Genomic DNA, 56,353 nt, shown 5'->3' with positions numbered 1-56,353 from the left:
CACCATCCCGGAATTTGCGAAGTACAACTGGGAGGTGTTCTCGATCGAGAGCGACGGTTCGACCACCACCGAGACCTTCACCACTCGCCTGACCGACAAGCCGGTGGGCGTGGCCTATGCCAAGGGCTTCCCCTGGGCCACCCTCGACAACGCCAGCCTGGACTACCTCAAGCCCGGCACCGTGAAGGGCGGCGTGATCGCCGATGCCACGATCGGCTGGACCAATCCGGTGGCCGCCCCCCTGATCGTCCAACTCTCCCTGAGCGGCAACGACGGCGTCATGCCCACCCCGCTTCGCTTCAACATGGGCGACAGCGTGCGTCCGGTCGGCGCGAGTTCGATGAAGATCACGCAGGCCGCGGAGAAGGACGGTCTGGGCAATAGCTGCAGCTCCGGCACCGTACCGGCCCTGTCGGCAACCCAGGGCTCGCGTGGCCTGCAGATCGAACAGCGTGACGAGCGCACCAGGATGATCCAGAACTGGAGCCACCAGGGCCGACCCGCCAGTTGATCGGCCGACCCGGTAAGCCTCAGGAAGCCCCGCCTTGCGCGGGGCTTTTTCTTTCACCCCTGTTCCGTCAACGCTCGCGCGGCGGGCGTTCCGCCCCGTCCGGGCGCGGCGGCCTCTGCGTCAGGCGGGCGCGCTGCTCCGGCGTGAGTACCTGCAGGCGGGCGTGTTGCAGACGGGCGCGCAGCAGGCTCAGCTCGGCCGTGCTGGTGGCGATGCGTTCGGCCAACTGCTTGCCGCGCGCCTCGTCGAACTTGCCCTCGCGCGCCAGCTCGGCCAGCGCCTCCTCGGCCTGGCGGCGTGCCACCTCCAGCTTGCGCTGGGCGGGCATCTGCGCGTAGTGCAGTTCGAACAGGCGATCCTCCTGGGCATCGCTGAGCTGCAGCCCGGCGAACAGGGACTCGTGGCCGCCGGGAGGGGGGCCCGGCAGATTGCGGGGCGGCGGTGGCATGCCGCCGGCCGCGCCACCCGCAGCAGGCGGAAAATCGGCCTGGGCAGGGGGCAGGGCGAGGATGGCGGCAAGCCCCGCCAGGCACAGGATGGACAAGGGTTTCATGGCGCGCTCCGGGTGACGAAAAGGCCATTCTTGAGCCCGTCCCGGTAAAGGGCACACGCGCCTTGTAAAGCCAGGTTAAGCGGATGTAATTCGTCGTGAAAGCGGGCCCGGCCCCCGTATCATCCCGCTGGAAGGAGCGCAGGATGAGTGTGCAGAAAGTATTGCTGATCGACGACGACGTGGAACTGGCCGGCCTGCTGGGCGAGTACCTGCGCAACGAGGGATTCGATTTCCTCGCGGTGCATGATGGCGAGGCCGGCATTGCGCAGGCGATCTCCGGTGCGTATTCCATTGTCGTGCTCGACGTGATGATGCCGCGGCTGTCCGGCATCGACGTGCTGCGCCGCCTACGCGCGCACAGCCAGGTTCCGGTGCTGATGCTCACCGCACGTGGCGACGATGTGGACCGGGTCATCGGGCTGGAGCTGGGCGCCGACGACTACGTGGCCAAGCCCTGCACGCCGCGCGAACTGGTCGCCCGGCTGCGGGCGATCCTGCGCCGGGTGGCGCCGGAGGCGGTGGAGCCGAGTGGCGTGACCGCGCTCAGCGTGGGACCGATCCAGATCTGGCCGCAGCGTCGCGTGGCCGAGTGCGGCGGTGTGCGCCTGCCACTCACCAGTACCGAGTTCAACCTGCTGGAGGTGCTGGCCCGCCACGCCGGGCAGGTGGTGAGCAAGGCCGAGCTGAGCCTGCAGGCGCTGGGCCGCCCCCTGTTGCGTTTCGACCGCAGTGTGGACGTGCATGTCAGTAGCATTCGCCAGAAGATCGGCGTGCAGGCCGACGGCCGTTCGTGGATTCAAACGGTGCGCGGCGTCGGCTACCAACTGGTGCTGGAGTAAGGCTGCGTGGGTCGCCTGTTCTGGAAGCTGTTCCTGGCCTTCCTCAGCGCGCAGGTGCTGGCCGGCCTGGCGGTGGGACTGGTGATCTCGTTGCTGTACCCGCGCCCGCCCTCCCCGGCGGGTAGCCAGGAGGCACGCCAGATCGGCATGCTCGAGCGCGAGGCGCGCTGGGTCCGCCAGCTCGACCGCGCGCAACTGCGGCGCGCACTCGCCAGCGAGACCCCCGCGTCCGCGCCGACGGCAGGCTGGCCCAGCAACCCCGCCCCGGTGCTGCTGGCCATCGACGCGCAAGGCCAGGAACTGCTCGGCCGCCCCTACCTGGCCGACTGGCTGCACGCGGCGCGCAGCGTGATCCTGGCCGACGGCACGCCGCTGCGCATCTTCACCCCGCCGCTGGCCGTCCGCCCGCCGCCACCCGGTGGCCCTGCCGCCGTGCCCCCCTTTCCCGTGGTGCACCTGCTCATCGGCCTGCTCACCGCACTGGCCTTCAGCGCGCTGCTGGCGTGGTATCTCACGCGCCCGCTGCGCCACCTGCGCCAGGGTTTCGAGGCGCTCGGCGCGGGCCGCCTGGAGACCCGTGTCGCCGCCCAGATGGGGCACCGCCAGGACGAGATCGGCGACCTGGGCCGGCGCTTCGACACCATGGCCGAGCGCGTGCAGCAACTGCTGCAGGCGCAGCGCCGCCTGCTGCACGATGTGTCGCACGAGCTACGCTCGCCGCTGGCGCGACTGGCCGCTGCGGTTGGCCTGCTGCGCCAGAACCCGGCGCGCTACGAAGCCAGCCTGGTGCGCATCGAGCGCGAGACCACGCGCCTGGACCAGTTGGTCGGCGAGCTGCTGACCCTGTCGCGCCTGGAGGCCGGCACCAATAGTGGCGAGGTGGGTTTGGTCGAACTGTCCGACCTGCTGGCCGACGCGGTGGAAGATGCCCGCTTCGAGGGACAGGCACGCGCCTGCAGCGTGCGCCTGAACGGGCGCGAAGGCCTGCGGCTGAACGGCCAGGCCGAGCTGCTGTACCGCGCCTTCGACAACATCCTGCGCAATGCGCTGCGCCACTCGCCCCAGGGCGGCACGATCAATGTGACCGTCAGTGCCGATCAGGGCTGGGGACGCATCCTCATCGAAGATGAGGGCCAGGGTCTGCCCGAGGGCGCCTTGGCTCATGTGTTCGAGCCCTTCCAGCGCGGCGGCACGGCGGAGGACGGTGCCGGCTTCGGGCTGGGCCTGGCCATCGCACGACGCGCGGTGGAAGCACACGGCGGTCGCATCGCGGCACGCAACCGCGCCACCGGCGGGCTGTGCGTGGCAATCGAACTGCCGCTCGCCTGAGTCGCCGGCAAGGCTTGCCGCGTTTCCCTGAAGAAGCCCGCCAGCGCAGCTTCCGGCCACGGCAGCGGCGGCAGCCCTTGCCGCGAGCTCATGCAATTCGGATATCTGGATGGGATGTCGCGTGGTACCGGCGTCATCAGGCCAGCCAAAGCTGACCATTCTTCACCCAGATTTACACCAGACGTCTGGGCCTTAACACGCGACTGGCCGATGACTTGCCTGTGAGAGCGTGGTCGCGCCCGCGACCGGCAAACCCATTCGACATAGGAGCACGCATCATGAGTCTGAGCATTGGCAGCGTGTCGGGCATGAGTTCGAGCATGTCCGGCTTGGGGCGCATGCCGCCCCGTCCCGATCCCGCGCAGATGGCCAGCGAGATGTTTTCCAAGCTGGATACCGAGGGCAAGGGTTACATCGAAGAGAGCGATCTCGCCTCCGCCTTGAGCAGCTTGTCAGCCGAGGACAGCGGCCCGCTGTCGAGCGAAGAGCTGTTCAGCGCGCTGGATACCGACAGCGACGGCAAGGTCACCCAGTCGGAGATGAGCGAAACGCTGACCCGCCTGGCCGAGGAGATGGAGGCGCAGTTCAACAGCGATCGCATGGCGCAGGCCATGGGAGGGATGGGTGGAATGGGGGGCATGGGCGGAATGCCGCCACCACCGGGTAAGGACGAAGGTCTCAACGTCGATCAACTGAGCGAGATGGCCAGCGACGCGGAAGCGGCCGGCGACAGCCAGGCGAGCGAGCTGTCCAATCTGGTCGAGCATTTCGAGGAAGCCGACACCGACCAGGATGGCAAGGTGACGTTCAAGGAGGCCATGGCCTACAAGGAGAAGACGGCCAGCGAAAGCGGCGGCAGCGACGCCACGGCGCAGAACGATACCCAGACCGCGAACGTCGACGCACGGGTACTGCAGCGGGTCATGCAACTGGTGGCCAGCTACCGCGCGGACAGCGAATCCGTCACGCGCGGCACCAGCCTCGCCGCCACGGCCTGAGCCGGCCGGCCAGTCACGCAGAAGCTGGAGTGACGCGTAGCGAAACGGTTCTGGCTAGGCGCACCCCAGCCAGAACCCTTTTGTTACGGCTTCTCAGAAGCGGAAGTTCGCCGCCACCCCCAGCATCGGCGCATTCGCCAGGTCTTCCTTGACCAGCGAGTTGCCACTGCTGTCTTCCACCTCCAGTCGGCCCGACAGCAACATGCCGGCGTAGGCATCCAGGCTCAGGCTGGGCATCGGCTTCCATGACAGGTGCAGGAACATCGGCACATAACTGGCACGCCCGATGCCACCGGCCGATACCGCGTTGTCGGAGGCCAGACGGAAGCGCGCGTTGCGCCACGAACCGCCCAGACCCAGTTCCAGGCTGTCGTTGAAGCGGTAGGCCAGCTCCAGGCCGGCCGGCCCGCTCGGCCCCAGGCCCAGCGGGTTGAACAGGCGCCAGCGCTCATTGAAGCGCCAGTCGACGAGGATGAAGGGGAAGAACTCCAGATCCTCGTCCAGGCCGCGCGCCAGGCTCAGGCCGAAGCCCACGCGCTGGCCCGGCCCGAAGACCTTGAAACCGCCGCTCATCAGACCGTAGGTGACGCTGTCGCCGCTCTCCGCGCCTTCTTCGCCGGCCCAGTCGGCGCGTGGCGAGACCATCAACTGCCAGCCATCCCCCAGCCCACGCATGTACGACAACCCCAGGCCATAACGCTGCACCTTGCCCCAGGGCGCGGCCGGGAAACGCGTCGAATCCTGGAAGGACCAGTCTTCCTGCTCCGCCCGCAACTGCAGGCCCAGCATGTTGGTCTTGTCGAGCGCCCAGGTGTGGGAGAAGCTCAGTTGGGTGGCGTCGACCCCGGCCTGGCCACCGCTGCCCAGGTCGGCCTCCTGCACATGGATCTGGGCGGCCGACAGGCTGGTGCCCGGCGCCTGCGCCTGGGCCGCGCCGGCCAGCGCCAGTCCAAGGAAGGGTAGGAGAAAACGTTTCAGGGTAACGGGGGAAGACATCACGACCTTTCTGGCAGGAGTTTCTGCCGGGAGAGCTGTGGCACTGAGAACCGGGACAAGAGACCAACAGGGCAAGGGCAAGTTCCAGCCCGCAGGTGGTCAGGCGCTAAGACAAAGATGCATTGGCGAGCTTCAAACCAAACCCGATGAACAGACAGCCGGTGCCCGCCGTGCCACTGGCTGCCAGACGACGCCGGCGGCGGAACTGGCTGGCCAGATGCGCGCCGCCGAAGATCAGCGCCGACAGGTAGAGCGCACTGAGCACCTGGACGATCACCCCCAGGATCAGGAAGGAGAGCGCCGGGTAGGCATAGCCGGGATCGACGAACTGGATGAAGAAGGAGACGAAGAACAGGATCGCCTTGGGATTCATCAGGCTGATCAGCAGCGCCGTGCGGAACGGTCGCCCGGCGGGTTCGGCGGCGGCCGGTGCCTCCGGCGCGACGGCGCCCTTGCGCCACATCGCCAGCGCCCCGCGCAGCAGGCCGAAGCCCATCCAGGCCAGGTAGGCCGCACCGACATACTTGATCACCAGGAACAGGGCCGGCAGCGCATGCAGAAGGGAGGCCGCGCCGGTGGCCGAGGCCAGCATCAGCACGGTGTCGCCGACGAAGATGCCGCAGGCGCCGCGATAGCCCACCGCCACGCCGCGGCGCGAGGCCAGCGCCATCACATAGAGCGAGTTGGGCCCCGGCAGCAGGACGATCAGGGTCGCGCCGAGAATGTAGGTCCAGATGTCTGTGATGCCGAAAAACATGGTGCCCACCCCCACGAATATGCCGCGATGATAACCGGCCATCGCGCCGCGATTTTTTCTGGAATGTTTCTGGCAACTGAGTCCGCTCAAGCTCTGTCAGAATCCCTGCACGCCCTGCGCCCGCCCGCTCACGCCAACCCTCGCGCCCTCATCGAGGTATCGCCATGAAACTGCACAAACGCCCCCAGACCCGCGGCGAGGAAATCGCCAACAGCCTCAGCCATGGCGCCGGCCTGCTGTTAGCCCTGGTTTCCGCCCCCATCCTGATTGGGCTGACCGCCCGCGCCGGCTCGGCGGCCAACATCGTCGGCGCCTGCATCTTCGCCGCAGCCCTAGTGCTGACCTACCTGAATTCCACGGTGTATCACGCACTGCGCCCGGGCCGAGCCAAGCAGGTGCTGCGCAAGCTGGACCACGCCGCCATCTTCCTGCTGATCGCCGGCACCTACACGCCCTTCACCCTGGGTATCCTGAGCGGCGCCTGGGGCTGGAGCCTGTTCGGCCTGATCTGGGGGCTGGCTGGCCTGGGCCTGCTGCTGATGGTGTTCGACCGCCTCGCCAACCCCTGGCTATCCAACGGGCTTTACCTCGCGATGGGCTGGCTGGTGGTGGTAGCGGTGGTGCCCATGGTCACCCGCATGGAACTGGCCGGCTTGCTATGGCTTTTGGCAGGCGGCCTGGCCTATACCGGGGGCGTGGTGTTCTATGCGCTGGACGCGCGCCTGCGCTACGGCCATTTCGTGTGGCACTTGTTCGTGCTGACCGGCAGCGTGTGTCACTTCTTTGCGGTGCTGTGGTACGCGGCCTGAGGCTTTAACCCCTCCCGGCCTCCCCTGTCAGGGGAGGAGCACAGCCAGCGGACGTGTCAGGACGCCCTCCCCTGACAAGGGGAGGGTTGGGGAGGGGTTGGCAGAAGTATCGACCAGACCGGCCCTCACCCTAGCGGGGGCGCAATGCCTTCCGCATAGTCGTACAAGGCCCCCAGGATCGCCTCGCCGCGCTCGTCCGTCGTCTCGCTGAGCTGGTCGATGCGATCGAAGAAGTCCGCCAGCGAACGCCCCGTACCCACGCCTTCATGCAGTTGCGCGACACGGTGGGCGAGCCAACGCGCCTGCTCCGGCTCACTCAGCGAATCAGGGAAGTTGCGCGCGCGGTAGCGGAACAGCAGCTCCTCCAGGCGCGCATCCTCGAAGCTCACCCGTTCGCGTGCCAGACCCAGCGGGTCGAGCTGACGCAGGCGGTTGAGCAGGGCGCGGTCACGGTTGCCGACGAAGCCGCCGTACAGGTCCTCATCGACATCGACGGCCTGCTCGGCGGGCGGGCGCTGATACACCGCGCGCCATAGCGCGGTCAGCTCGGGCAGGGCGCGCGCGCGCGCCGCATGCTGCTCTGCCAGGGCGAGGTCCAGCCCCCATTGCTCGGCCATGGCGGGCGACAGGGTGCGCAGGTTGCCGATCACGATCGGCGACTTGTTGATGTGGATGCTCTTGAGCGGTAGGCGGGTCACGCCCTCGGGCAGGTCTTCGCTGCGCGTGTAGAGGCGCTGGCGCACGGTCTCGGCGTCCAGCCCGCGCAGCTCGTCGGGGTCGTGCGCCAGGTCCCACACGATGATCTCGTTCTTGTTGGTGGGGTGCGGTGCCAGCGGCCACACCACGGCGAGGCAGCCGCGCTCGGCCGGGAACATGCCGGAGATGTGCAGGACGGGCTGCGGCTGCAGCAGATTGATCTCGGCCAACACCGCATCCTTCTTGCGCAGCTTGAGGCAGAAGTCCCACAGGCGCGGCTGGCGTGCGCGGATCAGGCGCGCCAGCGCGATGGTGGCGCGCACGTCGGACAAGGCGTCGTGCGCGGCCTCATGCACCAGACCATTGGCGGCTGTCAAATGTTCGAGCTTGAACGAGGGCCGGCCGTCTTCATGGCGCGGCCATTCGATGCCCTCGGGGCGCAAGGCGTAGGTGCAGCGTACGACATCGAGCAAGTCCCACCGCCCGCAATCGTGTTGCCACTCGCGCGCATAGGGGTCGATCAGGTTGCGCCAGAACAGGTGGCGCGTGACTTCATCGTCGAAACGGATGGTGTTGTAGCCCACGCCCACGGTGCCGGCCTCGGCCAGCTCACGCTCGATGGCGGCGGCAAAGGCGTGCTCGGGCAGGCCGTGCTGCAGACAGGTCTGCGGCAGGATGCCGGTGAGCAGGCAGGACTCGGGGTCGGGCAGGTAATCCGGCGCCGGCTGGCAGTAGATCATCTGCGGATTGCCGATCTCGTTGAGCTCGGCGTCGGTGCGGATGCCGGCGAACTGCGCCGGGCGGTCGCGCCGCGGCTGGATGCCGAAGGTCTCGTAGTCGTGCCAGTAGAAGCTGAGCGCTGCCGCCATGGATATGCGTCCGGAAGGGTGCCAGCCGGAATTCTATGCGAGGGCGCCTGCCGGAAACGCCCCGCCAACGGGTAGCATCTCGCTACCACTTGGTTCCCGCTCAGTCCGCATGTCGAACTCTCACACCCTGGCCTTCGTCGCCGAGACCCGGCTCGGCAACCGCTTCCTCAACTCCCGCACCTGGCAGGTCCATGTGCTGGCACGCGCGCTGACGGACCTCTCGCGCATGCTACCGTCAGAATCGACGCGCTTCCCGCGCATCCTCGACATCGGCTCCGGCTACGGCCACGCCTTTGCCCAGTTGCATGCGCGCTTCAGCCCGGAGCTGATCGTCGGCATCGACGCCGACCCGCACTTTCTCGCGCGCGCCGGCGAGGCCGCGCAAGCCGCGCCCTGCCGCGTCGAGCTGCAGCAGGTGCACGCCGAGGCCCTGCCCTTCGCGGATGCCAGTTTCGACCTCGTGTTCTGCCACCAGAGCCTGCACCACATCGTCGACCAGGAAGCGGCGCTGGCGCACATCCATCGCGTGCTGAAGCCGGGCGGCCTGTTCCTGTTCGCCGAGTCGACGCGGCGCTACATCCACTCGTGGATGATCCGCCTGTTCTTCCGTCACCCGATGCATGTTCAGCGCACCGCCGAGGAGTACGTCGCCATGGCGCGGGCCGCTGGCTTCGAGCTGCCGCCCGAGCGCGTGTCCCTGCCCTTCCTGTGGTGGAGCCGGCCGGACCTGGGCGCCCTCGAATGGTTCGGCTTCCCGGTCCCGCAACAACGCGAGGAAACCCTGGTCAACGCAGTCTGCCGCAAACCCCTGGCCTGACGCCCGGGAGCGCCGGCGGTACACTGATTGACCGTTTCGCCGCATGAGGAGCACGCACATGGAATATCGCCGTCTGGGCCGTTCCGGCCTCAAGGTCAGCGCGCTGTCGCTGGGCTCCTGGGTGACTTATGCCAATCAGGTCGATGTGGCCAATGCACGCGAGATCATGGCCGCCGCACGCGATGCCGGCGTGAACTTCTTCGACAACGCGGAGACCTACGCCGCCGGCCAGTCCGAGCGCATCATGGGTGATGCGCTGCGCGAGCTGGGTTGGCCGCGCGAGCATTACGTGGTGTCGACCAAGTTCTACTGGGGCCTGTCGGACGACCCCAACGTCTATCACACGCTCAACCGCAAGTACCTGCTGGGCGCCATCGACGGCTCGCTGCGCCGCCTTGGACTCGATTACGTGGACCTTGTGTTCTGCCACCGCCCCGATCCGCACACCCCGATCGAGGAGACGGTGTGGGCCATGCACGACATGATCAATCGCGGCAAGGCGCTGTACTGGGGCACCTCGGAATGGAGCGCCGACGAGATCCGCGCGGCCTGGCAGATCGCCGAGCGCCACCACCTGCACAAGCCGGTCATGGAGCAACCGCAGTACAACCTGTTCACGCGTCGCCGTGTCGAGCAGGAGTACGCCCGCCTGTACGAAGACATCGGCCTGGGTCTCACCACCTGGAGCCCGCTCGCCTCCGGCGTGCTGACCGGCAAGTATCTGGACGGCATTCCCGCAGGCTCGCGCGGTACGCTCAAGGGTTATGAGTGGTTGCACGAGCGCCTGCTCGACCCGGCGCGTAACGCCGCCACGCGCAAGCTGCTGACGATCGCGGGCGAGCTGGACTGCACGCCCGGCCAGCTTGCGCTGGCCTGGTGCCTGCGCAACCGCCACGTCTCCACGGTGATCACCGGCGCGTCGCGGCCCGCCCAGGTCGAGGAGAACATGCGTGCGCTGGCTCTCGTCAGCCATCTCGACGCCGCGCTGTGCGCCCGCCTCGACGCAGCCTGCGAAGGCGCCATCCAATAAGCAATCGCAAGGAAACGAACATGAAGAAACTGGTGATGGCCTCACACAACAAGGGCAAGCTGCGCGAATTCGCCGCCCTGCTCGCGCCGCTGGGCTGGGAGGTGATTCCGCAATCGGAGCTGGGCGTCAGCGAGGCCGAAGAGCCGCACGGCACCTTCGTCGAGAACGCGCTGGCCAAAGCACGCCATGCTTCGCGCGCGACCGGCCTGCCCGCGCTGGCGGACGACTCGGGCATCTGCGTGGCCGCGCTGGGCGGCGCGCCCGGCGTGTACTCGGCACGCTTCGCGGGTGAGCCCAAGTCGGACGAAGCCAACAATGCGCTGCTGCTCGAAAAACTGGAGGGCGAAGCCGACCGCCGCGCGCATTACGTGTGTGTGCTGGTCATGGTGCTGCATGCGGAGGACCCGCAGCCCATCATCGCGGAGGGCGAGTGGCACGGCGAGGTGACGCGCGAGGCGCGCGGGGCCGGCGGCTTCGGCTACGACCCCTATTTCCTGCTGCCCGAGCTGGGCCAGACGGCGGCCGAGCTGGATGCCGCACTCAAGAACACGCTCAGCCACCGGGGCGCGGCCTGCCGCATCCTGCTGGAGCGCCTGCGTCGCCTGCAGGCTGGCTGAACCACGGAACGTCAGCCGCCGCGCACGGTCCACGATAGACAGGTAGACTTCGGCCCGATACCAAGGAGGTCGTCATGAAGACCCGTTTGCTGTTGTCCGCTCTGTTGTTCAGCCTGTCCCTGCCCGCCTGGGCCGCCGATGCGCCGCCGCCGCCCAAGCTGGAGCCGATTCCGGAGGTTCCGCCGCCGGTCAACGCGAGCTCCGCGGCGCCGGTGATCGAGGAGGGCAGCGAGGTCACCACGCGCCAGGAGGGTGAAGTCCGCATCGAAGAGTTCCGTCGCAAGGGCGGCCAGCTCTATCTGGTGAAAGTCACACCGCGCGTCGGCGCGCCGTACTTCCTGGCCAATCCGAATGATTCGATCAACAGCATCCCGAGCCCGGATGGCCACGACAAGGCCCAGCGCACGCCGGCCTGGATCATCAAGAGCTGGTGAGCCAAGGATTTTGGGGGGGCACCCCCAAAAAAGACGCCTCGCACCTAGGAGGAGATGCGAGGCGCGTCAAGATCGTTTGTCTTCGAGGAGACACCTAGGACAAACGTACAGCCGTCTGCCCAAGAGGCCGGGTGCAAGGGTCGGTCAAACACCCGTCCCCGCAGGCAGACGCTCCGCAAACCGCCGCCGCGCCGTCCAGCAAGAAGTCGCGGCGGCGGCCTCCAGATTCAGCGGTAATGAATCACCCAGCCCAGTTCCAGGGGCTGGTCAAAGCGCGCCAGGCGCAGGACGCAACGCACCAGGGTATGCATCCGGCCCATCGGCGCGCGGTACTCCGGCGCCTCGTCCAGTTCGACAACGCTGATCTCGTCGAAGCCGGTAAGGTCAAACTCCGTGACCGCTCCTTCTGCGAAGCGCACCCGGCCGCCTTCGACCTTCGCGCCACGCGAGAAGCTGGCGAACTCCATGACGACCTGCACGCCCTCCAGCGGCGCGGCCGGCACGTAGCGGTCGCTGCGCTGGATGCGGCCGCTGTCGAGGCGGTACTCGGTATGCGCCTGCAGCCGGCCATCCTTGACCGGCGCCTTGTCGCCCAGGCGATTGAGTTCCTGCATGTCATAGGCCACGCGCAAGGCACTGCCCTGCTCCTCGATCTGCAGGCGGCGGAAGAAGGCGGTGCCGGTGAGCAGGCTGCCATCGGCCAACAGGAAGCGCGGCATCAGTTGCGGAAAGTCCGCGTCGGCCGCCCCTTGCACCAAGTCGTTGGAGAACGGGATCGGGTAGTAGGGATTGGTGTGGTGCAGGGTCACACCGCCGTTGATGATGGGCAGGTCGATCAGACGCGTACCATCGCGGAAGCCCACCAGCGCACGGTCATACTCGCCGCGCGCGAACCAGGTGGTGGAGAAGCGCGGCAGGCCATCCAGCCAGCCACTAAAGGCCGGCGTTGGCGCCTGTTCGGCGTAGCCCATGCGCTGCCACAGGTTGCAGGTGTAGATGTGGTGGTGGAGCATCGTGAAGTTCTCGCCCAGCACGCGGTGCTTGGCGCGATAGGCATCGGTGCGGCGCCCCTTGTCCCACAGATTGACCGACTGCATTTCAGGGTCGAACCAGAACGTCAGGTACTTGACCGTCTCGCGCACCTGGAAGGCATAAGCCATGTCACGCTCGGCCGGGCTCAACACGCCCAGCCAGGCGGCGGTGGACAGGATCTCGATGAAGGCGGTGTCGCCATAGGCACCGATCGAACGGCCGTAGCAGAAGCCGTCGCCACGCAGGTTCAGGCGCGGCAGCACGACATCCACCGCCTTGCGCAGCCAGGCCTTGAGCTGCGGCGTGACTTCCATGCCGGTCTCGACGAAGCGGTAGCAGATCTCGCCGATCAGCAGCACGCTGTAGCGGTCGAAGCGCCCCTCACCGTCGGTTTCGTCGGAGAAGCCGAACTCGCCGGAATAGGTCTCGTAGTGCTTGATCGTCTTGGCCAGCAGCACTTCGCTGCCGCTGGCATCCTCCCAGCCCATCAGGTAACGCAGGCGGGCGATGCTGAAGGCCACGCCGTAGTAGTTCGTCGGCAGGTTGATCAGCGTGTAGCCCTGCGCCACGTCGACAAAGCGGCGCCAGTCCAGGCGCTCGCGCAGACGCGCCAGGGTGGCCTCGTCCAGCGCCTGCTCCAGCAGGCCGGCCTCGCGCAGGCGATTCAGCGCCGCCACGTAGTAATAGATGCCCCAACTGTCGTTGTCGTCCTCCAGGGTCAGGGCCGCGATGCGGCGGTAGCCTTCGAGGTAGGACTGGAAACGCGTACCCTGGCGGTCAGCCCCCAGCAAGAGGTAGGAGAGACCGAAGGCAATCTTGCCGGGCAGGAACTTGTCCTTGCCGGTGAATACCACCGTGTGGTCGATCACCAGTTCCTTGCCGGCCGCGTCGAGCAGACCGAAGAAATGGTCGAGCTGCGGCAGCATGTAATGTGTGACGAGTTCCTTCAGCGGCGTAGCCCGCAGCGCACTGAGCTGGGCCTCGGTGGGACAGGCCGGCGCCAGCGCGACGGCAGGCTGAGGCAAGGTGTTGACGGACATCAGCATGGCTCCAAGTGAAAAGTACGATCCGACCCGTATTATTTTGGTGAAAGTAAAACGTTTAACTCGATTAAGAATATGTCACCAAAAGCCTCGGGTCAAGGCCGCTGCGCCGTACTCACCGCCCCGAACAGACCGCTCACGACGCCCACCCGCCGGGTGGCGCCGCTGTGACACCGCACATTGACGCCACTGGCCTGCCCGCCTTAATGTGCAGGCACCCCGTGGGCGACCCCGCCCGTGGCGCCTCTAACCAGCACTCGCACCATGCAGATCAAGCGCACCGCGACGATTCGCGATGTGGCCAACGCGGCCGGCGTATCCACCGCCACGGTTTCCAAGTTCATCAACGGCCTGCAGCGCTTCACCCCCGAGGTGGAAAAGCGTTTGCGCGAAGCCATCGAGAAGCTCGGTTATCGCCAGAATCCGCTTGCGCGCAGCATGGTCACCGGCGAGACGCGCAACTTCGGCGTCGCCGTGCTGGACGTGCGCAACCCGCATTTCGCCAACATCGTGAAGGGCGCCAACCGCGTCGCGCTGGAACACGACTACAACCTGCTGGTGGTCGACCTGCAGGAGCGCCAGTCGCACGAACGCCACCTGCTCGAAGCCCTGTCGATGCGCGTGGACGGCCTGATCGTCAGCTCGCGCGTGCCAGACGACTCGATCTCCTGGCTGACCGAACTGGGCAAGCCGGTGGTCTTCTTCGGCCGTCTGCAGCGGCCCGGCATCATGTGCGTACGCACCGACGGCTTCCAGGCCGCCTACATGCTGGGCAAGCACCTGCTGGAAACGGGGCGCAAGCGCGTCGCCTATCTCGGTTTCCTGCCTGCGCGCTGGAACCACGAACGCCTGCTGGGCGTGAACTCGGCGCTGTCCGAGGCCGGCCTGTCGGTGATCCAGCATTCGGTGGACTTCCCCACGCTGGAGGGCGGCCAGGCCGCCGCCGCCGGCCTGCTGATGTCGGGCCAGCGCCCGGATGCCGTGGTCTGCTACAACGACCTGATCGCCATTGGCCTCATGCACGAAGCCCAGCAACTGGGCCTGCGTGTGCCGGAAGACCTCGCCGTGGCGGGCTTCGACGACATCCCGGTGGCGCGCTTCATGACCCCCGCGCTGACCACCGTGCACATGCGGAGCGAGGAACAGGGCGAAACCGCCATGCGCTGCCTCATCAACGCGGTGACGACCGGCGCCACCGACACCGACATCCTGCTCGAACCGCGCCTGATCCCGCGCGCCTCAACCGCGCGCCGCTTCTGAAGCGGCGCGCCTGAATGCAGAACGCCCCTTGCGGGGCGTTCTGCATTGGGCGTACTCGTGCGTTATCGCATCTGCGCCGCCAGTTGCTGCAGGCGGGCAATGCGCTCCTCGGTGTGCGGGTGGGTGGAAAACAAGCCAGCCAGGCCGCGCCCCGACAGCGGGTTCATGATCATCATCTGCGCCGTCTCGGGGTGCGCCTCGGCCGGCGCCATCGGGATGCCGCTGGCGTAGGCGTGGATCTTGTGCAGCGCACTGGCCAGCGCCAGAGGGTCGCCGGAGATTTCCGCGCCACCACGGTCGGCCTCGAACTCGCGGGCGCGCGAGATCGCCATCTGGATCAGGCTGGCGGCCAGCGGCGCCAGCAACATGACCGCGATGCTGGCGATCGGATTGGCCGGGCGGCCTTCGCTGTCGCGCCCGCCGAAGAACACGGCGAAGTTCGCCAGCGCCGAGATCGCCCCCGCCATGGTGGCCGAGATGGTGGAGATCAGGATGTCGCGGTGCTTCACGTGCGCCAGTTCATGCGCCATCACGCCGCGCAGCTCACGCTCCGACAGCAGTTGCAGGATGCCGCTGGTGGCCGCGACGGCCGCATGCTCCGGATTGCGCCCGGTGGCGAACGCGTTTGGCTGGGCCTCGTTGATGATGTACACCTTGGGCATCGGCATCTGGGCACGCCCGGCCAGTTCCCTCACCATGTTGTACAGGTAAGGGGAGGTGGTCTCGTCCACCTGCTGCGCGTTGTACATGCGCAACACCATCTTGTCCGAGAACCAATACGAAAACACGTTCATCGCGCCGCCGAACAGCAGCGCCAGCAGCATGCCCTGCTGACCGCCGATCATGCCGCCCACGACGCCAAACAGCGCCATGATGGCCGCCATCAGGATGGACGTCTTGACCCAGTTGAACATTGCCTTTGCCTCGTGTCAGGTAACGCGCCACATGGCGCAATGCTTAGATCGGGACGGGGACGAAAGTTTCAATCCTTCACCACGGAGAAGGCGTCACCCGGCTGCAAGGCGAGGCCACGCAGGAACTCCCCCGCCGGCAGGCGCTTGCCCCCCGGCTTCTGCAGTTGGGTCAGGCGCAATGCGCCTTCGCCACAGGCCACCACCACCCCCTGCGCATCGGCAGCCAGCACCGTACCAGGCTGCGCGCTCCCTTCGACCGCCTCGCCAGCCCACAGCTTGAGCGTCTGCTCGCCGAACTGTGCGGCGCCTCCTGGGAAGGGATTGAAGGCGCGCAGCTTGCGTGCGAGTACGGCGGCCGGCTGGCGGAGGTCCAGCAGGGCCTCAGCCTTGTCGATCTTGTGGGCGTAGGTCACGCCCTCGGCCGGCTGCGGGGTGCGCGCGAGCGGTCCCTGGGCAAGCTGTCGCAAGGCGTCCACGATCATCTCGCCGCCCATCGTCGCCAGCTTGTCATGCAGGCTGCCGGTCGTGTCGCTATCCAGGATCGGGAGCGCACGCATCGAAATCATGTCACCGGTGTCCAGCCCGGCATCCATCTGCATGATGGTGATGCCGGTCTCGGCGTCACCGGCCTCGATGGCGCGATGGATCGGCGCCGCACCGCGCCAGCGCGGCAGCAGCGAGCCATGAATATTGAGACACCCCGCACGCGGCAGATCCAGCACCGCCTGCGGCAGGATCAGGCCATAGGCCGCGACCACCAGCACGTCCGGCGCACAGGCCGCGAGGCGCGCCCTTTGTTCCTCGGTACGCAGGCGCTCGGGCTGATCAACTTCGATGCCGCGCGCCAGGGCCACCTGCTTCACTGCGCTGGGCTGCAACTGCATGCCGCGCCCGGCCGGCCGGTCCGGTTGAGTCAGCACCAAGGGCACATCGAAGCCGGCGTCGAGGATGGCGCGCAGCGCAACGGCAGCGAATTCCGGCGTACCGGCAAAGGCGATTTTCATGTCAATTCAGGACTGAGGACTGAGGAAGCATGCGCCAGCAGCGCCGGCGAAAGATGTCACTCAGTCCTGGTTACGCAGTAATCCGCGCCCGCTTGGCCAGCTTGGTCTTGATGCGGTTCTGCTTCAGGTTCGACAGGTACTCGACGAAGACCTTGCCGTCCAGGTGGTCGATCTCGTGCTGGATACACACAGCCAGCAGCCCCTCGGCCTCGAACTCGGTCTGCTTGCCCTGGGCGTCGAGCGCCCGTACCCGAATCCACGCCGCCCGGCTGACTTTTTCATAGATTCCAGGCACGGACAGGCAACCTTCCTCGCACAGCTGTTCGCCACTGCGCTCAATGATCTCGGGGTTGATCAGCGCCATCAGCCCGGTCTTGTCATCGCTGGCGTCGATGACCACGATACGTTCGTGCACATTGACCTGGGTGGCCGCCAGGCCGATGCCCGGCGCCGCATACATGGTCTCGGCCATGTCGGCGATCAGGGTGCGGACTCGCTCGTCCACCACCTTAACGGGCTTGGCGACGGTGTGCAGACGGGGGTCGGGAAAGTGCAGGATGGGCAGCAGGGCCATTCGTCCGAATATCCAGAAAACCTTGATGGGTGAAGCAACTACGTGCAGAATCTAACGCAAAACATGAAACTCCGCAGCCAGCGTCGTAGCTGTTTTGTCCATCGGCTCACCGGCCATGAATCAAGAACCGCCATCGCCATGCCGATGGTGACGGAAGCGAAGGACCACTTCTTTCGGGGCCTCCCATGAATCGGATTATATCTGCGCTGTTCCTGTCCCTCACCGCCGCTGCGGCCTACCCCGTCCTGGCGGCCGATGCGCCGGCCACGCCTGCGGGCGAGACCAAGGGCGACAAGGTCCAGTTGGCCCCCGACGCACCGGACAGCTACACGGTCGTCAAGGGTGACACGCTGTGGGGCATCTCCGGCAAGTTCCTCAAGCAGCCCTGGCGCTGGCCCGAGGTATGGCGCCTCAACAAGGACCAGATCCGCAACCCCCACCTGATCTATCCGGGGCAAGTCATCGTGCTCGACCGCAACGGCCCCTACCTGAGTGTAGGCAAGCAGATCGGCACCAGTGGCGACACCCGTTTGAGCCCTCAGGTCTATGCCACGCCGGCCGACAGCCCGATCGCCAGTATCCCGATGGACCTGATCCGCCAGTTCCTGGTCGAGCCGATGGTCGAGGAGGGGCCGGACGACGCCAGCAAGCCCACCCTGGTCGCGATGCAGGACGACCGCGTGCTGGCTGGTACCGGCGATATCGTCTTTGCCAAGAACCTCACGCCCGGCATCGAAAGCTGGCAGATCTATCGCCGTGCCGAACCGCTGCGCGACCCCGTCACCAACCAGATTCTCGCCTACGAAACCGTGGTGACCGGTACGGCGCAAGCGCTTTCTCCCGGTGAGGGCAACAAGGCCGCCGTTCTGAAGATCACCAAGGCCAAGCGCGAGATCAACATCGGCATGCGCCTGGCGCCAACCGGCAAGGACGACACAGTCTCCCTCACCCCGCACGGAGCGCCGGCCAACCTCAGCGGCAAGGTCCTGGGCATCACCGACGGTGTGTTCGAGACCGGGCGCATGGGCGTGATCTCGCTGGGCGTCGGCAAGAGCAACGGCGTCGAGCCGGGCCATGTGTTCGCCCTGCACCGCAATCGCGGCCAGGTCCGTTACACCCTGGACGGTCGTCCCGAAACCTGGGAACTGCCCGAGGACCGTTACGGCCTGGTTTTCGTCTTCCGTGTGTTCAACCGCGTGTCCTACGCGCTGGTGGTGGAAAGCAATAACTCCGTGCGTGTCGGCGACGACGTGCGCGCCCCCTGATTGCAGCCCGACCCGGACCTGCATGACTGGTTGCGCCTGACGCTGGTTCCGGGCATCGGCCCGGAACGGCAACGCCAGCTTCTGGCCACTTTCGGCCTGCCGGATCGGGTCTTTGCCGCAAGTCGTCTATCTATTGCGGCCGTCATTGGCGAACGCCTCGCCGACAGCCTCCTTGGAACCGACAACAGCGCCGCCATCGCGCATGCGCTGGCCTGGGCTCAGGAGCCCGGCAACCGTCTGCTGACCCTGGCCGATCCGGCCTACCCCCAAGCCCTGCTGCAAACGGCCGACCCGCCGACACTGATCTATGCCAAGGGACACATCGAGCTTTTGAACCGCCCGGCGTTGGCCGTGGTCGGCTCACGCAATGCGACCCCGCAGGGCATGCAGAACGCGGAGGCCTTCTCTGCCGCCTTGGCCAACGCCGGTCTGTGCATCGTCAGCGGCCTTGCCCTCGGCGTCGATGCAGCCGCCCATCGTGGCGGATTGCGCGGCGAGGGACGCACCATCGCCGTGATCGGCACCGGCGCAGACCGTGTCTATCCGGCCCGCAATGCCGCCCTGGCACGAGAAATCGCCGAAAATGGCGTGATCCTCAGCGAATTCCCTCTCGGCACCCCCGCCGCCGCGCACAATTTCCCGCGCCGCAACCGCCTGATCGCCGGCCTGGCAAAAGGCACGCTGGTCGTCGAGGCCGCGCCTGGTTCGGGCTCGCTGATCACAGCCCGGCTGGCCGGCGAGCTGGGGCGCGAGGTGTTCGCCATCCCGGGCTCGATACACTCGCCCTTGTCCAAGGGCTGCCACCAGCTCATCAAGAGCGGCGCCAAACTGGTCGAAAGCGCGCAGGACGTGCTGGAGGAGCTGCGCTGGCCGGCACTCGGCACCATTGCCACACCGCCGACGAGCACCACACGCGCCGACCGCTCACCGGAAGAGGCGCGCGTGCTGGCAGCGCTGGGGCACGACCCACAGGACGTGGATACCCTGGTCCAGCGCAGCGGCTTGACGCCCGATGCGCTCTTCGTCATCCTGACAACACTGGAACTCGAACAATGCATTGGGCGCTTGCCCGGCAACCGGTTCCAGAGGCTCGAATGAACGCTACAGGCATGGATGTTCGGCAGCTTCTGCATCCATTCGTCAGATATTCACGGATCTGCTCCTGGCTGTCGCAGTAAAAGGAAGCAGGGATAGGCGTCCAGCGAGGCTCGTCATGATCGAAATACTGGTGTATCTCTTTGAAACCTACGGCTATGCCGATGCCTGCCCGGAGGAGCCGGAGCAGCTCTCGCGCAAACTGGCCGCGGCCGGCTTCGAAGAGGCCGAAATCTCCGACGCCATCGCCTGGCTGGCCGATCTGCGCCGCGTGGCCGATGCGCAACCCCCGGCGCGTAGCGCCGACACGCGCTCCCTGCGTATCTTCAGCGACGACGAACAGCGCAAGCTGGACGCATCCTGTCGCGGCTTCCTGCTGTTCCTGGAGGGCGCCGGCGTACTGGATGCCAACCGGCGCGAGCTGGTACTGGAGCGGGCCCTGGCGCTGCCGGACAGTGAAGTGTCGCTGTCCAAGTTCAAGGTCATCGTGCTGATGGTGCTGTGGCAGCAACAAGCCAGCGTGGATGCCCTGATCCTCGACGAATTGCTGACCGAAGAGGTCGATGCCGAGGACGAGTGGGACAGCGCCATCACGTTGCATTGATACCGCCCAGACGGCGGCCCTGACTTGCGGCCGGCTTGCCGGCCCCTCTATTATCCGGCTCAACTCCCATGGCAGCGCCCTGTGCGCGGCCTCACTGCCGGTATTTCCATAGCATGAGCAAACAGCTGATCATCGCCGAAAAGCCTTCGGTGGCGCAGGACATCGCCCGCGCACTGGGCGGATTCACACGCCAGGGCGACTACTTCGAGAGTGAGGAATTCGTCCTCTCCTCGGCCATCGGCCACCTGCTGGAACTGGCGGTGCCCGACGAATTCGAAGTCAAGCGCGGCAAATGGTCCTTCGCCCACCTGCCCGTCATTCCGCCGCATTTCAAGCTGAATCCGATCGAGAAGACGGAGGATCGGCTCAAGCTGCTAGCCCGCCTGATCAAGCGCAAGGACGTTGTCGGCCTGATCAACGCCTGTGACGCGGGGCGCGAGGGTGAGTTGATCTTCAATTACATCGTCGAGCATTCCGGCACCTCCAAGCCGGTGCGCCGCCTGTGGCTGCAAAGCATGACCGCGCAGTCGATCCGCGACGGTTTCCACAGCCTGCGCAGCGCCAACGAGATGTCCGGCCTGCGTGAGGCCGCGACATGTCGCGCCGAGAGCGACTGGCTGATCGGCATCAACGGCACACGTGCGATGACGGCCTTCAACTCGAAGACCGGCGGCTTCCACCTGACCACGGTGGGCCGCGTGCAGACGCCCACGCTGGCCATCGTGGTCGAGCGCGAGGAGCGCATCCGCCAGTTCAAGTCGCGCGACTACTGGGAGGTCGAGGGCCAGTTCGGCGCCGCGGCCGGCGAGTACCTCGGGCGCTGGTTCGACGAGAAGTTCAAGAAGGACGAGAACGACGAACACGCCAATGCCAATCGCATCTGGGACAAGGCGCGTGCCGAGGCGATCAAGACCAAGTGCCTGGGCAAGCCAGGCAAGGTCGAAGAGGAATCCAAGCCCTCCAGCCAGCTCTCGCCCCTGCTGTTCGATCTGACTTCGCTACAACGCGAAGCCAATGGTCGCTTCGGCTTCTCGGCGCGCACCACGCTGCAGATCGCCCAGGCGCTGTACGAGAAGCACAAGGTGCTGACCTATCCGCGTACCGACGCGCGCGCATTGCCGGAGGACTATGTCGGTCAGGTGCCGGGCATCCTCGGCAGCCTGCCGGCCGAATACCAGCAATTCGCCACCGAGATCATCAAGCGCGGCTGGGTGAAGCCCAACAAGCGCATCTTCAACAACGCCAAGATTTCGGACCACTTTGCCATCGTGCCCACCGGTACGGCGCCGAAGAACCTGTCCGAGGCCGAAACCAAGATCTACGACATCGTCACCAAGCGCTTCATGGCGGTGTTCTACCCGGCGGCCGAGTTCCAGATCACCACCCGCATCACGCGTGTCGAAGGCGAGGCCTTCAAGACCGAGGGCAAGGTGATGGTGAATGCCGGCTGGCAGATCATCTACGGTAAGGAAGCTGCGGCAGAAGGCGAAGAGGCTACCGGTTCGCTGGTACCGGTGAAACCTGGCGAAACCATCGGTACCGAGGGCGTCAACGTCAAGTCGCTGCAGACCAAGCCGCCGGCACGCTTCAATGAAGCGACGCTGCTGTCCGCCATGGAAGGCGCCGGCAAACTGGTCGACGACGAGGAACTGCGCGCCGCCATGGGCACGCGTGGCCTTGGCACGCCGGCCACGCGTGCCCAGATCATCGAGAACCTGATCGCCGAGACCTACATGCTGCGCGAGGGCCGCGAGCTGATCCCGACGGCCAAGGCCTTCTCGCTGATCACGCTGCTGCGCGGCCTGGGCATCGCCGAACTGGCTTCGCCCGAACTGACCGGCGAATGGGAGTACAAGCTCGCGCAGATGGAGAAGGGCGAGCTGTCGCGCGGCGACTTCATGGAACACATCGAGGCCATGACGCGCGACATCGTCGAGCGCGCCAAGCGCTACGAGTCCGACACGGTGCCGGGCGATTTCGCCACGCTGCAGACGCCTTGCCCCAAGTGCGGCGGCGTCATCAAGGAGAACTACAAGAAGTTCCAGTGCCAGTCCTGCGAGTACTCGCTGTGGAAGATCGTCGCCGGCCGCCAGTTCGAGCTGCACGAGATCGAAACCCTGCTGTCCGCCGGCAAGGTCGGCCCGCTGCTGGGCTTCCGCAACAAGATGGGGCGGACCTTCAACGCCGAGATCAAGCTCAACGACGACAAACTGCCGGAGTTCGATTTCGGCCAGCCGCGCGAGGACGAGGGCGGGGAGGCGCCAGACTTCTCCGAGCAGACCTCGCTCGGTGCCTGCCCCAAGTGTGGCAGCGGCGTGTATGAGCATGGCATGGCCTACGTGTGCGAGAAGGCGGTGGCCGTGCCCAAGGCCTGCGACTTCCGCTCCGGCAAACTGATCCTGCAGCAACCCATCGAGCGCGAGCAGATGGAGAAGCTCTTGCAGGATGGTCGCACTGCCTTGCTGACAGGCTTCGTGTCGGCACGCACACGGCGCAAGTTCTCGGCCTTCCTGGTGCGTGGCGCCGACGGCAAGGTCGGCTTCGAGTTCGAGAAGAAAGAGCCGAAAGCCGGTGCCGCGAAGAAGGGAGCGGCGAAAGCGAGCGCCAAGAAGGCGGACGGGGACGACGGCGACGCCGCGGAAGCCAAGCCGGCGAAATCGACCAAACCCGCGACCAAACCCGCAGCCAAGCCCGCAACCAAGAAGGCCACACGCAAGAAGGCGGAAGCCTGAGCTAGCGCGAAGCGCAGCAGAAAAACAAAACGGGGCGCGCAGCCCCGTTTTGTTTTTCCCCTTCGCCCGCTTGCGGGAGAGGGGAAACGAAGGCTTACACCACCAGCGCCGGATCGATCTGCAGGAACGCATCCAGCTCCGCCGGCGTGCCCAGCACGTGCACGTCCTGCAGCGCGAGGTCGGCGATGGAGATCTTGCCGCCTTCGGCCAGCAGTTGGCGATACAGCGGCGCGATGTAGCGCTCGCCGCGTACCAGATTGGCCGGGTCGGCGAAGAAGCGATCGTAGGCCTGCACGTAGCGGCCGGCCTGCGCGAACCAGTACAACCCGATCGAGGCGTAGTCCGAGATGCGCTTCTTCTCGGCCAGGTCGGTGGCCCAGCCATCCTCGCCCAGCTTGACGAAGCTCCAGTGATCGCCGGGCACCTGGAAGCAGGGCACCCAGCCGTCGGAGCCAGCACGGATGTCGGCCGGGTTCAGCGCACGCGGATTCACGTAGGTGTCGATGTTGTAGACCAGCAGCGGCGCCTCGGGCCGCCACAGCTCGCGCGACACGTAGGCGCTGGTGGCCTGGCCGTCGGTGAGCTGATCGAGTTCGACGATGTGCACGTCCTCCAGGCCCAGCAGTTCGCAACGACCGCGCACGTAGTCGGCCGAGCGGTTCTCGGCCAGGCACACAAAGACCAGCCGACTGTCGCGCGCGAGGAAATGGCGCAGCGACAGCATCGACCAGTCGAACAGACTGCGCCCGTGCGCCAGGATTTCGTACTTGGGCACCGTGTAGCCCGCGTCGTAGAAGCGCGAGCCGCGTCCGGCCATGGTGATGACGATGTTGTGGCTCATGCGGCCATCCTCACTCTTGTCCCAGGAGCTGCTGGATCTCTTCCTCGCTCATGCGCAGGAATTCGTCCGGGCGCACCGCGCGGTCGTCGATGTAGAAACCCTTGTTGCGTGGCCAGGGCTTGCCGAACAGGATCTCGTCGTAGGGCACGTCCCATTTCGCCAGCCATTCAAGCAGCACCGGCGCGGTGTGCTTGTTGATGAGACCCAGGTTGTTGTTGTAGGTCTTCATGTTGCGCGAGGTGAACAGCAGGATGCGGTAGCCCTTGGCCTGGTATTCGCGCAGCTTGTCGATGATGGCCGCCTTGGGCGCCAGCTCGGCATAGGACTGGTTGGGCGTCTTGATGTCGCACAGCGTGCCATCGATATCGACGACCAGCGTGCCTTCCTTTTCTTCAAATGCGGTGTTCACCTTCGACCTCGTCGAGAATCTGGCGTGCCTTCAACAGGAAGGCAATGACCTTGTTGGGATAGTCGATGTGCAGCGGCAGCATCGACAGGAACAGCGAAGCCTCGCCCAGTCGCATGATGCGGGCATCATGGCCCATGACCTTCACGCGCTGCAGGAAGATCGGCTTGAGCGTGGCGTGATTGGTGTGCGTAAAGCGCAGCACCAGGTCGTTGTTGTCGGCAAAGCCGACGTTGTAGAGACCGTTGTTGATGAAGTCGTAGTCGCCCAGCGCGCTGTGCGAGACCTTGCACAGGTCGTACAGCGGGTGCGTCCACAACTCGCTCTCGGTGGTCGCGCCCTTGGGGTCGATCAGTTTGAGCAGGTAGCGGCTCTGGTCGTACAGCACGTTGGAGAAGCAGGGGTCGCCGTGGCCGACCACCTGGTGGTCGAAGGCGAAGCCCTTCTCGAAGCGCTGGTAGAGCTTGAGGTAGCGCTCGAGCTGGCGCGTGATGTCGAGCTCTGCCGTGGCGCTGGCGGCGAGCTGGTTGATGCGCCGGCCTTCCTCCATCGACAGGAACTGTTTGACGCGCGACTCCAGCTTGGTCACGAACAGCTCGCGCGCCGCCGCTGCGGACTGCTCCTTGCTGCAGGCCTGGCGCGGGCGCTCGGCGAGGAAGAACAGCAGGCGCTCGACGAAGGGGGCGAAGGTGTCGGCCTCGAAGGCGCCGTGCACCCACTGCAGCGCGGCGTCGGCGAGGTAGTAGCGCAGCATCTTGTAGGACGCGCGCTCGCCCTCGTCCTGGAAGTCGAAGGGCTGGATCAGCCAGGGGCGCATCGCCTCCGGCACCAGGCCGTAGAACGAGTATTCCGCCAGCATCTTGCGTTTGTCGGTCGAGCGCTTGGTGTAGTAGTAGGCGTCGATCTGCACCTCGTTGAAGTGGCGCGTCGCCGTCGAGCCGCAGGTGAAGGACAGGAAGTCGCGGATCTTGCCCAGATCCAGCGGCTCCACCGACTGCACGCGCTGGCTGCCTTGCCAGCCCTGTTCCCACTGATGCAGCGGCGCCGCCGTGAAGCCTGACCATTGCTCGACCAAGGCATGCGCATTGCGCAGGAAGACCAGCAGCGGCTTGTACAGGCTGTCGGTGAAGTCCTCTTCCGCATAGGGCAGGCGCTCGATCAACTGGGTCAGGCGTTCGGGCTGCATGAAGCCGGCGCGGCCGGCGATCACGCAGGCGGCCGTGTCCTCGCTGCTGCCTTCCAGCGTGGCGCGCAGGGTGGCCAGATCATCGGCCGTGCGCAGGTGGATCAGGCGTTCGCGTGCCCAGGCCGGCAGTGCAGCACGGAAGTGTTCGATCAGCGGGCGACGCTTGAAGATGATGTCGCCATAGCGGCGCGGGCCGACCAGGCTGCGCACATCGCCGGTGGCGAACTCGCGGTCGTCGAGGATCAGCAGGAGTTTGGCATGCAGGTCCGACATCTCAGGCCCTCAGGAGTTTGAAGCGCGCGGCCAGCCATACGACCAGCAGGAACACCAGGGTCAGCACCACCAGCGCGAGCGACTGGTAGAGGCCGAAGGCATTGGCCCCGCCGGCCGCGCCGCCCGGCAGACTGGCCAGCAGACCGGAGGCGAACAGCGCCGCAAAGTCAGGTTCGCCAATGGATAGCTGGTTGATGAACAAGGACAGGGCCAGGATCTCGATGGCCCAGATCAGCACCGACAGCAGCAGGAAGCCGGACAGGCGCCCTTCCACCGATTTGTAGATATCCATCTCCAGACGACGCAGCACGTGGCTCGCGCGCAGCAGCGCAAGACCGCGTGGCGTATGGCTGGCCAGCACGAGGTGGCGGTTCAGGTAGACGAAGACCTTGGCCACCGCGAACAGGCCCAACAAGCCAAAGGCGCTGGCCAGCACGAACAGGACGAAGACGGTGCGCATGGCGGGCGGCACGCCGATGTTGAAGAGATACAGGCCGAGGATGAAGGCGGTGATCACCAGCACGTCGCCGAAGCGCTCGGCCAGCCACACGGCCAGCGCCTTCTGGCGCCGCGCGAAGACATGGAAGAAGGCCGCCAGGCGCAGCACTTCGCCGATCTTGAAGGGCAGGAAGCTGCTTGGAAATGCCGTCAGGGTGTGCGCCGCGATCAGCGGGAAGGCCTTGTCGCGCTCATCCAGCGTGAGCAGGGCCAGGCGCAGCATGCGGAAGATGTGCGAGCACAGGTACAGCGCGGTCACGCCGACCAGGCCCGCCCAATGCGTGTCATGGCCGAAGCCTGCGATGGCCGGCGCGCGCAGCCACAGCCAAGCGAGCACCACGCCCAGCAGCAGGAAGAGGTAGACGCGGACGCTGCGGCTCATGCTGGCTCAGACCGCGCGGTCCTGGCGGTGCTGGATCTGCCCGCTGTAGGCCTCGAAGGCGCGCGCGCGCAGCTCCGTAGCGAGGAAGGCGCCGCGGCGCAGGCCGTAGCCGGCGAGCAGGCCCAGCACCTTGAAGGCCTGGCGGAACAGCTTGACGTTGGAGATCTGGTCTTCCTCGCGCCAACTGATGGGGAAGAAGCGCACCGTCTGCCGGCGGTGATAGCTCGCCAGCAGCATCACGTAGTTGAAGGTCAGGTCGTCGGGGAAGGGCTTGTAGTAGAAGTCGCGGTAAGCAGCCAGGCGATACAGGTTCAGTCCCGAGCCCAGGTCGTGGATGGCGCGCAGCGCGACCAGCGAGAACAGCGCGTTATAGACGTGGTTGCCGAAGGTGCGGAACCAGGAGTAGCCCTTGAGCTGACTGCCGCGCATGAAGCGCGCGCCGAGCAGGCAATCGACCTCCTTGTGTGCGCCGGCTTCGAGCTGAGGGATCAGGTCGCGGATGTCGGCCTGGTCGTCGCCGTGCAGCACCACGAGGGTGTCGAAGCCCTGCTCCACCGCGTAGCGGAAGGCCGCCTTGTGCGAACCGCCCAGACCGTAGTTGTCGTCGTTGCGCCAGGCGATGAAGTTGCACGCCTTGAGCACTGTCTTGCCGCGCTCGATGGCGGCTTCCAGCGTGCGATCCGGCGAGCGGTTGTCCACCACCATGACGGTGTCGACCCAGGCTTGCACGCGCTCGTCGAACTGCTCGATGACGCGCGTGATCTGCGCTTCGCAACGGTAGGCGGGAATGAAGACGAGGATGCGCGGAAGGTCTGCCATGTCAGGACGGTGTGGCCTCCTGCATGAAGCGGGTGAGCCACTTCATGAACAGGAAGTTGGTGACGAGGTTGAACGGGGTGATGATGATCTTCGCGGCAACCGCGGCATTGGCGAGGAGCCATGCCGGCAGCGCCGGCGCCTGCAAGGCCGCGACGACAAGATGCAGCAGTTGCGAGTAAGCCAGGATGGAGAGGAACTGGAAGCCCCAGTAGGCGAACAGGAAGCGGCCACGCGCCGCGCCCGCGCGGCCGAACACCGTCTTCAGCGAAGTGAACCAGACGAAGGTGACCCCGACGTAGGACGACACGAAGTTGGCGATGAAACCCGGCACATCGAACAGCTTGACCAGCAGCGTGAAGGTGCCGAAGTCGCACAGCCAGCCCAGCCCCGAGAGGAACGCGAAGCCGAGGAACAGGCGCAGCAGCGCGAGCATGCGGCGTGGCGCGCTGGCGTCCTGTGATGGCGATGTGCTTGCATCCATGCTTGATGATCCTGGATCGGTATGCGGCGGGCCCGGTGAGCATACTGGAAAGGGGCGCCGGAACGGCCTCTGGGCGCGGTCTGCGCAGGCCTGCATTGTGGCGTATGTGACGAACTTCCGGATGCTGCACTGCGGTCGGCACGCGGCCGCTTGCGGCCCCGTGCCGCCGCGCTGCATGCTACGCCTCCGACGGGGCCGGACGGCCTCCGCCGGGCGGCCCTTGCTGCCCTTGCGGAGGGTCGGCTACCCTCGCCGCACATCATAAGGACGCCCGCCGGCGAGCGGGTCGACGAGGAAGGATCATGGAGACAACGACGCAAGAAGCCGCGCCCACCCCGGTACCCAGTGCCTGGCAGCGCATCCTGCAGCATCCGCATTTCGCCATCTGGGCGATCGTGCTGCTCAGCACCGTGCTGAACTTCGTGCTGGTGTTCCAGGGCTCGCAGTACCAGCAGTACCTGACCAGCGACATGCACGGCTACTGGGAACGTGCCCAGCAGATCTTCAACGGCGATGAGATGGACCCCAACACCTGGGTCTCCAACGCACCCTTCTATCCGCGCGTCATCGCCATGCTGTTCGCGTGGTTGAACTACTTCCACCTCAACGGCTGGTTCCTCGAAGCGATCCTCAGCGTCAACATCCTGGTGTGCGCGCTGGGCAGCTTCGCCCTTTACGGCATCGGCCAACAGGTGCTGGGCAACCGACGCGGCGCACTGTGGCTGGCTGGCGTCTATGCCTTCTCCTATCCGCGCCTGTACTTCAACACTTTCGTTCTGGGCGAACCCTTCGCGGTGCCGCTGATCATCTGCGCGATCTGGCTCATGTACCGCTACCGCGACAGCTATCACGTGGCCTGGAGCGGCCTGCTGCTGGCCTTCGCGGTCGGCGTGCGCCCATCCAACGGCCTGCTGGCCGCGCCGCTGGCGCTGTACATCTTGTTCGCCGGGCATTGCTGGCGGCCCAGCGAGTGGCGCCAGTGGTGGCCCGCGCTGTGGCCGCGCGTGCTGCGCACGGCGGCGTTCTCGGCCGCCTTCCTGGCCTTCATCTTCACCATCCTGGCCGAGAACAATCGCATCTCGCACGGCCAGTTGCGCGGCATGACGGCGCACGCCGGCTACAACTTCTTCCTCGGCCAGGCGCAATCACACAAGATCGTCAGCAGCTACGACGGCATCACCTACATCTTCGTGCCCTCGTCGGTGGCCGGCAATCCGGAGTACGGCACGGTCACGACCAACATCCCGATCTACGCCTCGGAGCGCTTCTTCGAGGAGGGCAAGAAGATCCTCGCCGCGCATCCCGGGCTGTACTGGGATCACCTCAAGGACTACCGCCAGCTCTTCTTCGACAACCTGTTCCCGGCGGTGCCCAGCGTGTGGGGCTTCGACCAGTTGTTCGATCCCTTCCGCTACCTCAGCTTCTTCATGCTGGTGTTCAGCGGCCTGGCCTGGATCGGCTGGCGCGAGCGCTCGCTGCGCCGCGCCGACGTACTGCTGTTCGGCAGCATCTTCGGCCTGTGCAGCGCCTCGCTGTTCTTCTTCACGATCACCCACCAGTACTTCCTGAACTTCTCGTACAGCGTCTACGTGCTGGCGGCGCTGGCCCTGGCCAGCGTGCTGCGCCACTACCAGGCCTATCGCCGCAGCATCCTCGCCTATGTTGGCGTGGTGCTGCTCGCCACCGCGGCGCACTATGGCTGGCAGGCGGTGCGCACGCACTTCATCGAGCAGAAGATCCGCGTGACGATCGAGCAGAACGATGGGGAGATCATGAGCTTCAGCCAGCCGAAGAAGGTGACGCTCACCCAGAACATCATCGTCGACAAGCTGCGCTTCACCGAGTCGGAGAGCCTCACCCATATCTCGCTGGGCGACCTGCCCTTCGTCGACACCTTCTACATGACCGCCGAGACCGAGCTGGAGGTGCTCAAGGAAGGTATCTACATGCTGACCTTCTACGCCGACGATGGCTATGAGGTGCTCATCGACGGCCAGCGCGTGATGGGCCACGACGGGCTCAAGAAGATGGACGAGTTCCAGACCCGCGCCACCACCTTCCTCAAGGCCGGGCGGCACAAGATGCAGGTGCGCTACTTCGACAATGGCGTGTTCAGCGGCCTGGTCGGTTACTACCGCCGCATCGACCCGAGCCAGCCGCCGGCTTCGCCCTACGAGTACAACACGCGGCGCGGCCAGGGCAGGTTGATCGGCGAGGATGACGATAACATTCGCTTCCATCTGCCCGCCGCGAACTGAGCCCACCATGCATCCCGCCACCCACCCGACCGCCCTGCGTACCGCCGAACTGCTGAGGGCCGCGGGGCTGCCGGGGCAGGTGGTGGAGTTCGATCAGCCCACGCGCAGCGCGGCCGAGGCGGCCGAGGCCATCGGCTGCACGGTGGCGGAGATCGCCAAGTCCATCGTGTTCAAGGGAGCGCAGAGCGGCGCGGCCATCGTGGTGGTGGCCAGCGGCGACAACCGCGTCAGCGAAAAGAAGGTGGCCGCCCTGGTGGGTGAGAAGCTGGCGCGGGCCGATGCCGACTTCGTGCGCGAAGCGACCGGCTACGCCATCGGCGGGGTCGCCCCACTGGGCCATGCCGGTCCGGTGACTTTGTTGCTGGACCAGGACCTGCAGCGCTTCGCTACGGTCTGGGCGGCGGCCGGCACACCCTTCTCGGTGTTTCCGCTCACGCCGGCGCAATTAGCCGCGCTGTGCGGGGCGGAGTGGTCCGACATCCGCGTCGACTGAATCTGCTGGGCGATGGCTGCGACAGCAAGCACGGCCTCAGCCGTGACGCCCGACGCCCTGCGCTGACGCGCCCGTTCGAGCCCTCACCAGCCAATCTGGCGCAGGAACTGCCGCCCGTGCGCTGCAAAGTTCGCCTGGGGCAGGCCCAGTTCGTACACGCTGAGACTCTTGGTCAGGATGCGCCGGCTGCGCGGGTCGTAGCCGATCACCTCGTTGGTCTTGCCCTGCGGCGTGCAGATCGTTGCCCCCATGAGGCCGTCCGCCTCGTGTTCGGCCACCCACCAGCCGCTCAGCAAGGCCTTGGGGGCCACCCCAGCCAGCGACAACTGGGCTGGCAGCGCCTCCTGCGCCTCGGCCTGCACGGCGTGGGCCGCCAACTCCTGCTGCTCGGTCTCGTCGATCAGTTCGAGGAGATGCAGGGAGGTCTTGGTGAAATCAACAGCCTTGGGCTGGGTCGTGGCACTCATCGTGGCGGGCAAGCTTGCGAACGGGAAGCCATGATAGGAGCAGGGGTATACCCGCAGCAGGAACTACGACACGGCCGCCGCATGGGTCGCCCGGTTTCCTGCAACAGTCCGTGACATCCGTCCGCTCCGACAAGCGCAGGGAGATAATGGCGCCCCAACACGCGACCCTCAGGTCGCCGCCCCCAGAGAGCCCCATGAAAACCCCTGAACTCCTCGCCCCGGCCGGCAGCCTGGCCATGCTCGACACCGCGCTGGCCTATGGCGCCAACGCGATCTACGCGGGTCAGCCGCGCTACAGCCTGCGCGTGCGCAACAACGACTTCGGCGACCTGGAGGTACTCAAAACCGGCATTGATCGCGTGCACGCGGCCGGCGGCCAGTTCTACCTCGTCTCCAACATCTATCCGCACGGCGCCAAGCTCAAGACCTATCTCCGCGACATGGCGCCGGTGATCGCGCTGCAACCCGATGCGCTGATCATGTCCGACCCCGGCCTGATGATGATGGTGCGCGAGACCTGGCCGGAGCAGGCCATCCACCTCTCGGTGCAGGCCAACACGGTCAACGCGGCGGCGGTGAAGTTCTGGGCGCGCAATGGCGTATCACGCGTGATTCTGTCGCGCGAACTGTCACTGGAGGAGATTGCCGACATCCGCCAGGCCTGCCCCGACACCGAGCTGGAAGTCTTCGTGCATGGCGCGCTGTGCATCGCCTACTCGGGGCGTTGCCTGCTGTCCGGTTACTTCAACCATCGCGATCCCAACCAGGGCAGTTGCACCAATTCCTGTCGCTGGGATTTCAAGGTCCACGAAGGCCGCACCGACGCCAGCGGTGACGTGTACCTGATCGAGGAGCGCGAGCGCCGCCAGGGCAGCTACAACCTGATCGAGGAGGACGAACACGGCACCTACATCCTCAACAGCAAGGACCTGCGCGCCATCGAGCATGTGCAGCGCCTGGTGGAGATCGGCGTCGACTCGCTGAAGATCGAGGGCCGCACCAAGAGCCCCTACTACGTGGCGCGCGTGGCCCAGGCCTATCGCGCGGCCATCGACGCGGCGGTGGCGGGCTGCGCGCTCGACCCTGCCCTGATCGACTCGCTCGACGGGCTGGCCAATCGCGGCTACACCGGCGGCTTCTTCGACCGCCATCAGGACGCCGCGGCGCACCAGAACTACCTGCGCGGCAGCTCGGAATCGAGCCGCAGCCTGTACGTCGGCGACGTCGTGCAGTACGACGCGACACGCGGGCTGGCCGAGGTGGAGGTGAAGAACCGCTTCGCCGTCGGCGACCGCCTGGAGCTGGTGCAGCCCACCGGCAACCGCAGCCTGCGCGTGGACGCCATGTTCAAGGCCGATGGCACGCCCATCACGGTCGCCCCGGGCAACGGGCATCGCGTGTGGCTGGCACTGCCCGTCGACAGCCTGGGTGCCTTCGTCACGCGCTTCCTGACGCCCACGGACGCACCCGAGCCGGCAATGGAAACGGCCACCGCCTGTGGCAGTGGAGGCTGTGGCAGTTGTGCCTGATCAGGCCTGCAGCAGGCGGCTGTTGAGCGCAGCCAGGCGCGATTCGCCGACGGCCCGGCGCAGCATGCGGCGGTAGCCCGGGATGGCCTGCGGGTTGTAGAAATGCGGCCGCTCGCGCAGGCCGCGCGCGAACTCCACCGGGCGCAGGCCAGAGAGTCGCTGCAACTCGTGGATGAAATGTGGCTGGTCATAGAAGCCCGCGTCCATGACCGCGCCAGCCACGTTGGGGCTGGTGCCCAGGGCCAGGTTGCGCGCCACCTGCTGGAGGCGGGCGACGCGCGCGAAGTACTTGGGCGTCACACCATAGGCCTGGGTGAACAGGCGCTCAAAGTGGCGCAGGCTCCAGCCGCCCTCCGCCGCAAGCTGGCTGATGCGGGTGTCCGGTGCGAGGTACAGGCAGTCCTGCAGCACGTCCAAACGAGCGTCGCAGCGGCCCGGCAGGCAGGACTCGAAGAAACGCTCCAGCAGCGCCACGCGCTGCTCGGGCGTGTCCGTCAGGCTCAGCCGCTCCTGCAGGCAGGCCATCTGGCCGTTGCCCCACAGCTCGCTGGCCACGGTCAGGCGATCCTGCAGTTCGGCGAAGCTGGCCGGCACCAGATAGCGCAGGCGGCCCGGGCGGAAGGTCACGACCACCAGCTCGGCCGCGGCCGGGCTATGAATGTCCAGCACCGCATGGCGATTGACCACGAGGAAGGGCGTCGCGAACCGCGCGGCCTGCCCGGCGTGCAGGTTCTGCACCTGCAGTGGAGCCCCCAGCGGGATGCACAGCAGGGCGCCGCTGCCCGGCAGCACACGCGGCAACTCCCCGGCACTGCTGATGCCCATGATCTGGAAGTTGTCCACGAACAGGCTCAGTCGCTGCGTAGGCGTGAAGCGCTGCCACGCACAGTTGCCCAGGCAACTATGCATGCCGTGCTGATCGAAGGAGAAACTCAGGGCAGACTGCATCGCCGCATTGTAGTGCGAGCACCTCGGCGCGCGGCAAGCGGCGGCGCAACAGAGAGCTCAGGCCAACTGCGCAAAGTTGCGCAGTGCCGGCTCGGCCTCGATCTCGGCGGCCACGCGGCCGGCCAGGGTGCGCAGGAGACGGGCGATCTCGGGCGTGTGCGCCAGGCTGTCGGTGTGGTAGACGGCCAGCAAGCCGATGACCTGATCGTCGCGATCACGCAGGGGATGGCCCACATAGGCCTCGATCTCGGTGGCACCCGGGAAGAACTCCATCACGTTGCAGTGCATGGCCACCGGCTCGCCGTCGAGCACCGTGCGGCAGGGCAGGCGGTCGAGCGTGTAGCGGTAGGGGCGCTGCATGTCCTCGCCGTCTGCCAGGGCAATGACCTGACCCTGAGCGCCGTGACGCAGCACCACCATCGCGAAACGCGCCTGCAACAGCCGGGTGAGTCCCAGCAGCAGCGCCTGCAGAAAGCGCGCGCCCCGGTAGTCGGCAGTCAGTTCGGCAAGGCGCAGTGACTGCGCGGCCAGCCAGGTGTCGTCGGTCATCGTGCCCATGCCCATCGCCCTCCGGGAGATGGCTCAAGCATAGAACCCCCGGCGCCGCTTGCCGAGAGGCGCTTCAGCGCGGCAGCTCGGCGAGGTACAGCGCGGGCTCGCCCTCGAAGTCGGAGGTGAACAGCACCTGCTTCTCGTCCGGCGTGAAGGCAGGGTGCGGATGCGTGACCTGTCGGTTCTCGCGGTACTCGCGCCACGATGAGTTGTGCTGGCAGACCTTGGCGGTGGTGCGCGCCTTGAGGTCGAACAGGTAGATGAAGGGGTCGTTCTCGCGCTGGAAGCCTTCGGTGGACGCCATGTCCTGTGGCGTGCCGGAGCCGTCGGCCACGGCGAGGCTGCCGTCGAAATTGCTCATCAGGTGCGAGCAGGCCGGCATCGGCATGATGACCTCGTTCTCCAGCGTCACCGGATCGGCGGTGCAGATCCAGCGGTCGTGGCCGTCGCGGTTGAGGTAGGAGACGTACATCATCTTCGAGCCGTCCGGCACCCAGAACTCGTGGGTGCAGCGCTCGCCCGGCTCCTGCTGCTTGACCGGGCGCTTGTTCGAGCCGTCCTCGTCGACCAGCCACATGCGGGTCTCGACCAGGTCCAGCGGGCCCTCGTGGCAATAGGCCACGGTGCGGTCGTCGAAGGGGCGGTAGATGGGGTGGCCGGTCCACCGCTTCTGCTCCAGCAGCACGTGGCTCATGCCGCTCTCGATGTCGATGCTGATCAGGCGGCAGAAGGGGTTGCGCAGGTATTGCTCGCGGAACTCTTCCCAGGTGGCCAGCGCCATCAACTCGTTGGCCGCGACCTCGATGCCGACCATCTTGGTGCAGGCCGAGTTGGCGACCCAGGTGCCATAGCCCTTGAAGCCGGTGGCCACGGTGTAGACGATCTCTTCGGCCAGGGTGTCGAGGCGCACCCGGCGCAGCTCGCGCCCGCCCTTCACGTAGTAGAGGTACTGGTCGTCGGGCGACAGGAAGCAGCCGAAGGTGTTGTCGCCGCGCCCCTCGGTGAGCTGGCGTGCCTGCTGGCGCTTGAGGTCCAGCAGGTAGCAGTTCCAGTCGTTGTCGAACCAGGCGCCGAACAGCAGGTGTTCGCCGTCGTTGGTGAAGCACTTCTGGTAGAAGTAGTTACGGTGGCAGGTGACGTCACGCGGGGTGAGTCGAGTGACGCGCACCCCCGTCGCGGGGTCACGGAACTCGAAGAAACGCAGTGAAACCAGATCGCCCTTTGCCACACACCACTCCTGCCGATACAACCAGTACAAAACCAGTACAAAAAAGTGCGCTGACGGCCGGGTCAGACCGCCAGCGCTCCCAAGAGGTCGAGCAGCATCACGACAAAGCCGCTACGTCCCAATCAAACCCTGGTGTCCGCGAGGCCCTGGGCCGCGCGGTCACCCATCACTTCGCGTAGAACCACTGCTGCGGCAGCGAGGGACCCGGCGTCGGGTACACCCAGCCAGCCGGCATGGCCTCATACACATTCGACAGGCTGGCGCGGCGGATCGCGTTGTCGCGCGGCGGGCGCACGATGCCCAGCACCTCGAACTCGTCGGCGGCCAGCGCGAGGATCTCGCGGTACAGCTTGTCGGCCTCGGCCGTGCTGGCGGCAGCGCGCCACTGCTCGTACAGATCGAGGCGCTTCTTCATCGAGGGCGAGGGTTCCTCACCCTGCTTGCCATTGGACTGGTACCACCTGACCCACAGCGGGCTCTGCCGCGATTCGACGTGCACCGCGAGGTAGGGACGCGGGCTCTGCGTCGCGTCCATGCCGCCGGGCGCAGCATCCACGCTGGCGTCATAGTCGTTACCGTTGCCACGGTCGAAGGTCAGCGAGCGCTCGGCCGACTGGATCACCAGCTCGACACCGACCTTCTGCCATTGCTTGCGCATCAGCTCCAGGGCCTCGATCTGCTGTTGCAACTGGATCGCCACGATGGTGTCGATGGCCAGGCGCTTGCCATCCGCCATCACGCGATAACCTGCGGCGTCACGCTGGGTCAGGCCCAGCTTGTCGAGCAGCTCGTTGGCCTGCTTCGGGTCGTACTGCAGGTACTGGGTGCCGAACTTCTCGTTGAACCACTTGGATTCCTTGACCGGCGCCACCTGCCAGGGCTGGCCCTGGCCCATGTAGACGATGTCGTTGATCTCCTTGCGGTCGGTGGCGAGCGACAGGGCGACGCGGAATTCCTTGCTGCGGATCAGCTTGCGCAGCGCTTCCTTCTTCGTCGTGAAGTTCCAGTAGTAGCCGACCGAGTTGGCGTTGATCGACTGCAGGCTCATCAGGGAGTAATTGCCCTTCTTGGCATTCTCGAGCAGCAGCGGACGGTTCTGGATCGGGAAGATGTGGCGATGCTGGAAGTCGAGCTGACCGTTGATGGCGGCGAGCACGATGGTTTCCACTTCCGAGATCACGAACATCTGCAAGGTATCGAGGTAGGGCAGCTGCTGGCCCGCCTTGTCCACCTGCCAGAAATACGGGTTGCGCTGCAGGACCACCTGAGTCGCGCTGCCGCCGTAGGGCTTTTCGATGACCCACGGGTCGAGCGTCGGCTTCTCCGGGTTGCCCCAGCGCGTGACCACCTCGATGTCGCCGCACTTCATGCGCATCAGGGTGCCCCAGTCCTTGACCTTCATCTCGCTCATCAACTGGTCGAGCTTGGGGTTGTACTTGGGGTGGAACTGGCTGCAGTACTTCTTCTGCCACAGCACCGGGTACTGGCCCAGCGGGGCGGCCAGCGCCTCGGGGAAGCTCACGTAGCTGCCGGCGAACTTGAAGCGCACCGTGTGGTCGTCGAGCTTGGTGACCTCGGCCGGCTTGTCGCGCACCACGAAGGTGTCCGGCGTGTTGGTGAAGAACTGCTTGTGGCCGAGCAGGTCGTGCATCGAGAACAGCACGTCGTCGGCAGTGAAGGGCGTGCCATCGGACCACTTCATGCCGCGCCGCAGATGGAACACGTATTCACTGGCGTCGGCGTTCACCGTCCAGCGCTCGGCCACGTTGGGCTGCACGCTGTTGAAATCGAGCGCCCAGCGCGTCAGGCCCTGGTTGCCATTGATGCGCAGGATGGCGTGGTAGTCGGCATTGCCGCGCAGCGCAGTGCGCAACGCGCCGCCATACTGGCCGTTGCGCTGCACCGGGGTGATCACCTCCGGCTGCTCCGGCAGGCGCTGCGCCACCGGCGGCAGCTTGCCAGCCTTGACCGCGGCGTCCAGCGACGGGGCTTGTTTCCACGCGGGAGCGGCTGTTGCTGCAGCCGCTCCGCCCAGGCACAGGAATGCGGCCAATGCCGCCTGCGTCAGTCTCATGCTGTCTCCTCGAACTCAGTGGCTGGGCAGGCCTGTACGGCACGTTGCACACCACCTTGTGAATTCATGGTGACGCGGCAGGCACGCCCTGTCTTGTACGTTTACGACATGCGCTGCGCCGACTGCATGTTCACTGCTAAGCTTGGCCCCATCCCGACCCTCACCCTGCCGCCCGGCCGCCCCCGATGTCGCGCCTCTCCCCTGCCCGCATCCTCCGCCTGTGCCTGGTCTGGCTACTCCTGGCCAGCAGCACAGCCATGGCGCAGAGCCTGTCGGACAAGCTGGTGACCTGGTGCAGCTTCGACCTGCCGCCGCTCTATGTTGCGAGCGGACCGCAAGCGGGCCAGGGCATGGTGGATCGCATGGCAGTGTTCCTCCAGCGCAAGCTGCCGGAGTACCAGCATCGTTTCCAGCTCTCCAACATCGCACGTCTGCATGAGGAGATGCGCAAGCGCGAACACGTCGTGTGTGCCGGTCTGCAGAAGAACGCCGAACGTGAGCGTTTCATGTTGTTCTCCGAGCCCTTCCTGACCACCATGCCACCCCGTGTGGTCGTGCTGCGCAAACATCTCAGCACGCTACGGCCCTTCCTCAACGAACGCGGAGAGTTGCGTCTGGGTGAAGTGATCGACCGCAGCGGGCTACAGCTCGGCTTGAGCGCGAGCCGCTCCTACGGGCAAGCGATCGACGAAGTCCTGGCCCAGCGCCCGAACCATCCGGCGATCATCCGCCGCACGGCAAGTGAAGCCTTGTTCTCCGGGATCGTCCAGCAGATGAAGCTGGGTCGGTTGGACTACGCAATTGCCTACGGCTTCGAGCAGGCACAGTTCCGGGCCGCCAATCCGGGCAGCGGTGACGAGGCGGCCGAGGTCCTGCCCATAGAAGGACAACCACGCTACATCCCGCTCTACATCACTGCCCCACAGTCCGCCTGGGGTGAGCGCTTCATCACACGGATCAATACTCTCCTGCGTCGCCATTGGGACGACCCGGCGTTCCGTATCCCGGCTCGTGACCCCGAAGACCAGAAGCGCCAGGCCGCCGAGCTGCGCGAAATCAACCCGAACCTGCGCCGCTGACACCGTGCCGCGCTGGCAGCGGACACGCTGCGCAGGTATGTTCCTGTAATCCCAGCAGGCAGACGACTCCGCCTGCGCGTGACACGGAGACCACGATGACCCGCATGAGCCGCCGCATCCTGTGCCTGCTCGGCGCCACCCTGCTGACCCTGCCCGCCCTCGCCCAGACGCCGCCCAAGCCGCCGCGCGTGGGCCTCGTGCTAGGCGGCGGTGGCGCGCGCGGGCTGGCCCACCTGGGCGTGCTGGAGGAGCTGGAGAAGCTGCGCATCCCGATCAGTTGCATCGCCGGCACCAGCGCCGGCGCCCTGGTGGGCGGCAGCTACGCCACCGGCCAGCCCCTGACCGAGATCATTGCCAAGGTCGAGCAGACCGACTGGAACGTCATGCTCAGCGGCAGCCCGGATCGACGCAAACTGCCCTTCCAGGCGAAGATCAACGATTACAAGAACCTCTCCGCCGTCACCCTGGGCGTCAATGGGGAAGGGGTGCACCTGCCACGCAGCGTGGTCGGCTCGCAGAACATCGACCGCTTCCTGCGCGAGCTGACCCAGGACACCTACCTCAAGTCCTTCCAGGAACTGCCCATCCCCTTCCAGGCCGTCGCTACCAATCTCGTCAGCGGCGACATCAAGGTCTTTGACAGCGGCGACCTGGCCACCGCCATGCGCGCCAGCATGGCGGTGCCGGGCGCCTTCGACCTGGTTGAGCTGGACGGTCAGCTCTATGTTGATGGCATGTTCGTGCGCAACCTGCCGGTGGAGGAGATCAAGGGCAAGTGCGCCGACATCGTGATCGCGGTGGACGTCGGCACGCCCACGCTCAAGGCCAACGAGATCCATTCCCTGCTCGACATCGCAGCGCAGGCCATGAACGTGGCCACCGGACGCAACGTGATCGAGCAGCGCAAGCTGCTGGGCCCGCAGGACATCCTGATCACCCCCGACCTCAGCGGTTACACGCCGGCCAGCTTTGCCGAGGCGCCGAAGATCATCGCCCAAGGGCGCAAGCTCGACGCGCAGACGCTCGAACGCCTGCGCAGCCTGTCGATCGATGCGGACAGCTACGCGCGCTGGCAGACCGGGCTGGGGGTGTTTCTGGCCAAGAAGCCCGCCGGCTACGACCGGATCGAGGTGGCCGGCAGCGGCTTCGTGCCCCTCGAGCAGGTGCGCGAGAAAGTCGAACAGCCGCGTCCACCCGAGAGCCAGACGGAGTTGCTGGAGCGCCTGGACGCACTGCACGCCACCGGCGACTACGACCGCATCAACTACTTCCTGCGCGAGGAAGGCGGCCAGCGCGTGGCCACCGTGATGCCGCTGACCCGTAGCGTCGGCCCCAACTACCTGCGCTTCGGCACCGAGATCAGTTTCGACTCCTATCGCACATCCGAGATTGCGCTGCTCGGAAATTTCCAGATGACCTGGCTCAACACCTGGGGCGGGCAGTGGCGCAACGACCTGCGGGTCGGCTCAGATAGCGAACTGTCCAGCGAGTTCTACCAGCCCCTGGGGCTGAGCCCCTGGTTCGTCGCTCCCAACATCACGCTGACCACGCGCGACCAGCCGATCTATGACGACGACAGCCGCCACCTGTGGGACATCAGTCTGGACAGCCGCGAAGGCGGACTGGATTTCGGCTATTCCCTGGGCCGCTATGGCGAGATGCGCCTGGGCGGGTACACGCGCTCGGTCAGCACTGGCATCGAAACCGGCCTCGGCGCCGGCAACCGCGACAAGGTACGCGACAAGGGCCTGCGCGCGCTGCTGGTCGTCGACCAGCTCGACAACCCGCGCTTCCCGCGCCATGGCTATCACTTCGGCACGCGCTACCGCATCGGCGACGCGGAAGGCAGCGGCAGCGAACGCGGCAAGCAACGCGAACTGAACGCCACGGCCGACTATGCCCAGACCATCGGCGTCACCACCTGGCGCGGTTCGCTGCAGTACACGACCACGCAGGGCGCCGGCCTGTCGGACCTCGGCCAGCTCGGCGGCTTCCTCCAGTTGTCCGGCCTGCAGACCAACCGCTTGCTGGGGCAGACCAGCGCCTTCGGGCGCCTCATGGCCTACAAGCAGATCGCGCCCTTCATGCCGACCCTGGGCAGCGGCACCTACCTCGGCACCTCGCTGGAACTGGGCCGCGTCTACAAGCAACTGCTCAATGGCGAGGCCACGCCGCTGATTCCCTCGGCCTCGCTGTGGGTCGGGGTGGATACCTTCATGGGGCCGCTCTACCTCGGCGCCGGCTGGTCCAACTACAAGGGCGCCAACTTCGGCGGCTACCTCTACCTCGGCTACGCGCCCTGAGCCATCTCGTGGCACCAGGCCAACTCGTCGGCCAGGGCCTCGGCCGGCAAGGCCAGGCGACGCAACAGGGCGGGTGGCAGGGCGGCGAGGATCGCTGCCTGCGCCTCGCCGCGCGCCACCGCGTCATTGAGTCGCCGCGCCGTCCCCACCACCAGCGCGCAAGGCGAGGCCAGGTCGTCCAGCGGCGCAAGCTGCCACTGCAAGGCGTTCTGGATGTCCTCGGGGAAGTTCCAGCGGCGCGCCAGCTCGCCGCCCAGGGCACAGTGGTCCAGCCCCAGGGCAGCGCGCTCCTGCGCCGCGCACTGCTGCTCGTCCTGCCCCGCAGCGGCGCGCGCCAGGGCCAGCGCCTGCTCGGGCAGGGCCTGGTGGATCAGGAGGTGGCCAATGCGGTGCATCAGGCCGGCGCTGTAGGCCAGTTCGGCCGGGAGGCGCACGCGCCGCGCCAGGCGTCGCGCCAGGCCGGCGCAGAGGGCGGCATGGTCCCAGAAAGCCCCCAGGTCGACGCCTCGCACGCCGGCAAAGGCACCTGTCAGACCGCAGGCGATCACCACGTTGCGCAGCGGGTCGAGGCCGATCAGGGTCACCGCTTCCGCCACGCTGCCGATGCGCCGGCTGGCGCCGTAGAAGGGGGAGTTGGCCAGGCGCAGCACGCGCGCCGTCAGCGCCGGGTCGTGAGCGAGGGGGCCGACCAGGGTCGCCAGCTCGACCTCGGGGTCGGCCAGCGAGGCGATCATCTGCTGCACGATGTCGGGCAGGCTGGGCAGATGCGCCGCAGCCGCCAACAGCTTGTCGGTGGGGCTCATGCTTGTCTCCGCGAGCAGGTGGCGGGTCTATGCCCACCTCCGTCTACCTACGGCAAGCCTGGCCAGCACACGTATTGCGGATTGCCCGCAGGCTCAGTCGCCCAAGGTGGCGCGGCCCTGCACGTAGCAGGTCATGCCCTCGCGCCGCGCAAAGCCGATCAGCGTGATACCCGCCTCCTGCGCCAGGCGCAGGGCCAGCGCCGAAGGGGCGGAGATCGCGGCAAGCAGCGGGATGCCCGCCACCGCCGCCTTGTGCACCATTTCGTAGGAGGCGCGCGAACTGATCAGCAGGAAGCCGCCGGGCTCACCCGCGCGCACAGCGGCGCCGATCAGCTTGTCGAGCGCGTTATGGCGGCCGATGTCCTCGCGCACCAGGCAGCTCGCGCCGCTCACCAGCGCCGCCGCATGCACCGCGCCGCTCTCGCGGTTGAGCGCCTGCTGCGCCGCCATGCGCGCAAAACCCTCCTGGATGGCGCGCGGGGCAACCCTGAGCTCGCGCGTCACCCGTGGCACCGGGCGGATCGCGCCGGCCAGGGTGTCAGCCCCGCACAGACCGCAGCCGGTGCGCCCGGTCAGGTTGCGCCGCGTGTGGCGCAGCGCCTCCATGCGCCGCTCGATGATGCGCATCTCGATGCAGATGCCATGGGCATCCTCCTGCAACTCGATCTCCAGCAGCTCGGCGGGGGCTTGCAGGATGCCCTCGGTCAGCGAGAAGCCCAGCGCGAAGTCCTCCAGATCACAGGGGCTGGCCATCATCACGGCGTGCGAGATGCCGTTGTAGACCATCGCCACCGGCACCTCTTCGGCCACCCGCTCGGCGATGGCACGCGCACCCTGCGCGTCGAGGCGGGTGGCCGGCCAATCGAGGATGGCCCGGTCGCTCAATCGTTCCGGCACAGCAGGCGCCCCTTGTCGGTCAGGTGCAGGCAGTCGCGGCCCTGGCACGCGTCGCGCCGGGCCAGCTCCAGGGCGACCAGCTCGCTGGCCGCGCGCAGCAGGCGGCTCATCGGCAGGCCGCAGTGCTTGCGCAGGCGTGCCAGCGGCGCCCCGTCGTCCCGCGCCAGTGCGCTCAGCAAGGCCAGGGCGGGGTCGTCCATCACGGCTGCGCGCTCAGGCTCAGGCGCACCGGGATCGACTTGGAGGCGGGCGTGCCGGCGCGGTCGGCAAAGGCGCCCAAGGGCACCAGCGGGTTGGTCTCGGGAAAGTAGCTCGCCAGGCAGCCGCGCGGGATGTCGTACTCCACCAGGAGGAAGCGGCTGACGCGACGCTCGCCGTCATGCCAGTGGCTGGTGATGTCCACCCACTGGCCGGCCTGGAAGCCCAGCATGGCGAGGTCCTCGCGGTGGATGAAGCACACCCGGCGGTGGCCGTAGACGCCGCGGTAGCGGTCGTCCAGCCCGTACACCGTGGTGTTGTACTGGTCGTGGCTGCGGATCGTCATCAGGCGGAAAGGTGCATCCACGCTGTCGCCAGCCGGCAGGCCGTGGGCCATGAACTGGGCGCGGCCCGAGGGGGTGACCCAGCGCCGATCACGCGCGCTGTTGCCAAGGTAGAAGCCGCCCGGCTGCTGCACCCGCGCGTTGAAATCGGCAAACCCATCGACGACCTCGGCGATGCGGTCACGGATGCGCGCATAGTCCTCCACCAGCCACAGCCACGGTGTCTTGCTGTGCGCCAGCGTGGCCGCCGCCAGGTGCGCCACGATGGCGGGCTCCGACATCAAGTGCGGCGAGGCCGGTTCGTTCATGCCGAAGGACAGATGCACCATGCTCATGGAATCTTCCACCGTGACGCCCTGCGGCCCCGTCGCCTGCAGGTCGATCTCGGTGCGGCCCAGGCAGGGCAGGATCAAGGCCTCCTTGCCATGGACCAGGTGCGAACGGTTGAGCTTGGTCGTCACGTGCACCGTCAGCGCGCAGCGGCGCAGTGCGGCCCAGGTGGCCTCGGTGTCCGGCGTGGCGGCGGCGAAGTTGCCGCCCAGGGCGAAGAAGACCCTGGCCTTGCCCCGCTGCATGGCCTGGATGGCCTCCACCGCGTCGTAGCCATGCGCACGCGGCGGCTCGAAGGCGAAGGCCTGGCCCAGCTTGTCGAGGAAGGCCGGCGCGGGCTTCTCATAGATGCCCATCGTGCGGTCGCCCTGCACGTTGGAGTGCCCGCGCACCGGGCAGGCGCCCGCGCCGGGTTTGCCGATGTTGCCGGTCAGCAGCAGCACATTCACGATCATCTGGATCGTCGCCACCGCATGCTTGTGCTGGGTGATTCCCATGCCCCAGGTGCAGATCGTCGCGCGACTGGCCATCAGCACCTGTGCGGCCGCGTCGATCTGCGCGCGGCTCAGCCCGGCCGCGGCCTCGATCGCGGCCCAGGGCGTGGCCTGGACCACCGCGCGGAAACCCTCGAACTCCTGGGTGTGGCCGCGAATGAAATCGGCATCCTCGCGCCCCTCTTCCAGCACGCGCTTGGCGAGGCCCAGGGCGACCGCGAGATCACCGCCGATGCGCGGTTGCAGGTACAGCGTGGCCAGCTTCGTCTCGCCGCCGGCCAGCATGTCGAGCGGGTTCTTGGGGTCAGCGAAGCGCTCCAGGCCACGTTCGCGCAGCGGGTTGAAGACCACGATGCGGCAACCACGCTGCGCCGCCTCGCGCAACTCCGCCAGCATGCGCGGGTGATTGGTGCCAGGGTTCTGGCCGAAGATGAACAGCGCCTCGGCCTGCGCGAAGTCGTCCAGCGTGACGGTACCCTTGGCCACCCCGATCTGCTCGCGCATGCCCACACCGGAGGGCTCATGGCACATGTTGGAGCAGTCCGGCAGGTTGTTGGTGCCGAACTCGCGCACGAAGAGCTGGTACAGGAAGGCCGCTTCGTTGGACGTGCGCCCCGAGGTGTAGAAGATCGCTTCGTCGGGGCTGGCCAGCGCGTTCAGGTGCTGGGCGACCAGGGCGAAGGCGTCACGCCAGGCGATCGGCACATACCTGTCCTGCGCCACGTCGTAACGCATCGGTCCGGTCAGGCGGCCGTGCGACTCCAGCGTGTGATCGTCCTGCCGCTCCAGCTCGGTGACCGTGTGCGCGGCGAAAAACTCGGGCGTGGCGCGATGGCGGGTGGCCTCGGCGGCCACCGCCTTGACCCCGTTTTCACAGAACTCGAAGCTGGAGTGGTGGTTCTTGTCGGGCCAGGCGCAGCCGGGGCAGTCGAAACCCTCGGGCTGGTTGGCATGGCGCAAGGTCTGCATGCCCTGGGCCACGATGCCCTGCGCCCGCAGCGCGGCCAGCGAGGCCTTCAGCGAATCCCAGCCGCCCGCCGGCTTGGGGTAGTACTCGATGCGCTTGTCTGCCATGGCTCAGCTTCCCGGTGGAAGACGCATTGTCGACCGCCGCCGGGCCGCCGGCAACAGGCCGCATGACGCGTGGCAGAATGCGCTGCCTCATCCATTCCACGGAGCCCTCCATGCCGCGCCTTGAACCCACCTCCAAGACCTGTCTGCACCGCCTCAACCGCCGCCAGCGCAAGAAGCTGCGCGTGGGCGAATTCCAGGAACTGGCCTTCGAGCTGGAGATCGCCTTCAAGACGCCGATGGAAGACGCGGGCTACGAAGACTTCATCTACGCCTTCATCGACTTCGCCGAGGCGCGCGGCCTGCTGCTGGGCGCCTTCGGCGGCAAGCTACCGATCGAGCGCACCGACGGCCTGGTGTCAGCGCAGAAGGGCTCCTGCAGCGACGAGGACCGCAGCGCGCTGACGGCCTGGCTGCTGGCGCGGGCCGAGGTGGCCAGCGCCAGCGCCGGTCCGCTGCGCGACGGCTGGTACGGCTGGAAGTTCTGAGCAGACGGCGCAAACACGCCAGAACCAATTTTTACGGCGTCTTAAAGTCGCCCGGCTTCCCGGCTCAGCGCATCCAGTTCGGCCAGGGCGGCGGCGATCTCCTCGGTGCCCTGGGCCGCCTCGGTGAGGATGTTGGAGATCTCGTTGGTGGAGGTCTCCTGCTCGGAGATGGCACTGGCGATGCCGGTCGACAGGCCCGCGATCTTGCGCATGATGGCGTTCATGCCGTCGATGGACTGATGCACGCGGCTGGTGTTCTCCTGCACGCTCTGGATCAGCTTGCGGATGTTGGCCGAGGAATTGACCGTGTTGACCGCCAGCGACTTGACCTCTTCGGCCACCACCGCGAAGCCGCGCCCGGCCTCGCCGGCGCGCGCCGCCTCGATGGCCGCGTTGAGCGACAGCATATTGGTCTGCTCGGCGATCTCGGTGATCAGGCCGGTGACCTTGCTGATCTCCTGCGACTGCTTGTTGAGCACGGTGATGTCGTTGGCCGCATCGGCGGCCAGGCGCACCGCGTCATGGATGACCTGGGTCACCTCCTGCACATGCTTGGAGATACCGTGGATGCTGTTGGCCACGCCTTCCATGGCCGACGAGCCCCCGCGCACGCTGTCCTTGATCTGCTCGGAGTTGCCCGATACCGCGGCCACCTTGCGCTCCATACCAGCGAGCGTGTCGCGCAGGGTCTGGCGCAACAGCGAGCCGTACAGCGAGCTGGAGAGCTGCACCTTGATCGACTCGTACAGCGTGCCGTCCCACGGCCCCAGCACGAACACCGCGATGCCGATCTGCAGCTCGTTGAAGTGCAAGGGCACCACCACCAGGGTCTGGCGTGCCCGCCCGCTGCGCAGGATGCGCGGGATCAGCTCGCTCACCGCCATGCACTCGTTGTCGAGGCGTTGCGGGTGGGCCTTGTCGTAGGCCATCAGCATGCGCACGCGGGACGGAATGGTGAGCCGGTTCCACCCCGGCTCGCCCTCGTAGACCCCCAGGTAGAAGGCCGGCACGCCCAGCTTGGGCAACTCGGCCTGAAGCAGCTTGATAAGGGCCGACGTTTCCTGCGTCGTCGTCATCTTGGCGCCCAACTGACTCACGCTGCGCTCCAGCTCCAGCGCTTTCATGCTGGCCGTCTCATGGATCTGCACCGACAGCTCGGACAGCAGCACCCGCGCCTGCGAGAACAGGTCCTCGGCACGCAGGATGCGGCCACGCCGCCACAGGCTGGGCAAGCGATGGCGGCGCAGCACCGACACCGCCAGTTGCAGCACATCGACCGACAGGTCGGCGGCATCAAACTGCAGCACCGCCTCGGTCACCGCCTGGTTCAGTGCGCCGGCGCGGCGCCCCCAGCCCAGCTCCTCGTTCAGTGCCTCGACCAGGCGCTCGGCCACCGTGTCGAACAGGCGGCCGTGCTCATCCGCATTCTTGAACTGGCCGGCCAGGGCCTGGACGATCTCGGCGCGGGCGCGGCGCGCGCTGAACACGCCGCAGGCGCGCACCAGCCCGGTCACGAAGGCCAGCGGGGCAAAGCGACGGTGCAGCGAGACCAGGCCCGAAGCGGCGGTCGCGACCTGCTCCGAGGCGCAACCGCAGGACTGGCGCAACACGGCCTGGCCCGGCAGCTTGGTCACCTCGGCCACCGGGGCGCCACGCGCCTTCGCGTTGAGCACGTCCAGCGCGCAGGCCACCTGGGTGTCGCCGCGCAGCGCCACGGTGCTCACCGGCGGCATGTTCACGCGCGTGTCGAAGATGTCGTTGCAGCCGGTCACCGCCAGGTCTTCCGGCACGCGGATCCCGCGCCGCTGGCATTCCTCGATGGCGCCGATGGCGATGTTGTCGTTGACGCAGACCATGGCGTCGAAGTCCTCGCCCACCGCGAGCCCACGCTCTTCGATGAACAGGCGGACCAGCTCGGGGCCACGGTCGCGGTTCCAGTTGCCGAAGGGCGACAACAGGCGCTCATCGAGTGCGATGCCATGCTTGCGCAGCGCCTCCTGATAGGCCTGCAGGCGCTCCTGCGCCAGCGGGTGCTCCTCGGGGCCACGGCAGAACACGATGCGGCGCTTGCCGTGCGCCGTGATCAGGTGCTCGACGAGCGCCTGCATGCCGGAATGACTGTCGTTGACCACCACCGGGTGCGGCGGCACATGCTGGGTCAGCGTGACCAGGGGCAGCTTGTCGTAGATGCGGTACTGCGGGCTCTGCGCCTTGTCCTTGTCGGAGGCCGCCCAGTTGAGCGCGCCCAGATAACTGTCATTGACCAGCGCATAGATCGCAGCGCCGGGATCCTTGCCAAAATAGCCACCTCGGAACACCACCAGGTCCTGCCCGCTGCGCTCGACCGCCGCCAGCGCCCCCCGGAACAACATCTCCGACGCGCTGCTCCCGCCGATCTCGCGCGCCAGAAAAGCCACTGCCTTGCCGTTTGCCACAATGTCCCCTTGAACAGAATCGGTTGCCGACCCACCGGGGCGCCCTGAACGGTGTCTTTCCCCGGCTACCAAACTCATGCACTGCAAAACTGGACAGCTAAACGAAAGTGCTAGGGTTGGAATTTAACACCGGGACACAATCCGGGGCGCTCATGATGCGGGCGAATGACAGGCTATTTCTCGATTCGGCGGGACGCGGTACCGTCCGGGGCGGGGCCTTCACATAACCGTCATAAGGGAGTACTGGACCATGCTGGACCTCATCATCCGCCACGCCACCCTGCCCGACGGGCAGCGCGACCAGGACATCGGGGTCGCCGCCGGGCGCATCGTTGCTGTCGCGCCGGCCCTGCCCGCCACCGCCGCGCAGGAGATCGACGCCGCCGGGCAGTTAGTGACGCCACCCTTTGTGGACGCGCACTTCCACATGGACTCCACCCTCAGCTACGGACAACCGCGCATGAACCAGTCCGGCACCCTGCTGGAGGGCATCACGCTATGGGGCGAGTTGAAACCACACCTGACGCAGGAGGCCCTCGTCGAACGCGCACTGGCCTATTGCGACATGGCGGTGGCGCAGGGCCTGCTGGCGATCCGCTCGCATGTCGACATCTGCGATCCGCGCCTGCTGGCGGTGGAAGCCCTGTTGCATGTGCGCGAGCGGGTCAAGCCCTACCTGGACCTGCAGCTCGTCGCCTTCCCGCAGGATGGGGTGCTGCGCAGCCCCGGCGCGCTGGGCACCCTGAGCCGCGCGCTCGACATGGGGGTGGATGTGGTCGGCGGCATTCCGCACTTCGAGCGCACGATGGCGGACGGCGCCGAGTCGGTGCGCATCCTGTGCGAACTGGCCGCCCAGCGCGGCCTGCGTGTCGACATGCACTGCGACGAAAGCGACGACCCGCTGTCGCGCCACATCGAGACCCTGGCCTACCACACGCAACGCCTGGGCCTGCACGGCCGCGTGGCGGGCTCGCACCTGACCTCGATGCACTCGATGGACAACTACTACGTGTCCAAGCTGATCCCGCTGATGCGGGAGGCCGGCGTGGCTGCCATCGCCAACCCGCTGATCAACATCACGCTACAGGGGCGGCACGACACTTACCCCAAGCGGCGCGGCATGACGCGCGTGCCCGAACTGCTGGCGGCCGGCGTGGCTGTCGCCTTCGGCCATGACTGCGTCATGGACCCGTGGTATCCGCTGGGCAGCGGCGACATGCTGGATGTGGCCCATATGGGCCTGCACGTCGCGCAGATGACCGGGCAGGACGCGATGCGCCAGTGTTTCACCGCTGTCACCGAGACACCTGCGGCGATCCTCGGGCTGGAAGGCTACGGCCTGGCACCCGGCTGTCGCGCCGACCTCGTGCTACTGCAGGCGAGCAACCCGATCGAGGCGATCCGCCTGCGCGCCACCCGCCTGCTGGTGCTGCGTGGCGGTCGCGTGATCGCGCGCAGCGCACCACGCCAGAGCGAACTCAGCCTGTCCGGTCGCCCAGCCAGCGTGGATCTGCGGCAGCGCTGAGCGCCCGCAGCCGGCTCAGCGCCGCCAGCCCTCGCGCTCGTAGGCACGCGGCGAGCGGTGGTCGTAGTAATGGTGATGATGGTGGTGGTGGTACCCATAACGCGGCGGCGGCGGCGGGCGGTGCCAGCGCGGCGGCGGGTAGGGACGGTAGTAGGGCGTGTCCACCACGATCACGCGCGGCGGTGGCGGATAGTAGATCGCGCCGGGCACATGGATGCCGACATGCACATCGACCCCCGCCTGCGCGGCGGGACTCAGGATGCCGCTGAAGGTCGCGAGCAGGCCGGTACCAATCAGTCGGACAAAAGTGTGTGGGGTTGTCATGCGTCTTCCTCCTTGGGGGGTACATGGAGCAAGTAACGCCAAGCAAGAAACCCGTGCCGACACGCCCTTGTAAGCGTTTGTAAGGCCCGCGCCTACGTTCCTGTATAGTACAACTTAGTAGCTATATGGTTGGATAAATGTTTCTGTTTATGGAGTCTTCCGTGCTGCGCTTTGACGTCCCGCCCGTGTGGTCCAACGCCGCCCGCCTCGATGCCCTGCTGACCTTCACGATCAGCGCATCGGCCCTGGCCGGTTTTCCCTATCTGGTCCCGATCCTGACCTTGATGGGACTGGTGCGGGGGTTCTTCGGCCACCACCTGTGCCCTTCGCATCGCGTCTACAGTGGCTTGCTGCAACGGGCCAATCTAGCGGGCAGGCTGGAGAACGCCGGCGCCAAGATGTTCGCCAACAAGCTCCTGCTGATCGCCAGTGGCATCGCCACAGTGCTTTACCTGCTGGGCAGCGGCCTGTGGATCGTGCCGGTCGCCGCGCTGCTGACGTTCTCGCTGCTGGAAGTGGCGTTCTCCTTCTGCGTCGCATGCTGGGCCTACTCCGCCTGGTACCGGCTGTACCCGCCGACCTGAAGCGCAGGGTGCGCGGCCGGCGGCCGCGGCGGTGATACTGTGCGCGCATGTCCCGCCTGCGCGCGCTGTCCGCCTGCTGTCTGAATTTCTGCCGCCAGCATCCCTGGCGGGCCGCCCTGGCGGCCTTGTTCAGCCTGGCCCTGTTGGCCGACCGCCTGCTGCCGCCCCCGCTGCCGCGCGACGAGCCCGGCCTGGTGGTCGCCGCCAGCGATGGCGCGCCGCTGCGCAGTTGGCCTTCCAGCGGCGGCATGTGGCGCTACCCCATCACCCCCGAACAGGTCTCACCCGACTACCTGGAAGCGTTGCTGAGCTACGAGGACCGCTGGTTCTGGTATCACCCCGGCGTCAATCCCTTCGCGCTGGCGCGCGCCGGCTGGCAGTGGCTGGCCCACGGGCAGATCGTGTCCGGCGGCTCCACGCTGACGATGCAGGTGGCGCGCATCCTCGAACGTCCACCACGCACGCTGCCGGGCAAGCTGCGCCAGATCCTGCGCGCACTGCAGCTTGAATTGCGCCTGTCCAAGCGCGAGATCCTGACGCTCTATCTGAACCACGCGCCCATGGGCGGCATCGTGGAAGGGGTGGACATGGCCAGCCGGGCCTACCTCGGCAAGCCCTCGGCGCAACTGTCGCAGGCCGAGGCCGCCCTGCTGGTGGTGCTGCCGCAGGCGCCCTCGCGGCTGCGCCCTGACCGCTACCCGGCGGCCGCGCAGCGGGCGCGCGATAAGGTGTTGGTACGCATGGCGGCGCAGGGCCGCTGGTCGCCAGCAGAGGTGGAGGATGCACTCATCGAGCGCGTGGCCAGCAACCCGCTGCGCGCCCATTGGCTGGCCCCGCTGGCCGCCGAGCGCCTGCGCCAGGGCGCGCGCCGCGACCCGGCGCGACCGCTGACGGTGGTGCAGTCCACGCTGGACCGCGCGCTGCAAGCGCAGCTCGAACGCCAGCTCGCCGACCGCGTGGGCCAGTTGCCGCCGCATGTGTCGATGGCGGCCATGATCATGGAGAGCGACACGCTGCTGGTGCGCGCTTACGCCGGCTCGGCCGATTTCTCCGATGCGCGCCGCTTCAATCACGTCGACATGGTGCGCGGCGTGCGCTCGCCCGGTTCCACGCTCAAACCCTTTCTCTATGCGATGGCGCTGGACGAGGGCCTGATCCATTCCGAGAGCCTGCTGGCCGACGCACCGCAGGCCTTCGGTGGCTACGAGCCGGGCAACTTCCAGTCCAACTTCTCGGGGCCGGTGAGCGTGTCGGAAGCCTTGCAGCGCTCGCTCAACGTACCGGCGGTGGACCTGCTGGAGCGCGTCGGCCCGGCGAAGTTCGCCAGCCAGTTGCGCGCCGGCGGCCTGCGCCTGCGCACCGGCGTGGGCGTGGCGCCCAATCTCAGCCTGATCCTCGGCGGTGCCGGCACCACGCTGGAGGAGCTGGTCGGCGCCTACCGCGCGCTCGATGCCGACGGCCTGGCCGGCCAGCCACGCCTGAGTCCGGATGCACCCGTCGTGGAGCGGCGCCTGATGAGCGCGGGCGCCGCCTTCATCGTGCGCGACATCCTGGAGGCCGGCGGCCGCCCGGAGCGCCCCTTCCACGACGGCAGCGGGCCGCCGCTGGCGTGGAAGACCGGCACCAGCTTCGGCTTCCGCGACGCCTGGGCGGTCGGCGTATCGGGCGGCTACACCCTGGGCGTGTGGATCGGCCGGCCTGACGGCACACCCAACCCCGGCTTCTTCGGCGCCAATGTGGCCGCACCGCTGCTGCGCGACATTGCCGCCACCCTGCCACGACGTGGCGACACGCGCCGCCAGCGCCCGCCCGCGGTCAGCGCCGAGGCGATCTGCTGGCCGCTGGGCCTGCGCGCGGCCGATACGCCCGAGGCCTTGTGCCACGAGAAACGCAGCGCCTGGGTACTCCACGCCACCGTGCCACCGACCCTGCCGGACCGGGTACGCAAGCGCAGCCTGCACGAGACGATCTGGCTCGACCCGGCGAGCGGCGCGCGCACCACGCCGCGCTGCACGCCGCAGGCTCAGGCGCGCGAAGTGGCGCGCTGGCCGGCCCTGCTGGAGCCCTGGCTGGACGTGGCGGAGCGCCGCGCGCATGCGCTGCCATCCTGGCTGCCTGCTTGCACGCAGGGCGAGGGCAGTCCGCTGCGCATCGCCGGCCTCGCGCCGGACAGCCAGATCCGCCCCGCACCGGGCAAGCGTGCCGCGCTCATCAGCGTGCAGGCCAGCGGCGCCCAGGGCGAGCTGTTGTGGCTGCTCGACGGCAAGCCCCTGGGGCCGCCCTCGGCACGCAAGACCCTGGCCGTCCAGGTGAGCGAACCCGGCCCACACCGCCTGACCGTGATGGACGGCCATGGCCACCACGATGCCGTCGCCTTCCGCCTGAGCCCGGCCACCTCGCCTTGAGCTGTGTCACCACGGTGACAAGGAGCGCGGCTATACTTCCTGTTGCACTGCAGCAGCACAATTCTTGTCGCTTTCCGCTTGCCTCTCTCCACCTTCACGAGGAGTTGATGTCATGGTCATGCAGGTTGTACGCCCGGCGCTGGCCGGCAAGAAAGCCCTGGTCATCGGGGTCGCCAACGAGAACTCCATCGCCTTCGGCTGCGCCGCCGCTTTCGCCGAACTGGGCGCCGAGCTGGCGATCACCTATCTCAACGAAAAGGCCAAGCCACACGTGGAGCCCCTCGCGCAGAAGCTCGGCGCGTCGCTGTTCCTGCCGCTGGACGTCTCACAACCCGGCCAGCTCGAAGCCGTGTTCGAGGAAGTGAAAGCCAAGTGGGGCGAGCTGGACATCCTGGTGCACTCCATCGCCTTCGCCCCCAAGGAAGACTTGCAGGGCGGCCTGCTGGACTGCTCGGCCAACGGTTTCTCGGTGGCCATGGACGTTTCCTGCCACTCCTTCGTGCGCATGGCCAAGCTGGCCGCGCCGCTGATGAAGGAGGGCGGCAGCATGTTCGCCATGAGCTACCACGGCGCCCAAAAGGTGGTGCCCAACTACAACGTGATGGGTCCGGTGAAGGCCGCGCTGGAAGCCTGCTGCCGCTACCTCGCCTACGAGCTGGGGCCGCAGAAGATCCGCGTACACGCCATCTCGCCGGGGCCGCTCAAGACCCGTGCCGCCTCTGGCCTGAAGGACTTCGACCTGTTGCTGAACCAGGCCGTGAGCCGCGCCCCGGTGGGCGAGCTGGTCGACATCATGGACGTCGGCTTCGCCTGCGCCTACCTCGCCACCCCTTACGCGCGCCGCATCACTGGCGACACGCTGTACGTGGACGGCGGCGTCAACATCATGGGCTGAGCGCGCGGGCGCCGCGGCCACCCGACCCGCGGCGCTTCGCCTTGCGCTAACCTTGCCCTCGTTCATGTTCGCAAGCGGAGTCCCTTCATGGGTTTGCTGGGCTGGTTTCGCCGTCGTACTCCTGACCTGGCCACGGACGGTTCGCTCGACCGCCTGATCCAGGAGACCACCGACTACATCATCCGCATGACCGACCCGCGCCTGGCCGTGGTGTCGCGTGCGCGCGACAAGCTGGCGCCGGCGGTGGAGACGAGCATCCGTTTCCTGCAGGAGCAGCGCGCGCTGCTGCCCGAGCCGCACCTGCTGAGTGCCCAGCAATGGGCGCAGGACCCCTGCCTCAAATGCATGTTCGTCACCGCCCAGGACGTCGACAAGACGCTCGCCGAGGCGGCCGAGCTGCGTGGCTTCTTCGAGCATGCGCCGCTGCTGGAGGAGGCGCACGCGATCATGGGCATGTCGGTGCGCGAGCAGAAGGTGCTGGGCATGGCGCTCAAGGGTGAGATGGTGCAGCGCGACGTGGCGCTGACCACGGTCAGCTTCTCCGATCACCGCCTGCGCCTGTTCGGCGATTCGCCGCAGAACCTGTGGCGCGCCATCGCGCGCCGCCTGGTCGACGAGCTGGCGCTGATCGCGCTGTCGCGCATCAACGCCGAGCGCGAGGAACGCAAGTCGCTGGAGACCGACACCGCCCTGCTGCGCGCGCGCCTGCGTACTTTCGAGCGGCGCGGCACAGGCCTGGACCACATGCTCAAGGAGGGCCAGGGCGCCGGCCAGACCGACTCGCGCAAGCTGCTGCACCAACTGGAGACCAACGAGCGCAAGCTCAAGGCCCTGGGCGCCAGCGACGGCCAGCTCGAGCGCGAGCTGGAGCTGCTGCGCGCGGTGTTCGCCGCACCGGCCGAACACATCGAGGTGCAGGCATGCCGGCTCAACGTCGATGACATGAACCAGGTGCTGGGCGAAAACCAGGGCGGCACCCTGATCGAGTACGATCTGGTGCGCGTACGGCGCGAGGCGGAAACCATCGAGCGGGCCTTCATCCCGGTACGGGTGGGCCGCCAGTTGCCGCAGGCGACCGGCTTGCGCCTCGACGAAGCCTCGGTCCTGCTGGGCTAGGTGGGGCTGCATTCACGATTCTGCGTTGTCTGACCGCGAGGACTCCATGCAAGCCAGTCGCCAAGATCTGCCCCGCACCCTGCTCGCCATCCTGTTCATCGGCCTGTTGCTGATCGGCAGCCTGCTCGTGCTGCGCCCCTTCCTGCCCGCCCTGGTGTGGGCGACCATGCTGGTGGTCGCAGCCTGGCCCTTGATGCGGGGCATCCAGGCACGCCTCGGCGGCAGCCGTGCGGCCGCCGTCACGATCATGAGCCTGAGCCTGCTGCTGGTCCTGATCGTGCCGCTGACGCTTGCCATTACCACCCTGGTCACCAATGCCGGGCAACTGGTGGACATGGCGCGCGGCCTGCAGGCCTTCCTGCTCTCGCCGCCGCCGGAATGGGTCGCGCGCATCCCGCTGGTGGGCGGCAAGATTGTCCAGTTCTGGACTGACTACGCCAGCATCGGCCTGCAGGGCATCGCGCTCAAGCTGGCGCCCTACATGCAGGAGATCAGCCACTGGTTCGCCTCCCACATCGGCAGCCTTGGCTTACTGGTCCTTCAGTTTCTGCTCACCGTGGTGTTTGCCGCCTTGCTGTTCGCCCAGGGCGAGGTGGCGGCCGACGCAGTGCGGCGCTTCGCGCGCCGCCTCGCCGGCGAGCAGGGCGAGGGCATCGTCAAACTGTCGGCCCAGGCCATCCGTGGCGTGGCGCTGGGCGTGGGCGTCACCGCCCTGGTGCAGTCGCTGCTGGGCGGACTCGGCCTGCTCATCTGCGGTGTGCCCTTCGTGGCGATCCTGACCGCGCTGATGTTCATGTTGTGCATCGCCCAGATCGGCCCCATCCCGGTGCTGGCGCTGGCCATCGGCTGGCTGTTCTGGAGCGGCGACTCGCTGTGGGGCGGCGTGCTGGTGGGCATCACCTTGCTGGTGGGCAGCCTCGACAACGTGATCCGCCCCATCCTCATCAAGCGCGGCGCCGACCTGCCGCTGCTGCTGATCTTCGGCGGCGTGATCGGCGGCCTGATGGCCTTTGGCCTGGTCGGCATCTTCCTCGGCCCGCTGCTGCTGGCGGTGAGCTACACCCTGATTGGCGCCTGGATCAACCAGACACCGGCCAGCGCCCCGCCCGTCGCCACGCCGCCACCTCAGGCGGAGGACGGCGCCGCCAGTTTGCCCGACCCCGCGGGCTTGAGCCGCACATAGATCGTCTTGTCGACCGTGGCGACGACCTCGCCACGCTGGTCGACGATGTCCACCGAGTAGGTCGGCTCGTACTTCTCGCCACCGGCGGTGCGGGCCCGGATGTCCTCCAGAATCGCGTCGTCGATGCGGAAGCTGGCCGTCACCCGCCCCTTGGCCGGCAACTTGAAGTGGATGTTGGAAGCCTTGTCCCACACCACGTAGTCGCGGCCCAGGTTGTGCAGGATCAGCAGGGCATAGAACGGGTCGGTCATGGCAAACAGCGAGCCGCCGAAATGGGTGCCGAAGATGTTGGTATTGAGCAGGCCCTGACGCATGCGCACGCGCGCCTCGCGGTAGTCCTCGGCGATGTATTCCACATGGATGCCCGCCCCGATGAAGGGCGGCCACAGGTTGATCAGGCGCCGCGACATGCCGGCCGAGAGCGAGATGTTGCGCAGGAAGCCCTGCTTGAGCTTGGGACTGGTACTCATCGTGGTGCTGCCGTGAAATCGTAGGCCCGCTCTACCCTGGCGATGCGCAACTGGTAGCGGGCGTACCAGTCGCTGCGCCCCTGCTCACGCGCCAGCGTGTGCTCGCCATGTTGGCGCCAGGCCGCGATGGCCTCCAGGCTCGCCCAGTAGGAGACGGTGATGCCGAAACCATCTTCCCCGCGCGTACTCTCGACCC

Annotated in this window: 53 protein-coding genes (2 of these 53 only partly in view); 26 read left to right on the top strand and 27 right to left on the bottom strand. The window is 67.0% G+C overall.

Features of this window, described 5'->3' with window-relative positions; translation table 11 throughout:
- On the top strand, positions 1-511 hold the 3' portion of the coding sequence (locus NMB43_RS00795; protein WP_494350252.1) for a hypothetical protein. It extends 1,670 nt beyond the left edge of the window; 511 of the gene's 2,181 nt are visible here — the last part of the coding sequence; the start codon falls outside the window, past its left edge; the stop codon is at positions 509-511.
- Positions 512-578: 67 nt separating this feature from the next.
- Here NMB43_RS00795 and NMB43_RS00790 read toward each other — a convergent pair whose 3' ends face one another.
- On the bottom strand, positions 579-1,064 hold the full coding sequence (locus tag NMB43_RS00790; RefSeq protein WP_494350251.1) for a Spy/CpxP family protein refolding chaperone: 486 nt from the start codon (positions 1,062-1,064) through the stop codon (positions 579-581).
- Positions 1,065-1,207: 143 nt separating this feature from the next.
- Here NMB43_RS00790 and NMB43_RS00785 point away from each other — a divergent pair, with 143 nt between their 5' ends.
- The 3 genes from NMB43_RS00785 (at position 1,208) to NMB43_RS00775 (ending at position 4,230) form a co-directional block, all read left to right on the top strand.
- A complete protein-coding gene (locus tag NMB43_RS00785) occupies positions 1,208-1,903 on the top strand; it encodes a response regulator (RefSeq protein ID WP_494350250.1) in 696 nt (231 codons plus the stop codon).
- A gap of 6 nt (positions 1,904-1,909) precedes the next feature.
- The gene (locus NMB43_RS00780; protein ID WP_494350249.1) at positions 1,910-3,232 is read left to right on the top strand and encodes a HAMP domain-containing sensor histidine kinase; all 1,323 of its coding nucleotides are present in this window, start codon (positions 1,910-1,912) and stop codon (positions 3,230-3,232) included.
- Between the two features lie 278 nt (positions 3,233-3,510).
- Positions 3,511-4,230, top strand: a complete 720-nt coding sequence (locus tag NMB43_RS00775; RefSeq protein ID WP_494350248.1) for an EF-hand domain-containing protein — start codon at positions 3,511-3,513, stop codon at positions 4,228-4,230.
- Positions 4,231-4,323: 93 nt separating this feature from the next.
- Here NMB43_RS00775 and NMB43_RS00770 read toward each other — a convergent pair whose 3' ends face one another.
- Complete coding sequence (locus NMB43_RS00770; protein WP_494350247.1) at positions 4,324-5,226, bottom strand: hypothetical protein; 903 nt, start codon at positions 5,224-5,226, stop codon at positions 4,324-4,326.
- A gap of 106 nt (positions 5,227-5,332) precedes the next feature.
- Positions 5,333-5,983: a leucine efflux protein LeuE gene (gene leuE, locus NMB43_RS00765; RefSeq protein ID WP_494350246.1), complete on the bottom strand. Its 651-nt coding sequence runs from the start codon at positions 5,981-5,983 to the stop codon at positions 5,333-5,335.
- A gap of 164 nt (positions 5,984-6,147) precedes the next feature.
- On the opposite strand from leuE, the gene trhA reads away from it, so the two are divergent.
- Entirely contained in the window at positions 6,148-6,792 is a 645-nt protein-coding gene (gene trhA, locus NMB43_RS00760) for a PAQR family membrane homeostasis protein TrhA (protein ID WP_494350245.1), read from the top strand.
- 125 nt (positions 6,793-6,917) lie between these two features.
- Here trhA and sbcB read toward each other — a convergent pair whose 3' ends face one another.
- Entirely contained in the window at positions 6,918-8,357 is a 1,440-nt protein-coding gene (gene sbcB, locus NMB43_RS00755) for an exodeoxyribonuclease I (protein WP_494350244.1), read from the bottom strand.
- A 109-nt stretch (positions 8,358-8,466) separates the two neighbouring features.
- On the opposite strand from sbcB, the gene NMB43_RS00750 reads away from it, so the two are divergent.
- The 4 genes from NMB43_RS00750 to NMB43_RS00735 all read left to right on the top strand — a co-directional run bounded on the left by NMB43_RS00750 (position 8,467) and on the right by NMB43_RS00735 (position 11,255).
- Positions 8,467-9,174, top strand: a complete 708-nt coding sequence (locus tag NMB43_RS00750; protein ID WP_494350243.1) for a class I SAM-dependent methyltransferase — start codon at positions 8,467-8,469, stop codon at positions 9,172-9,174.
- A 58-nt stretch (positions 9,175-9,232) separates the two neighbouring features.
- Complete coding sequence (locus NMB43_RS00745; protein WP_494350242.1) at positions 9,233-10,204, top strand: potassium channel beta subunit family protein; 972 nt, start codon at positions 9,233-9,235, stop codon at positions 10,202-10,204.
- Positions 10,205-10,224: 20 nt separating this feature from the next.
- Positions 10,225-10,821: an RdgB/HAM1 family non-canonical purine NTP pyrophosphatase gene (gene rdgB, locus NMB43_RS00740; protein WP_494350241.1), complete on the top strand. Its 597-nt coding sequence runs from the start codon at positions 10,225-10,227 to the stop codon at positions 10,819-10,821.
- Positions 10,822-10,895: 74 nt separating this feature from the next.
- Complete coding sequence (locus tag NMB43_RS00735; protein ID WP_494350240.1) at positions 10,896-11,255, top strand: DUF2782 domain-containing protein; 360 nt, start codon at positions 10,896-10,898, stop codon at positions 11,253-11,255.
- A gap of 227 nt (positions 11,256-11,482) precedes the next feature.
- On the opposite strand, the gene NMB43_RS00730 is transcribed toward NMB43_RS00735, so the two are convergent.
- Entirely contained in the window at positions 11,483-13,333 is a 1,851-nt protein-coding gene (locus NMB43_RS00730; protein WP_494350239.1) for a hypothetical protein, read from the bottom strand.
- A gap of 261 nt (positions 13,334-13,594) precedes the next feature.
- On the opposite strand from NMB43_RS00730, the gene NMB43_RS00725 reads away from it, so the two are divergent.
- The gene (locus NMB43_RS00725; RefSeq protein WP_494350238.1) at positions 13,595-14,590 is read left to right on the top strand and encodes a LacI family DNA-binding transcriptional regulator; all 996 of its coding nucleotides are present in this window, start codon (positions 13,595-13,597) and stop codon (positions 14,588-14,590) included.
- 62 nt (positions 14,591-14,652) lie between these two features.
- Here the strand turns inward: NMB43_RS00725 and htpX are convergent, their stop codons facing one another.
- The 3 genes from htpX to def all read right to left on the bottom strand — a co-directional run bounded on the left by htpX (position 14,653) and on the right by def (position 17,082).
- Positions 14,653-15,504 carry a zinc metalloprotease HtpX gene (gene htpX / locus NMB43_RS00720; protein WP_494350237.1) on the bottom strand — a complete coding sequence of 284 codons (852 nt, stop codon included), beginning with the start codon at positions 15,502-15,504 and terminating at the stop codon, positions 14,653-14,655.
- Positions 15,505-15,572: 68 nt separating this feature from the next.
- Positions 15,573-16,508 carry a methionyl-tRNA formyltransferase gene (gene fmt / locus NMB43_RS00715; protein WP_494350236.1) on the bottom strand — a complete coding sequence of 312 codons (936 nt, stop codon included), beginning with the start codon at positions 16,506-16,508 and terminating at the stop codon, positions 15,573-15,575.
- 70 nt (positions 16,509-16,578) lie between these two features.
- Positions 16,579-17,082, bottom strand: a complete 504-nt coding sequence (def, locus tag NMB43_RS00710; RefSeq protein WP_494350235.1) for a peptide deformylase — start codon at positions 17,080-17,082, stop codon at positions 16,579-16,581.
- A gap of 185 nt (positions 17,083-17,267) precedes the next feature.
- On the opposite strand from def, the gene NMB43_RS00705 reads away from it, so the two are divergent.
- From NMB43_RS00705 to NMB43_RS00690, 4 genes are all read left to right on the top strand, one after another.
- Positions 17,268-18,347: a LysM peptidoglycan-binding domain-containing protein gene (locus tag NMB43_RS00705; RefSeq protein WP_494350234.1), complete on the top strand. Its 1,080-nt coding sequence runs from the start codon at positions 17,268-17,270 to the stop codon at positions 18,345-18,347.
- Positions 18,348-19,445: a DNA-processing protein DprA gene (gene dprA / locus NMB43_RS00700; RefSeq protein ID WP_494350233.1), complete on the top strand. Its 1,098-nt coding sequence runs from the start codon at positions 18,348-18,350 to the stop codon at positions 19,443-19,445.
- Between the two features lie 115 nt (positions 19,446-19,560).
- Positions 19,561-20,046, top strand: a complete 486-nt coding sequence (locus NMB43_RS00695) for a Smg family protein (protein ID WP_494350232.1) — start codon at positions 19,561-19,563, stop codon at positions 20,044-20,046.
- 113 nt (positions 20,047-20,159) lie between these two features.
- The gene (locus NMB43_RS00690) at positions 20,160-22,778 is read left to right on the top strand and encodes a DNA topoisomerase III (RefSeq protein ID WP_494350231.1); all 2,619 of its coding nucleotides are present in this window, start codon (positions 20,160-20,162) and stop codon (positions 22,776-22,778) included.
- A 94-nt stretch (positions 22,779-22,872) separates the two neighbouring features.
- Here the strand turns inward: NMB43_RS00690 and NMB43_RS00685 are convergent, their stop codons facing one another.
- The 6 genes from NMB43_RS00685 to NMB43_RS00660 are packed head-to-tail and all read right to left on the bottom strand — an operon-like array spanning position 22,873 to position 27,664.
- Entirely contained in the window at positions 22,873-23,619 is a 747-nt protein-coding gene (locus NMB43_RS00685) for a glycosyltransferase family 2 protein (RefSeq protein ID WP_494350230.1), read from the bottom strand.
- 10 nt (positions 23,620-23,629) lie between these two features.
- On the bottom strand, positions 23,630-24,028 hold the full coding sequence (locus NMB43_RS00680; RefSeq protein ID WP_494350229.1) for an HAD family hydrolase: 399 nt from the start codon (positions 24,026-24,028) through the stop codon (positions 23,630-23,632).
- The gene (locus NMB43_RS00675; RefSeq protein WP_494350228.1) at positions 24,012-25,484 is read right to left on the bottom strand and encodes a hypothetical protein; all 1,473 of its coding nucleotides are present in this window, start codon (positions 25,482-25,484) and stop codon (positions 24,012-24,014) included. Before NMB43_RS00675 ends, NMB43_RS00680 begins: the two co-directional genes overlap by 17 nt.
- Before the next feature lies 1 nt (position 25,485).
- Entirely contained in the window at positions 25,486-26,364 is an 879-nt protein-coding gene (locus tag NMB43_RS00670; protein ID WP_494350227.1) for a hypothetical protein, read from the bottom strand.
- A gap of 6 nt (positions 26,365-26,370) precedes the next feature.
- Entirely contained in the window at positions 26,371-27,183 is an 813-nt protein-coding gene (locus NMB43_RS00665; RefSeq protein WP_494350226.1) for a glycosyltransferase family 2 protein, read from the bottom strand.
- 1 nt (position 27,184) lies between these two features.
- Entirely contained in the window at positions 27,185-27,664 is a 480-nt protein-coding gene (locus NMB43_RS00660) for a GtrA family protein (protein WP_494350225.1), read from the bottom strand.
- 302 nt (positions 27,665-27,966) lie between these two features.
- On the opposite strand from NMB43_RS00660, the gene NMB43_RS00655 reads away from it, so the two are divergent.
- Positions 27,967-29,922: a PA14 domain-containing protein gene (locus NMB43_RS00655; RefSeq protein ID WP_494350224.1), complete on the top strand. Its 1,956-nt coding sequence runs from the start codon at positions 27,967-27,969 to the stop codon at positions 29,920-29,922.
- 7 nt (positions 29,923-29,929) lie between these two features.
- A complete protein-coding gene (locus NMB43_RS00650) occupies positions 29,930-30,415 on the top strand; it encodes a YbaK/EbsC family protein (RefSeq protein WP_494350223.1) in 486 nt (161 codons plus the stop codon).
- An 83-nt stretch (positions 30,416-30,498) separates the two neighbouring features.
- Here the strand turns inward: NMB43_RS00650 and NMB43_RS00645 are convergent, their stop codons facing one another.
- Positions 30,499-30,882: a hypothetical protein gene (locus NMB43_RS00645; RefSeq protein ID WP_494350222.1), complete on the bottom strand. Its 384-nt coding sequence runs from the start codon at positions 30,880-30,882 to the stop codon at positions 30,499-30,501.
- A gap of 194 nt (positions 30,883-31,076) precedes the next feature.
- On the opposite strand from NMB43_RS00645, the gene trhP reads away from it, so the two are divergent.
- The gene (gene trhP, locus NMB43_RS00640; RefSeq protein ID WP_494350221.1) at positions 31,077-32,411 is read left to right on the top strand and encodes a prephenate-dependent tRNA uridine(34) hydroxylase TrhP; all 1,335 of its coding nucleotides are present in this window, start codon (positions 31,077-31,079) and stop codon (positions 32,409-32,411) included.
- On the opposite strand, the gene NMB43_RS00635 is transcribed toward trhP, so the two are convergent.
- From NMB43_RS00635 to NMB43_RS00620, 4 genes are all read right to left on the bottom strand, one after another.
- Positions 32,412-33,359: a helix-turn-helix domain-containing protein gene (locus NMB43_RS00635; protein WP_494350220.1), complete on the bottom strand. Its 948-nt coding sequence runs from the start codon at positions 33,357-33,359 to the stop codon at positions 32,412-32,414. It abuts the gene before it with no gap.
- Positions 33,360-33,416: 57 nt separating this feature from the next.
- Entirely contained in the window at positions 33,417-33,917 is a 501-nt protein-coding gene (locus tag NMB43_RS00630; protein WP_494350219.1) for a GAF domain-containing protein, read from the bottom strand.
- A gap of 64 nt (positions 33,918-33,981) precedes the next feature.
- Positions 33,982-35,139, bottom strand: coding sequence for an oligogalacturonate lyase family protein (locus NMB43_RS00625; RefSeq protein ID WP_494350218.1), 1,158 nt, complete (start codon positions 35,137-35,139; stop codon positions 33,982-33,984).
- A gap of 166 nt (positions 35,140-35,305) precedes the next feature.
- The gene (locus tag NMB43_RS00620; RefSeq protein WP_494350217.1) at positions 35,306-37,213 is read right to left on the bottom strand and encodes an ABC transporter substrate-binding protein; all 1,908 of its coding nucleotides are present in this window, start codon (positions 37,211-37,213) and stop codon (positions 35,306-35,308) included.
- Between the two features lie 185 nt (positions 37,214-37,398).
- Here NMB43_RS00620 and NMB43_RS00615 point away from each other — a divergent pair, with 185 nt between their 5' ends.
- Positions 37,399-38,292: a TIGR02285 family protein gene (locus tag NMB43_RS00615; RefSeq protein ID WP_494350216.1), complete on the top strand. Its 894-nt coding sequence runs from the start codon at positions 37,399-37,401 to the stop codon at positions 38,290-38,292.
- Between the two features lie 95 nt (positions 38,293-38,387).
- A complete protein-coding gene (locus NMB43_RS00610; RefSeq protein WP_494350215.1) occupies positions 38,388-40,595 on the top strand; it encodes a patatin-like phospholipase family protein in 2,208 nt (735 codons plus the stop codon).
- Here the strand turns inward: NMB43_RS00610 and NMB43_RS00605 are convergent.
- From NMB43_RS00605 to NMB43_RS00590, 4 genes are all read right to left on the bottom strand, one after another.
- Positions 40,583-41,398 carry an HDOD domain-containing protein gene (locus NMB43_RS00605; RefSeq protein ID WP_494350214.1) on the bottom strand — a complete coding sequence of 272 codons (816 nt, stop codon included), beginning with the start codon at positions 41,396-41,398 and terminating at the stop codon, positions 40,583-40,585. The two genes, NMB43_RS00610 and NMB43_RS00605, sit on opposite strands and share 13 nt — an antisense overlap.
- A gap of 93 nt (positions 41,399-41,491) precedes the next feature.
- Positions 41,492-42,295 (bottom strand): formate dehydrogenase accessory sulfurtransferase FdhD, encoded by an 804-nt coding sequence (fdhD, locus tag NMB43_RS00600; protein ID WP_494350213.1) that lies wholly within the window; start codon positions 42,293-42,295, stop codon positions 41,492-41,494.
- Positions 42,280-42,495 (bottom strand): helix-turn-helix domain-containing protein, encoded by a 216-nt coding sequence (locus NMB43_RS00595; RefSeq protein ID WP_494350212.1) that lies wholly within the window; start codon positions 42,493-42,495, stop codon positions 42,280-42,282. Before NMB43_RS00595 ends, fdhD begins: the two co-directional genes overlap by 16 nt.
- Positions 42,495-44,735, bottom strand: a complete 2,241-nt coding sequence (locus NMB43_RS00590; protein WP_494350211.1) for an FdhF/YdeP family oxidoreductase — start codon at positions 44,733-44,735, stop codon at positions 42,495-42,497. The genes NMB43_RS00595 and NMB43_RS00590 overlap by 1 nt, the downstream gene beginning before the upstream one ends.
- Positions 44,736-44,845: 110 nt before the next feature.
- On the opposite strand from NMB43_RS00590, the gene NMB43_RS00585 reads away from it, so the two are divergent.
- On the top strand, positions 44,846-45,220 hold the full coding sequence (locus NMB43_RS00585) for a YggL 50S ribosome-binding family protein (protein ID WP_494350210.1): 375 nt from the start codon (positions 44,846-44,848) through the stop codon (positions 45,218-45,220).
- A gap of 41 nt (positions 45,221-45,261) precedes the next feature.
- Here NMB43_RS00585 and NMB43_RS00580 read toward each other — a convergent pair whose 3' ends face one another.
- Positions 45,262-47,637, bottom strand: coding sequence for a methyl-accepting chemotaxis protein (locus NMB43_RS00580; protein WP_494350209.1), 2,376 nt, complete (start codon positions 47,635-47,637; stop codon positions 45,262-45,264).
- A 268-nt stretch (positions 47,638-47,905) separates the two neighbouring features.
- On the opposite strand from NMB43_RS00580, the gene NMB43_RS00575 reads away from it, so the two are divergent.
- Complete coding sequence (locus NMB43_RS00575; RefSeq protein ID WP_494350208.1) at positions 47,906-49,180, top strand: amidohydrolase family protein; 1,275 nt, start codon at positions 47,906-47,908, stop codon at positions 49,178-49,180.
- Between the two features lie 15 nt (positions 49,181-49,195).
- Here NMB43_RS00575 and NMB43_RS00570 read toward each other — a convergent pair whose 3' ends face one another.
- Positions 49,196-49,504 carry a hypothetical protein gene (locus tag NMB43_RS00570; RefSeq protein WP_494350207.1) on the bottom strand — a complete coding sequence of 103 codons (309 nt, stop codon included), beginning with the start codon at positions 49,502-49,504 and terminating at the stop codon, positions 49,196-49,198.
- Between the two features lie 161 nt (positions 49,505-49,665).
- Between NMB43_RS00570 and NMB43_RS00565 the strand changes: the two genes are divergently transcribed.
- From NMB43_RS00565 to ydiK, 5 genes are all read left to right on the top strand, one after another.
- Positions 49,666-50,088, top strand: coding sequence for a DUF4395 family protein (locus tag NMB43_RS00565; protein WP_494350206.1), 423 nt, complete (start codon positions 49,666-49,668; stop codon positions 50,086-50,088).
- Between the two features lie 47 nt (positions 50,089-50,135).
- Positions 50,136-52,493, top strand: a complete 2,358-nt coding sequence (pbpC, locus tag NMB43_RS00560) for a penicillin-binding protein 1C (RefSeq protein WP_494350205.1) — start codon at positions 50,136-50,138, stop codon at positions 52,491-52,493.
- Between the two features lie 112 nt (positions 52,494-52,605).
- Complete coding sequence (gene fabI / locus NMB43_RS00555; RefSeq protein ID WP_494350204.1) at positions 52,606-53,388, top strand: enoyl-ACP reductase FabI; 783 nt, start codon at positions 52,606-52,608, stop codon at positions 53,386-53,388.
- An 87-nt stretch (positions 53,389-53,475) separates the two neighbouring features.
- Positions 53,476-54,504 carry a hypothetical protein gene (locus NMB43_RS00550; protein ID WP_494350203.1) on the top strand — a complete coding sequence of 343 codons (1,029 nt, stop codon included), beginning with the start codon at positions 53,476-53,478 and terminating at the stop codon, positions 54,502-54,504.
- A 46-nt stretch (positions 54,505-54,550) separates the two neighbouring features.
- The gene (gene ydiK / locus NMB43_RS00545) at positions 54,551-55,687 is read left to right on the top strand and encodes an AI-2E family transporter YdiK (RefSeq protein WP_494350202.1); all 1,137 of its coding nucleotides are present in this window, start codon (positions 54,551-54,553) and stop codon (positions 55,685-55,687) included.
- Here ydiK and NMB43_RS00540 read toward each other — a convergent pair.
- Both NMB43_RS00540 and NMB43_RS00535 read right to left on the bottom strand, forming a co-directional pair.
- Positions 55,630-56,157, bottom strand: a complete 528-nt coding sequence (locus NMB43_RS00540; protein WP_494350201.1) for a DUF4442 domain-containing protein — start codon at positions 56,155-56,157, stop codon at positions 55,630-55,632. The two genes, ydiK and NMB43_RS00540, sit on opposite strands and share 58 nt — an antisense overlap.
- On the bottom strand, positions 56,154-56,353 hold the 3' portion of the coding sequence (locus tag NMB43_RS00535; protein ID WP_494350200.1) for an antibiotic biosynthesis monooxygenase family protein. It continues 157 nt past the right edge of the window; 200 of the gene's 357 nt are visible here — the last part of the coding sequence; the start codon falls outside the window, past its right edge; it ends in the stop codon at positions 56,154-56,156. Before NMB43_RS00535 ends, NMB43_RS00540 begins: the two co-directional genes overlap by 4 nt.

The organism is Uliginosibacterium sangjuense, from assembly GCF_059132465.1.
This window is presented reverse-complemented; position numbering and strand designations above follow the sequence as displayed.

Bases quoted from the DNA above. Each gene is read 5' to 3' on its own strand.
- NMB43_RS00790 (WP_494350251.1), bottom strand. From the start codon at position 1,064: ATGAAACCCTTGTCCATCCTGTGCCTGGCGGGGCTTGCCGCCATCCTC.
- NMB43_RS00785 (WP_494350250.1), top strand. From the start codon at position 1,208: ATGAGTGTGCAGAAAGTATTGCTGATCGACGACGACGTGGAACTGGCC.
- NMB43_RS00775 (WP_494350248.1), top strand. From the start codon at position 3,511: ATGAGTCTGAGCATTGGCAGCGTGTCGGGCATGAGTTCGAGCATGTCC.
- NMB43_RS00770 (WP_494350247.1), bottom strand. From the start codon at position 5,226: ATGTCTTCCCCCGTTACCCTGAAACGTTTTCTCCTACCCTTCCTTGGA.
- leuE (WP_494350246.1), bottom strand. From the start codon at position 5,983: ATGTTTTTCGGCATCACAGACATCTGGACCTACATTCTCGGCGCGACC.
- trhA (WP_494350245.1), top strand. From the start codon at position 6,148: ATGAAACTGCACAAACGCCCCCAGACCCGCGGCGAGGAAATCGCCAAC.
- sbcB (WP_494350244.1), bottom strand. From the start codon at position 8,357: ATGGCGGCAGCGCTCAGCTTCTACTGGCACGACTACGAGACCTTCGGC.
- NMB43_RS00750 (WP_494350243.1), top strand. From the start codon at position 8,467: ATGTCGAACTCTCACACCCTGGCCTTCGTCGCCGAGACCCGGCTCGGC.
- NMB43_RS00745 (WP_494350242.1), top strand. From the start codon at position 9,233: ATGGAATATCGCCGTCTGGGCCGTTCCGGCCTCAAGGTCAGCGCGCTG.
- rdgB (WP_494350241.1), top strand. From the start codon at position 10,225: ATGAAGAAACTGGTGATGGCCTCACACAACAAGGGCAAGCTGCGCGAA.
- NMB43_RS00735 (WP_494350240.1), top strand. From the start codon at position 10,896: ATGAAGACCCGTTTGCTGTTGTCCGCTCTGTTGTTCAGCCTGTCCCTG.
- NMB43_RS00730 (WP_494350239.1), bottom strand. From the start codon at position 13,333: ATGCTGATGTCCGTCAACACCTTGCCTCAGCCTGCCGTCGCGCTGGCG.
- NMB43_RS00725 (WP_494350238.1), top strand. From the start codon at position 13,595: ATGCAGATCAAGCGCACCGCGACGATTCGCGATGTGGCCAACGCGGCC.
- htpX (WP_494350237.1), bottom strand. From the start codon at position 15,504: ATGTTCAACTGGGTCAAGACGTCCATCCTGATGGCGGCCATCATGGCG.
- fmt (WP_494350236.1), bottom strand. From the start codon at position 16,508: ATGAAAATCGCCTTTGCCGGTACGCCGGAATTCGCTGCCGTTGCGCTG.
- def (WP_494350235.1), bottom strand. From the start codon at position 17,082: ATGGCCCTGCTGCCCATCCTGCACTTTCCCGACCCCCGTCTGCACACC.
- NMB43_RS00705 (WP_494350234.1), top strand. From the start codon at position 17,268: ATGAATCGGATTATATCTGCGCTGTTCCTGTCCCTCACCGCCGCTGCG.
- NMB43_RS00695 (WP_494350232.1), top strand. From the start codon at position 19,561: ATGATCGAAATACTGGTGTATCTCTTTGAAACCTACGGCTATGCCGAT.
- NMB43_RS00690 (WP_494350231.1), top strand. From the start codon at position 20,160: ATGAGCAAACAGCTGATCATCGCCGAAAAGCCTTCGGTGGCGCAGGAC.
- NMB43_RS00685 (WP_494350230.1), bottom strand. From the start codon at position 23,619: ATGAGCCACAACATCGTCATCACCATGGCCGGACGCGGCTCGCGCTTC.
- NMB43_RS00675 (WP_494350228.1), bottom strand. From the start codon at position 25,484: ATGTCGGACCTGCATGCCAAACTCCTGCTGATCCTCGACGACCGCGAG.
- NMB43_RS00670 (WP_494350227.1), bottom strand. From the start codon at position 26,364: ATGAGCCGCAGCGTCCGCGTCTACCTCTTCCTGCTGCTGGGCGTGGTG.
- NMB43_RS00665 (WP_494350226.1), bottom strand. From the start codon at position 27,183: ATGGCAGACCTTCCGCGCATCCTCGTCTTCATTCCCGCCTACCGTTGC.
- NMB43_RS00660 (WP_494350225.1), bottom strand. From the start codon at position 27,664: ATGGATGCAAGCACATCGCCATCACAGGACGCCAGCGCGCCACGCCGC.
- NMB43_RS00655 (WP_494350224.1), top strand. From the start codon at position 27,967: ATGGAGACAACGACGCAAGAAGCCGCGCCCACCCCGGTACCCAGTGCC.
- NMB43_RS00650 (WP_494350223.1), top strand. From the start codon at position 29,930: ATGCATCCCGCCACCCACCCGACCGCCCTGCGTACCGCCGAACTGCTG.
- NMB43_RS00645 (WP_494350222.1), bottom strand. From the start codon at position 30,882: ATGAGTGCCACGACCCAGCCCAAGGCTGTTGATTTCACCAAGACCTCC.
- trhP (WP_494350221.1), top strand. From the start codon at position 31,077: ATGAAAACCCCTGAACTCCTCGCCCCGGCCGGCAGCCTGGCCATGCTC.
- NMB43_RS00635 (WP_494350220.1), bottom strand. From the start codon at position 33,359: ATGCAGTCTGCCCTGAGTTTCTCCTTCGATCAGCACGGCATGCATAGT.
- NMB43_RS00630 (WP_494350219.1), bottom strand. From the start codon at position 33,917: ATGGGCACGATGACCGACGACACCTGGCTGGCCGCGCAGTCACTGCGC.
- NMB43_RS00620 (WP_494350217.1), bottom strand. From the start codon at position 37,213: ATGAGACTGACGCAGGCGGCATTGGCCGCATTCCTGTGCCTGGGCGGA.
- NMB43_RS00615 (WP_494350216.1), top strand. From the start codon at position 37,399: ATGTCGCGCCTCTCCCCTGCCCGCATCCTCCGCCTGTGCCTGGTCTGG.
- NMB43_RS00610 (WP_494350215.1), top strand. From the start codon at position 38,388: ATGACCCGCATGAGCCGCCGCATCCTGTGCCTGCTCGGCGCCACCCTG.
- NMB43_RS00605 (WP_494350214.1), bottom strand. From the start codon at position 41,398: ATGAGCCCCACCGACAAGCTGTTGGCGGCTGCGGCGCATCTGCCCAGC.
- NMB43_RS00595 (WP_494350212.1), bottom strand. From the start codon at position 42,495: ATGGACGACCCCGCCCTGGCCTTGCTGAGCGCACTGGCGCGGGACGAC.
- NMB43_RS00590 (WP_494350211.1), bottom strand. From the start codon at position 44,735: ATGGCAGACAAGCGCATCGAGTACTACCCCAAGCCGGCGGGCGGCTGG.
- NMB43_RS00585 (WP_494350210.1), top strand. From the start codon at position 44,846: ATGCCGCGCCTTGAACCCACCTCCAAGACCTGTCTGCACCGCCTCAAC.
- NMB43_RS00575 (WP_494350208.1), top strand. From the start codon at position 47,906: ATGCTGGACCTCATCATCCGCCACGCCACCCTGCCCGACGGGCAGCGC.
- NMB43_RS00570 (WP_494350207.1), bottom strand. From the start codon at position 49,504: ATGACAACCCCACACACTTTTGTCCGACTGATTGGTACCGGCCTGCTC.
- pbpC (WP_494350205.1), top strand. From the start codon at position 50,136: ATGTCCCGCCTGCGCGCGCTGTCCGCCTGCTGTCTGAATTTCTGCCGC.
- fabI (WP_494350204.1), top strand. From the start codon at position 52,606: ATGGTCATGCAGGTTGTACGCCCGGCGCTGGCCGGCAAGAAAGCCCTG.
- NMB43_RS00550 (WP_494350203.1), top strand. From the start codon at position 53,476: ATGGGTTTGCTGGGCTGGTTTCGCCGTCGTACTCCTGACCTGGCCACG.
- ydiK (WP_494350202.1), top strand. From the start codon at position 54,551: ATGCAAGCCAGTCGCCAAGATCTGCCCCGCACCCTGCTCGCCATCCTG.
- NMB43_RS00540 (WP_494350201.1), bottom strand. From the start codon at position 56,157: ATGAGTACCAGTCCCAAGCTCAAGCAGGGCTTCCTGCGCAACATCTCG.